Raw genomic sequence first — 54,713 nt, 5'->3', positions numbered from 1 at the left:
CTGGTGCGCTTCGACAAGCACGACCAGACCTCGCCCGAATTCCTGTCGTTGAACCCGAACAACAAGATCCCGGCGATCATCGACCCCAACGGCCCCGGCGGCCAGCCGCTGGCGCTGTGGGAATCGGGCGCGATCCTGGTGTACCTGGCCGACAAGACCGGCAAGTTCATGCCGGCCGACCCCGCGCTGCGCTACGAGACCCTGCAGTGGGTCATGTGGCAGATGGGCGGCATCGGCCCGATGTTTGGCCAGGTGGGCTTTTTCCACAAGTTCGCGGGCAAGGACTACGAGGACAAGCGTCCGCGCGACCGCTATGTGGCCGAATCGAAGCGGCTGCTGAACGTGCTGAACGAACGCCTCAAGGGCCGCCAGTGGATCATGGGCGACGACTACTCCGTTGCCGACATCGCCACGTTCCCGTGGGTGCGCAATCTGCTGGGCTTCTACCAGGCAGGCGACCTGGTCGGCATCCAGGACTTTCCGGAAGTGTCGCGGGTGCTGGCGGCCTTTGTGGCGCGGCCGGCCGTGCAGCGCGCGGTCGATATTCCGAAGCGGCCGGACTGACGCGGGCGGCATCGGGCCGCCCCCCCCCCCCGGGATCAGCCCGCGAACCCCAGCAAGACGCTGATGGCCGCGGCTTCCTCGCGCACCGCGCGGCCGATTGGTCCGTCGATCGACGGATCGAAGCCGCCGGTGGCGCCCAGCGCGGTCAGTACCGCGCAAACGCGGCCGGTGTAATCGCGCACCGGCGCCGCCACCGCGCTGATACCTTTGAGGTTGGTATCGCGCACCGCCGCGCAGCCTTGCGCCCGCACCGGGTCGCGCAACGCCCCCAGCGGGTTCTTCGCATCCAGGTCGGCGCGCTGCCCCGGCGTCAGCGCATCGAGTTCCGCGCGCGCCAGCGCCTGCACGTTCGAATCGTCGAGCATGCCCAGGAACACGCGGCCCGTGGCTGACCACAGCAGCGGCATCACCGACCCCACCCGCACGTTCACCGTCACCGGCAGGCCCGGCTCCTCGATCCGTACGATGGTGGGCCCCTTGTTGCCCATCACCGCGATAAAGCACGTCACTTCCAGCCGCTCGCGCAGCCGCACCAGCGAGGCTTCGGACAGCCGGATCGGGTCGGCCTGACGCATCGCGGCCAGTCCGATCTGTAGCGCCTCGATGCCCAGGTGGTACTGCTGGGTGTTGGCTTCCTGTGCGACGAATCCTTCCTCCATCAGGCTCACCAGATAGCGGTGCACCTTGGCCGGGCTTTCGCCGATCTGCCCCGCGATGGCCGTCAGGCTGGCGCGCCCGCCCAGGCGGGCCAGCGTCTTGAGTACGGCCATGCCGGTTTCGGCCGCCTGCACGCGCTGGCGGCGTTCGCGCGGACGGGGGCTGGGGTCCGGAGTGCGTTCGGTAGCGGAAGTCATGGCGCCCGAGGTTAACCCTCATTCATTGATTACGCAATGCGTATATGATTTACGCAAAACAGGCCCACCACTATCCGGCCAAATACCGAGGAGACGACCGATGCCCCGATTCCGCCCCATCGCGCTGCTTGCGCTGTCCTTTGCAGTGGTCACCGGCGCACATGCCGCCGACGCGTGGCCTGCCAAGCCGATCCGGTGGATCGTGCCCTACCCGGCCGGCGGCGGATCGGATTTCCTGGCGCGCACCATCGGACAGGGGCTGTCCGCCCGCGTCGGCCAGCCGGTGGTGGTGGACAACAAGCCGGGCGGCAATACCGCGATTGGCGCGTCCGAGACCGCCCGCTCGGCGCCCGACGGCTACACGGTGCTGTCGGCCGACAACGGCACGCTGGTGTTCAATCCGGCGCTGTACAAGACGCTTTCGTACAACCCCACGCGCGACCTGGCGCCCGTGACGCTGCTGGGCCGTTTTCCCATGATCCTGGTGGTCGGCCCCGGCACCCAGGCCAAGACCGCGCAGGACTTCATCGCCCAGGTCAAGGCGACGCCGGGCGGCGTGAACTACGGATCGGCCGGCGCCGGCAGCCCGCACCATCTGGCGATGGAGCTGCTCAAGACCGAAGCACACCTGACCATGACCCACGCGCCGTATCGCGGTGCGGCGCCGGCCTTGTCCGACGTGGCCGCCGGCCAGATTCCCGCGATGATGGTCGACTACGCCGCCGGTGCGGGCTTTATCAAGGGCGGAAAGGTGCGCCCGCTGGCGGTGGCCAACGCCACGCGCCTGCCCCAGTTGCCCGACGTGCCGACCTTCGCCGAACTCGGCTACAAGAACGTGGAAGCCGCCGCGCTGGTCGGCATGGTGGTGCCGGCCGCCACCCCGCCCGAGGTCATCAACACGCTGAACCGGCAAGTCGTGGCGTCCGTGAAAGACCCCGCCATCCACAAGAAGCTGGTCGACTTCGGCGTGGAGCCCGTTGGCAACACCCCGGCCCAGTTTGGCGACCTGCTGCGCAGCGAGACCGCGCGCTGGACCCGGCTGATCCAGGATCTGAAGATTTCGCTCGACTGACGCACCACCGCCCGTAGCTGGAGTTCCGCATGACGCAGTCCACCCCACCCGCGCACGGCGCGGGTTGCCCGATCGACCACACCGCACTGCGCGCCGCCGGCGCATCCCCTGTTCTGGCGCCGAACGGCTGCCCGGTCAGCCACAACGCCGCGGCGTTCGATCCGTTCGAGGACGGCTACCAGCAGGATCCGCCCGACTACGTGCGCTGGTCGCGCGAGCAGGAACCCGTGTTCTACAGCCCGAAACTGGGCTACTGGGTGGTGACCCGCTTCGACGACATCAAGGCGATCTTCCGCGACCACCTCACGTTCAGCCCGGCCATCGCGCTGGAGAAGATCACGCCCACCGGCGACGAAGCCAACGCCGTGCTGGCGTCGTATGGCTATGCGATGAACCGGACGCTGGTCAACGAGGACGAACCGGCCCACATGCCGCGCCGCCGCGCGCTGATGGAGCCGTTCACCCCGGCGGAACTGATGCACCATGAACCGCTGGTGCGCCGGCTGGCGCGCGAATACGTCGACCGCTTCATCGACGATGGCCGCGCCGATCTGGTGGACCAGATGCTCTGGGAAGTGCCGCTGACCGTCGCCCTGCACTTCCTCGGCGTGCCCGAGGAAGACATGGACCTGCTGCGCCAGTATTCGATCGCCCACACGGTGAACACCTGGGGCCGGCCAAAGCCCGAGGAACAGGTGGCCGTGGCCCATGCCGTGGGCAACTTCTGGCAGCTGGCGGGCCGCATCCTCGACAAGATGCGTGCAGACCCGTCGGGGGCGGGCTGGATGCAGTACGGCATCCGCAAGCAGAAGGAACTGCCCGAGGTCGTCACCGATTCGTACCTGCACTCGATGATGATGGCCGGCATCGTGGCCGCGCACGAGACCACGGCCAATGCATCGGCCAATGCGATCAAGCTGCTGCTGCAGCACCCCGACGTCTGGCGCGAGATCTGCGAAGACCCGGCGCTGATTCCCAACGCCGTCGAGGAATGCCTGCGGCACAACGGATCGGTGGCCGCGTGGCGCCGGGTGGTGACGCGGGACACCGAGGTGGGCGGCATCCCGCTGGCGGCCGGCAGCAAACTGCTGATCGTGACATCGTCGGCCAACCATGACGAGCGGCACTTTTCCGATGCCGACCTGTTCGACATCCACCGCGACAACGCCAGCGACCAGCTCACCTTCGGGTACGGTGCGCACCAGTGCATGGGCAAGAATCTGGCGCGCATGGAGATGCAGATCTTCCTCGAAGAGCTGACCAGCCGCCTGCCGCACCTGCGTCTGGCCGACCAGCACTTCACCTACGTGCCCAACACGTCGTTCCGCGGCCCCGAGCACCTGTGGGTGGAATGGGACCCGGCGCAAAATCCGGAACGCACCGACCCCGCCGTGCTGGCACCCCGCGACGCGGTGCGCATCGGCGAGCCCACCGGCAATATCGGCCGCACGCTGGTGGTCGAGGCTGTGGAGCCGGCTGCGCAGGACGTGCTGCGTATCCGGCTGGCGTCGCAGGACGGGCGTCCCCTGCCGCGCTGGACGCCCGGCGCGCATATCGACGTCGAATGCGGCCACACCGGCATCTCGCGCCAGTATTCGCTGTGCGGCGACCCGGCCAATGCCAATGTGTTCGAGATCGCCGTGCTGCGCGAGACGGAAAGCCGTGGCGGCTCGGCCTGGATCCACGCCAACCTGCGCGTCGGCGACAAGCTCAAGGTGCGCGGCCCGCGCAACCACTTCCGGCTCGACGAAAGCTGCCGCAAGGCCATCTTCGTGGCCGGCGGCATCGGCGTGACGCCGGTCAGCGCCATGGCGCGGCGCGCGCGCGAACTCGGCATCGACTACGTATTCCACTACTGCGGCCGGTCGCGCCAGGCCATGGCCCTGCTTGATGAACTGGCCGCGCTGCACGGCGACCGCCTGCACGTCCATGCGGCCGATGAAGGCCACCGCGCCGACTTTGCCCGGCTGCTCGGGAGCCCGGACGCCAGCACGCAGGTCTATGCCTGCGGCCCGGCGCGGATGATCGAGGCACTGGAAACCTGCTGCGCCAACTGGCCCGAGGACACGCTGCGCGTCGAACACTTCAGCTCCACACTCGGCACGCTGGACCCATCGAAAGAACAGCCTTTCACCGTCGAGCTCAAGGATTCGGGCCTCACGCTCGACGTTCCGGCCGACCAGACCCTGCTCACCGCGCTGCGCCGCGCCAATATCGACGTGCAGAGCGACTGCGAGGAAGGCCTGTGCGGATCGTGCGAGGTACGCGTGCTGGATGGCGACATCGACCACCGCGACGTCGTGCTCACCCGCACCGAGCGCGACGCGAACAACCGGATGATGTCGTGCTGCTCGCGTGCCGCGCGCGGCGGGAAGATCGTGCTTGCGCTATGACCAGCCCAGCCATCCCTTGATGGTCTGCCCCATCACAGCGGCCGAAATGCTACCTCCGCATCGGCGTGGAAGAAGGTGCCCGCGCGACGCAGAACAGGCTCATCGCCGCCTGCGGTGTGCCCGGCCTGATGCCTGACAGGCGCTGCGCCATGCGAATCTTCCACGGCGACGGGCCGATCTGCCCGTCGAATACTTCGGCCCCCACCATGTGATTGTGCGGAAGCACCCTCACCTGCCATCCGCGTGGCTCCAGCACGCCGCGCAGAAAGGTCTCGGTCACACCATCGCCGGGGCGGTGATGCAACTCGGTTGCCAACGCCCAGTACTGCTCGTTATCGGCGGCCGCGTGACCGCCGCGCTTGAGCCAGCGGTAGATCGGCACGCGCAGCCGCCACATCAGCATGGCTAGGCCGCGGAAGTTCCACGCGGTGAACTGGGGATCATGGTCGGTGATCAGCACCCCGCCCGGCTTGACCAGCCGCGCGGCTTCGACCAGCACGGCGGCCATGTCGTCGCAGTGGTGCAGCGACCCGTTGATGGCCACGATGTCGGCAATGCCCGTGGCCAGCGGCATGTCGTGCGCATCGGCTTGCAGCGGGACATAGCCAACGCCGGCTGCGCGCTGCAGGCTGCCCTCCGCGACGTCGACGCCAATGGCCACGCGCGGCGCGCCGCCCAGCGTGGCCAGCACATTGCCGGGGCCGCAACCCACGTCCACCAGTACCTTGCCGTCGAGCGGTCCCGTCACGGCATGCCAGCGTTCGCGCCATTGCGGATAGCGATGGACATTGGCTAGCCAGTCGTCCATCCATCTGGGATGGCTGAAGTAGTGTGCATTGGCGAGCATGCCGCGCGTATAGCGGATCGGCGCCCGGGGAAGCCAGCCATCCTGCACGCAAGCCCCCGCCTTCAGATAGGGCCGGAGGCGTTGCAGGTAGTCGTGGCCACGACCATCCCGCGCTTCGGGATGCCGCCGTGGCGTGGCCATCGGCGAGCGGGCCGCCGTTACAGGTTCCGGCCCGGCTGCCGCAAGCGTATCGGACTGCTCCATGTCTCCCCCACCAAGGCAAAAAAAGAACATTCCCGGCGTCGCGCGGCTGCGCGATCGTCGGCGGAAAATTCCGGGTATGGGACTGGGTCGGCAAGTGCTCTGCGGCACAGCCGTTTGACACATTTCGGTAAAGTTAAGCAGTCATGCCGCAATGCAGCACTGTCCGAAAAGCCGCCATTTGTGCGCAGTTGGTGCGGTAGCCCACATAACGCGGGTCAGCGCCGGAACCAGAGGATGGAAAGCGCACATGCCGCCACCAGCAGAAGGCCGGCGACCGCCGCGAACAGCGCGCCGACTTCGGTCTCCCTGCGCTCCAGCGCAAAACGTGCGCTGAGCTGGCGGTACACGCGGCTCAGGTCGGCCGCCGAGCCGGCCTGGAAATATTCGCCGCCGGTGATATTGGCGACGGCGCGCAAGGAGGGCTCGTCGAGCTGCATGAAGTAGGACAGCACCGGCTCGCCGGCGACGCCGCCCTGCGCCGATCCAAAGCCCACGGTGTACACGCGTACGCCCCGCTGGGCGGCCATGCGCGCAGCGTCGAGCGGGTCCGGGCCGGTGGTACGGCGGCCGTCGCTGAGCAGGATGACCGCGCCGTGCCGGTACGAGCCCGGCTGCACCGGCGCGCGCTCCTTCGCCCGCTTGCGCGCGGCGTCTGCCGCAGCGGCTTCGTCAAGTGACGGGGCGGGCCTGCCCAGCAATGGTGCGCCGTCGTTGAACAGGACGGCTTCGAGGTCGATGCCATCATTGGGAAACAATACGGCCAGGGCCTGTATCAGGCCGCTGCCGGTGGCCGTGCCGCGCTGCAGCTGAAAGCGGTCGAGCGCGTCGAGCATGTCCTGGCGGTTATCGGTCGGGGCCAGCACTTCCGCGGCGGTGGCGGCGAACGAGACAATGCCCAGCCGAACACTCGACGGCAGCCCCACCACCAGGTCACGCGCGGCCTGCTGGGCGGCGGCGATGCGCGTGGGCGCCACGTCGGTGGCCTCCATGCTGCGCGACACATCCATCGCCAGCACCAGCGTGATGGTGTCGGAAGGCAGCGTGATGGTGGCGCTGGGCCGCGCGCAGGCCAGCAAGGCGGCACCGAGTGCCAGCAGGAACAGAACGGGGGGAATGTGGCGCCTCAGGCGTTGGCCGGGCCCCAGCGCGGCGCGCGGCAATGCAAGGCTGGCATAAAGCAGGGCTGCCTTCTTGCGCCGTGCGATCAGATACACGTAGGCGGCTGCCAGCAGTGGGAGCAAAAGCAGCAGCCAGAGCATTTGCGGCCAGAGAAACTGCATGCCCTGCTCCTTGGCGCGTGAGTAAGAGGATGGTACTGTATTTTTTAAGGCGCGACGGAACCGGGGGCTGCGATGAAACGGGTGACGATCTACGGGTTGGTTTCAGTGGCCGTCGTCCTGATATTTGCCGCAGGCGCATCGGTTTCGTGGCTGGCTCAGCCGCCGCCGCGCAAGCTCACGCAGGCCGACATCGACGCCGCCGTGCTGCACACGCTGCAGACCAAGACGCTGCCATCCCAGGCCGCCCGGGCCGCCGAATCCATCCGCGAATCGGTGGTCGAGATCCGCAGCTACGCGCCCGACAAGGCACCCGACCCGCCGCCCGCCGCCAAGGCAAAGCGCGATCCGCCCGACGCCAGATCGAAAGCCGCCCAGAAGGCCGCGCCGAAGGCGGCCCCGAACGCCAGCCCGCAGCGCGATGAAGCCGCCGCGACCGATCCACCCCGGCGCAGCGAGCAGCCCGAAGCCCGGTCCGAAGCCCGCCACATCGGGTCCGGCGTGGTCGTCACCGAAACCGGCACGATCATCACGAACTACCACGTGGTGGCCGACGCCAGCCGGCTGGAGGTCACCTTCCACAACGGCCAGACATCGGAAGCCTCGCTGCTGCAGGCGATGCCCGAGAAGGACCTGGCCATCGTGCAGCCGAAATCGATCCCCGACGACCTGCCGGCCGCCACGCTCGGGTCCAGCCAGAATCTGGCGCCGGGCATGGAGGTGGTGGCGGTGGGCTTTCCGTTCGGCATCGGCCCGTCGGTGTCCGCCGGCGTGATCTCCGGGCTTGACCGGCAGTTCGTGTCGCCGGACCGCAAGCAGAAGCTCGACAAGCTGATCCAGTTCGATGCGGCGGCCAATCCCGGCAATTCGGGGGGGCCGCTGGTGAACATGAATGGCGAGGTGGTGGGCATCGTCACCGCCATCCTCAACCCCAACCCGAGCGGCACCTTTCTCGGTATCGGCTTTGCCATCACGATCGAAAGTGCCGGCATGGCCCTTGGATCATCTCCCTTCTAGACGCGGAGGCCCATGAACGACCCAGCCCGCGGCGCCATCGACAGCGCCAACCTGATGGAACGCCTGCTGTACGAGGTGAAGCGCGTGGTGGTGGGACAGGACCACTTCCTGGAACGGGTGCTGGTGGCCATGCTGGCCGGCGGGCACCTGCTGGTGGAAGGCGTGCCCGGCCTGGCCAAGACGCTGACGGTCAACACGCTGGCACGGACCATGAGCGGATCGTTCAAGCGCATCCAGTTCACGCCCGACCTGCTGCCCGCCGACCTGATCGGCACCCGCATGTACAACCAGGGCACCGGCGAGTTCTCCACGGTGCGCGGGCCGGTGTTCGCCCACCTGCTGCTGGCCGACGAAATCAACCGCGCGCCGGCCAAGGTACAGAGTGCACTGCTGGAAGTGATGCAGGAGAAACAGGTGACCATTGCCGGCGAATCGCATCCGGTGCCGGCACCGTTCCTGGTCATGGCCACGCAGAACCCGATCGAGACCGAGGGCACCTACCCGCTGCCCGAGGCCCAGGTGGACCGCTTCATGATGAAGGTGCTGGTGGGCTATCCCACCGAGGAAGAAGAGGTCGTGATCGTCAACCGCGTGACCGGCCCGCGCATCGGCGTGAACGCGATCGCCACGCCCGAGCACCTGGCCGGACTGCAGGAAGAGTGCCGCAAGGTGTACGTGGACCCGGGCCTGATCCAGTACGCGGTGCGCGTGGTGGCCGCCACGCGCAAACCCGCCAGCCATGGCCTGGACGATCTGGAGCGTTACGTGTCGTTCGGGGCCAGCCCGCGCGCCACGATCGGCCTTATCGAAGGGGCGCGCGCGCTGGCGTACCTGCGCGGCCGCGACTATGCCCTGCCCGAGGACGTGACCGACCTGGTGCCCGACGTACTGCGCCATCGCATCGTGCTGTCGTACGAGGCGATCTCCGATGCGGTGACGGCCGACCAGCTGATTGCCCGCATCCTGAAGGCGCTGCCGGTGCCGGAACGGCCCATGGAATCCCATGTTCGGGCGGCTGGGCGCTAGGCGGCGCCAAAGCGGCCCGACAGGCGTCGTCGCCGGAGACGGCGTGGCGCGCGTGGGTGCCAGCCAGACCGACGCGCTGCTGCGCCGGCTGGAATGGACCGTGGTCCGGCGGCTCGACGGCCTGCTGCAGGGCGACTACCGCACGCTGTTTCGCGGCTTCGGGCTCGATCTGGCGGACCTGCGCGAGTACCACCCCGGCGACGATGTGCGCCATATCGACTGGAACGTCACGGCCCGGCTGCAGACGCCGCATGTGCGCGAGTACCAAGAGGATCGCGAGGTGGCGGCCTGGTTTCTGCTGGACCTCAGCGCATCGGTCGATTTCGGGTCCGGCACGGTGCGCAAGCGCGACCTGCTGGCCGATTTTTCCACCGTCATGGCACTGCTGCTGACCCGCTACGGCAATCGCGTTGGCACCGTGCTGTACGGCGGCGCGGCCGATGCCTCTGCAGCGGTGGTGCCGGCGCGCGCCGGCCGCCGCCACCTGATGCATCTGCTGCACCGCATGCACGCCACGCCAGCCGCATCGCCGGGCGACACCCGCCTGCGCGACCTGCTGGAGCGTGCCCGCGCCGTCGCGAAGCGCCGCTCGGTGATGTTTGTCGTCTCGGACTTCATCAGCGCGCCCGGCTGGCAGGCATCGCTGGCGATGCTGGCGCGGCGCCACGAAGTGGTAGCCGTGCGGCTGGTCGATCCGCTGGAGCTGGCACTGCCCGACCTGGGCGTGGTGGTGATGCAGGACGCCGAAACCGGCGAGCAGATGGTGGTGGATACCCACGACAAGGGCTTTCGCAAGCGTTTCGCGGCGATCGCCGAGGCCCGGGAGGCCGAACTGCGCCTGGGCTTTGCCCGTGCCGGCGTGGACTGCCTGACCCTGTCCACCGACACCCGCCTGGACCTGGCACTGCTGCAGTTCGCGCGCCAGCGCAGCCGCCGGCCTGGCGCCGCGCGCGACGCCGTCAGGGGCATCGCATGATCGATGCGCTGAACCGGATGCCGGTGCTGAGCTTCCTGTGGCCGGCCATGCTGTGGCTGCTGGCGCTCGTGCTGCTGCTGGGCGCGGGCTACCTGTGGCTCGATGCTCGCCGGCGCCGCGCTGCCGCGCAATACCCGGCCTTGCGCGTCGCCGGCATGGCAGGCGCGGCCCACACCACCGGCAAGGCTCCGGCGAACTGGCGCCGGCATGTGGCGCCCGTATTCGCGCTGCTGGCGCTGACCGCACTGGTAGTGGCCATCGCCCGCCCTCAGGCGGTGATGGTTTTGCCATCACGGATCGAGACGGTCGTGCTGGTGATTGACCTGTCGGGCAGCATGCGCGCGCAGGACGTCAAGCCCAGCCGCCTGCGCGCCGCGCAGGGCGCGGCCAAGGTGCTGCTCGATGCGCAGCCGTCCGGCGTCAGTACGGGCGTGGTGGCGATGGCGGGCACCGCGGCCGTGGCGCAGGCGCCCAGCCGCCGCAAGGACGACGTGGCCGCCGCCATCGACAAGCTGCAGCCACAGGGCGGCACGGCGCTGGGCAACGGGCTGCTGATTGCGCTGACGACGTTGATGCCGCAACTGACGGAAGACGCGGCGCGGCTGATGAACGAGGACGGCCCCATTCCGAAATCAGGGCCGGTCGATACGGACGAGCCCGTCGCGCCGGGCTCCTACGCGGCCGGTGCGATCGTGCTGTTCTCCGACGGCGAGAGCAATGCCGGCCCGGCCGCAATGCAGGCCGCCCAGCTGGCTGCCGCCCACGGCGTGCGCATCTACACGGTGGGCGTGGGCACCGTCGAAGGCGTGGTGCTCAAGGCCGACGGCATGTCGGCCCGGGTCAAACTCGACGAACAGGTGCTGAAGCAGGTGGCCGACGCCACCGGTGCCGAGTACTTCCGGCTGGAAGACGCGTCGCGGCTCAAGACCGTGTACCGCGCCATCAACGCCCGGCTGGCCCATGGCAAGCGCGACCAGATCGAGGTCACCGCGTTCTTTGCCGCGCTGGGCGCCTTGCTGGCAACGTGCGCGGGGCTGCTGTCGCTATGGTGGTTCGGGCGCGTGCTGTAGCGTCAGACCGTCCCGGACCCGCTAGCGCGGCTGCAGCACCAGCAGTGTGGATGTGCCGTGCGCGAGCACGCGGCCCGAGGTATCGGTCACGCGGCAGTCCGCGGTGATGATCTGGCGGCCCTGCGTGATGACCCGCCCTTCGGCACGCACGCGCCCGGTATCGGGCTTGATGGCGCGCGAGAAATTGCCGCGGGTTTCCACTGTGGTGTAGCCGGTGCCCGCAGGCAGTACGGAATTGGCCGCGCACCCTGTGGCGCTGTCGATAAGCGTCAGCGCCCAGCCGCCATGCACGGTGCCCATCGGATTGAGAAGATGCACACCCGGATCGCCCTCGAACGCGGCAAACCCGTCGCCCACTTCGACCAGCCAGAAACCCAGCGCCTGGCCAATCGGCGGCTGCGGCAGCCGGCCTTCGACGATGGCCTCCAGCACGGCCTTGCCCGTCATGCCCGCGATGTCGGCGGGGTTCGCCACGCCATAGTGATAATCGGTCACGCACGTCTCCGTATTCTTGTGGGGGGGATCAGGATGTTTGCAGCGTAGCGGGCAAGCTTATCCCAATATCCCGGCAGCTGCCGGCGGAGGACGTGGAGTCGGCGTGGCGTCAGGCCGCCATCACGCCGCGGTGACGCAGTCCTGCCCGGCCGGGACGGCGGGCTCGGGGGGGTCGTCGGGCCGCATGCTGGAGGCCAGCACGAACTGGTCGCGGCCGCGCTGCTTGGCCATGTAGAGCGCACGGTCTGCTTCGGCGAACAGGCTGCGCCACAGGCCGTCGCGGCTCGACGGTCCGCCATGCAGCTGTGCCACGCCGATGCTGACGCTGGCATGGCCGCAGCCGGGGCCGTCGCCATCGGGCAACGCAATCGCCCTGACCTTGCGCAGGATACGGTTGGCCAGGGCCGTGGCCTGATGCTCGTCGGTATGCGGGCAGAGGATGCAGAATTCCTCGCCGCCGTAGCGCGCGGCAATGTCCGACGCGCGCCGCGAGTTGTCGAGCGCGGCGGCGATGTCGCGCAGCACCTGGTCGCCGGCGTGGTGGCCGTGCCGGTCGTTGACACGCTTGAAATGGTCGACGTCGATCACCAGGCACGACAGCGGGTCGCCGTCGCGCTGCCAGCGCGCCACCAAACCCATCGCGGTCATGTCCAGCGCGCCGCGATTGAGCAGGCCGGTCAGCGCATCGAGGCGCGCGCCGCTTTCGTTACGGGCGATGATCTGTTCCATCGCCATCAGGCTGAAGCCGAACAGGCCCAGCAGCACGGCCACCAGCGGCGCCAGTGGCCAGATCGACGCACTGGTCTGCAGGAAGAACGGCGTGATGGCCAGCCCCTTGAACGCGGCGCCGTAGCTGAGCGCCGCCACCTGCGATCCAAGCAGCACAAGGTGCGATGCCAGCACCAGCGGCCCGCCGATGCTGGTGCGGCCGCGGCGGCTGCGCAACATCGTGACGATGGTACTGAACGAGATCATGGCCAGCATGCCGTAGGCCACGCCGTGCAGCAGCACGCGGCCGTCCGACAGGCCGGACATCAGCACCAGCAGCACCAGCGTGATCAGGCCGACGATGCGCAACGGCAGCGCACGGTCCGCCAGTCCGTAATAGACACGCACGCCACGATAGATGGTCAGCCGGCCAATCAGATAGGCCCCGGCGCCCAGCGCCGATAGCTGCAGCGATTCGCCGGCGACGCTGGCGGCCACCACCAGACCGGCGCCCGATGCCACCACATGCCCGACCGCCCACAGGCGCCCTGCCTCGCTGGCGCGCAACGCGAGCACCAGCCCCGCGGCCATGACCAGCGTGCTGGAAAACACCACCATCATGACGACCAGAATCGTCTGCTGAGCCAGGTGCACGGGAATCCGTTTCCTCTTAAAGCTACCGGGGGCGGCTGCCGTTATGCACGTTAACCCTTGCTGGGTGACCGGACGTGAAGAACAGCGAATGGGAACGCCGCGAATGGACAGCACAAGAAGCGGCGAAAGCACGCATCATAGCCCGCTCACCGGCCGGGGCGCACCCCCGGCAAGCCGGGTACCCGTCGCATTTTTGCAATGGTTTGCACCCTGTGGATCGCGCTGGGCGGAATGCTCAGTCGTCCTGCGGCGGGGTGGTCGTCAACGATCCGGCGCTGGCCGGCCTGACCTCCGGGAACGTGCCGCCGAGTGCCAGCGTCAATGCGCGGGCGGCATCCAGCACCTGATCGCGGAAGGCCTCGCTGAAACGCGGCGTCGGGCAGGTGAGGGTCAGCGCCCCCTTGAGTTCGCCACCGGGGCCGAACACCGGCGAGGACACGCCGGCGATATCGGGGCTGCGGTCGCCCACCATGGCGATCACGCCTTCGTCGCGAATCCGCTGGTAGATCTCGCCACGCGCCCCGGCAAAGGCCCGCAGCACGCGTCCGCCCGCGCCGCGGTTACGCGGCAGCAGGTCGCCGGCGCGGATATGGTCGCGCACCGGCTGCGGCGAATCGACGCGATACAGGCACAGGCGGTGCTCGCCCTGCTCGACGTGGAACGCGGCCGATTCCCGGGTCACGCGCACCAGTTCGCGCAGGGCCGGCATCACCACCCCCTCCAGCGAGAACGACGCCGCGTAGACCGCGTTGAGCCGTGCCACTTCGGAGCCAAGCGCGTAGCGGCCGTCGGGTAGGCGCTGGATCAGCCGTGCATGTTCCAGCGAAGCCAGCAACCGCAGCAGCGTGCTCTTGTACAGGCCGCTGCGCTGCGCCAATTCGGCCAGGCCCAGCGACGTGTCGCCCTCACGGAAGACCGACAGCACGAAGAGCGCCCGATCGACGGCAATCGCACCGCCATCGGCGGCGTTCTTGTCGGCTTCGGACAGCTGGGCGGCTTTGCGTGGCATGGGCAGGCAGGACACATTGGAACGGGCGTCCACCGTATAGAACGGCCCGGCTGTTGTCAATGCAACCACACGGGCGCATCAATGGCCGGCGCGATGGCCGCAATGCCGGTATGATGGCGCCTTCCGGGTTTTCCCTAGGTCGTCGTACCAGGCGATCCGCAGCCCGGCCCACCCGCGCCTCCTGAATCACCCATGTCCGCCCCGAGTCATCCATCGATCACGCCACCGCATGGCGAATGCACCGCCGGCGATGTGACCCGCCGCATCCTTGCCGTCGTCTTTTTCAACTTCATCGCCTATCTGGCAGTTGGCCTGCCGATTGCCGTGGTGCCGGGCTTCGTCCACGGCGACCTGGGCTACAGCGCCGTCCTGGCTGGCCTGGCGGTGAGCATCCAGTACCTGGCCACGCTGATGAGCCGCCCCTGGGCCGGCACGCTGTGCGACACGCAAGGCCCGCAACGCTCGGTGCTGACCGGCCTGGCGCTGGTCACCGGCAGCGGCGTGCTGACTCTGGTGGCTTCGCTGTTCGCCGGAAGCGACTGGCTGGGGCTGGCCTGGCTGCTGGCGGGACGCCTGATGCTGGGCGCGGGCGAAAGCCTGGTCACCACGGGCACCATCGCCTGGGGCATCGGGAGCGCCGGCGCGCGGCACACCGCCAAGGTGATCTCGTGGAACGGTATCACCACGTATGGCGCGCTGGCCGTGGGCGCGCCGGCAGGCGTGGTCCTGGCCAAATGGGGCGGGCTGGGCACGATTGGCGTGGTCACCACGCTGATTGCCGGCGCGTCGCTGCTGCTGGCGCGACGCCGCCCGCCGGTGCCGGTGCTCAAGGGCGACCGTCTGCCGTTCCGCCGCGTCTTCCGCGCCATGACGCCGTTCGGCCTGTGCCTGGCGCTGGGCTCGGTTGGCTTTGGCGTGATCACGGCGTTCATCACGCTCTACTACAACAGCAAGGGCTGGGACCACGCCGCGCTGGCGCTGACGGCGCTCGGCACCTGCTTCGTGCTGACGCGCCTGGTGATGGCCGACGCCATCGCACGGTTCGGCGGCTATGCCGTGGCGCTGGTGTCGTTTGCCGTAGAAGCCGCTGGCCTGGGCATCATCTGGATGGCCCACGCGCCGTGGCAGGCGCTGGCGGGCGCGGCCGTGGTGGGCTTCGGCTTTTCGCTGGTGTTCCCCGCGCTGGGCATGGAAGCGGTCAAGCGCGTGCCGGCCACCAATCGTGGCTCGGCGCTGGGCGCCTACGCGCTGTTCCTCGATTTCGCGCTGGGCCTGACCGGCCCGGTGGCCGGCTGGATCGCCGCCCAGGGCAACTACCCGGGCGTCTACCTGTTTGCCGCGCTGAGTGCCGTGCTGGCGCTGGTGCTGAGCCAGCTGCTGGCCGCGCGGTATCGCGGCCAGCTCGCCCCTGCCACCTGATTACAGACGTTCGCAGCAATACGCTTCGGTACTGTAGGGAAACGACACCTGGTCGCGGCCCTGCAGCGCGGGATCGCCGTCGATCACCGCATGCAGGCGCGCACGCACGGCGTCCTGCTCCGGCTGCGGCAGCGACGCGATAAAGCTGACCGACATCACGCGGTCGACGATCACCTGCTCCGGCGCGCCGGTATGCGTATAGGGAAAGCGCGTCAGGCCAAGCGGCCCGAAGCCATCGGCCGGGAAGACCTTCTTCCAGTCGCCCTTGTAGAAGCGCGGCGCATCGCCCTCGTAGGGCGTCATGATTTCGGTCAGCCTGGCCACCCAGCCCACCGATTCGTCGCGCACATTCCAGACCAGCCCGAGCCGGCCGCCCGGCTTCAGCACACGGCCGATTTCGCGCATGGCGGCGGCATTGGCAAACCAGTGAAAGGCCTGCGCGCAGACCACGGCATCCACGCTGGCGTCGGGCAGCGGCATCGATTCCGCGCTGCCCTGCACGGCGCGCACCGCCGGCAACCTGCCCGAAAGCTGGGCCCGCATGGCATCGACCGGTTCCACGGCAATGACGCTGGCGCCGGTGGGCAGCAGCAGGCGCGTGAACTTGCCGGTGCCGGCGCCCAGGTCGACCACGGTCTTGCCGGGTGCCAGGCCCAGCGTGTCGCGCAGCCAGGCGGTGAGTTCGGCGGGATAATCGGGACGCCCGCGGGCGTAGGTATCGGCCTGGGACGAGAAGCCCTGGGCGGCGGCATGATGGATTGTCGTCATGACCCCGCACGATACGCCGGCGGCGTGACATCGACAAGTCGCACCGCCGCGGGCGGCGCGGCTTCTTTCAGTGCTGCAGGCCCCAGCGGCGTACCGTCAGGCGTTCCAGCGTCGTGAAAACCAGCCCTTCCACCGCTAGCCCGATCAGGATCACCGTGGCCAGCCCGGCGAAGACGCGGTCGGTGTAAAGCTCGTTGCGGTTCTGGAAGATGTACCAGCCCAGCCCGCCCTTGCCCGACGACGCGCCAAACACCAGTTCGGCCGCGATCAGCGTGCGCCAGGCAAACGCCCAGCCGATCTTGAGGCCCGACAGGATGGCCGGCAGCGCCGCCGGCACGAGGATCAGCACCACATAGCGCAGGCCGCGCAGCCCATAGTTGCGGCCCGCCATGCGCAGCGTTTCGGGCACGCCGCGAAACCCCGCGTAGGTATTCAGCGCCAGCGGCCACAGCACCGAATGGATCAGCACGAACACCAGGCTGCCCGTACCCAGCCCGAACCACAGCAGCGCCAGCGGCAGCAACGCGATGGCCGGCAGCGGATTGAACATGGCCGTCAGCGTATCGAGCAGATCGCGCCCGATGCGCGTCGACACCGCCACGGTGGTCAGCGCAAACGCCAGCACGATGCCGGCCGCGTAGCCCTGCAACAGGATCGACAGCGACACCACGGCCTTGCCCGGCAGCTCGCCGCTGGCGATGGCCGCCACGAACGCGCGCGCCGTGGCCAGGAAGGTCGGCAGCAACAGGTCGTTGTCCTGCACGCGGGCGATGGCTTCCCAGGCAACGGCCAGCACCAGCAGGATCAAGGCCTTGCGCAGCCAGCCCTGCTGCCACAGCTGCCGGTACCACGGCAGCGCACGGGACAGCGGCACGGCCGTGAAGGGTTCGAGTTCGCGCTCGTATTCGGGGCGCAGCGTGGGGAGGATCGTCGACATGATGTGGCAGTGGGAGCGTTCAGTGCGTGGCAGCGTGGCGGGGGCGGCCCGAAGCGGAATCGGCCCCGGCCGGCGTGTCGAACAGCATCGCGTGGATGCGTTGGGCAGCCTGCTGGAATTCCGCGCTGCCCTGGCTGGCCAGCGAAAACTGGTGGCTGTTCAGTTCGGCACGAACGCGGCCCGGATGCGGCGACAGCAGCAGGATGCGGCTGCCCACCACCAGCGCCTCTTCGATCGAATGGGTCACGAACAGCAGCGTAAAGGCGGCCTCGTCCCACAGCGCCAGCAGTTCTTCCTGCATGCGCCGGCGCGTCAGCGCGTCCAGCGCGGCGAACGGTTCGTCCATCAGCAGCACCTTGGGCCGCGTGGCCAGCGCACGGGCAATCGCCACGCGCTGCTTCATGCCGCCGGACAGCGTGTGCGGATAGGCATCGGCAAAGGCCGCCAGGCCAACCTTGTCCAGGAAATGCATGGCCACGTCGCTGGCCTCGGCCTTCGACAGGCCGCGCGCCTGGCGCAGCGGGAACATCACGTTCTGCCTGACGGTCTTCCACGGCGGCAGCTGGTCGAATTCCTGGAACACGACGATGCGGTCCGGGCCCGGTGCCTGCACGCGCTGCCCTTCGAGCCGGATCTCGCCCTCGGCGGGCGGCACGAAGCCGGCCACGGCCTTGAGCAGCGTCGACTTGCCGCAACCGGACGGCCCCAGCAGCACGAAGCGGTCCGACGCGTGCACGTCGAAGCTCACGCGGTGCGTGGCACGCACCACGCGCGTCGGCGTGCGGTATTCGAGCGACACGCCATCCACCTGCAGCAGCGGCTGCGGATGGGGCACCACGCGAAGGTGAGGGTTGCCGTGATTGCCGTGGCTGCCGTGATATCCGTCTGCCATGTCAGCTCCCCTGCGCGGTGGCCGGGTCCTGGAAGAAATAGTCCTGCCAGGACGCCGGACGGTTCTTGATGGCGCCCACGCGATGCATGAAATCGGCAAGCGGATAGGTGTTCTGCGGCGCCACCTTGAACTGCACCTGCGGGTTCTTGAGGATCTTCACCAGCAGCGCGCGGTCGATCTTGGCCTTGTTCACCCGGATGTAGAGGTCGGCGGCCGCCTCGGGGTTCTTCGTCGCAAACGCGGCAGCCTCGCCCAGCGCATCGACAAACGCGCGATAGGTCTTGGGGTTCTCGTTGCGGAATTTCTCGGTGGCGTACAGCACCGTGGCCGAACTGGGGCCGCCGAGCACGTCGTACGAGCTCAGCACGATGCGCGCGTTCGGGTTGCCGGCCAGTTCCTGCTCCTGGAACGGCGGATTGCCGAAGTGGCCCGTGATTTCGGTGCCGCCCGCAATGATCGCGGCGGCGGCATCGGGGTGCGGCACGGCCACGGTCCATTTGTCCAGGCGGTTGAACTCCTTGTCGCCCCACTGCTTGGCGGCGGCCAGTTGCAGCACGCGCGACTGCACCGATACGGTCACCGCCGGCAGCGCGATGCGGTCCTTGTCCGAGAAGTCCGCAATCGACTTCACCTTGGGATTGTTCGAAACCAGGTAGTACGGGAAGTTGCCCAGCGACGCCACGCCCTTGACGTTCTGGCGGCCGTGCGTGCGGTCCCACAGCGTCAGCAGCGGGCCCACGCCGGCACCGGCGATGTCGATGGCGCCCGACAGCAGCGCGTCGTTCACGGCCGATCCGCCTGACAGCTGCGTCCATTCCACCTTGACGTCGACACCCTGCTGCTTGCCGTGCTTCTCGATCAGCTGCTGGTCACGCGCCACGTTCAGCAGCAGGTAGACCACGCCGAACTGCTCGGCAATGCGGATCTTGCCCTCCGCATGCGCGGTGCCGGTCAATGCCAGCCCGGCGGTCAGGACGGCCAGCGTGGCACGGCGGGCGAAGGGGGTGGCAAACGAAAATACTGACATGCGTAAGGCTCCGGGGACGCTTGGATGGAATGTGGGTGAGGCTCAGAACGGCGTATCGCCTTCGATCGTGGTGCGGAACATCACGCGGCGCAGGTGGTCAGGCGTGCCGGCCGCCAGGTGCAGCAGCGAGCGGTTGTCCCAGAACACCAGGTCGTGCTCGCGCCACTGGTGGCGGTAGACGTACTCGGGCCGCACGCTGTGCGCGAACAGTTCGTCGAGCAGCGCGCGGCTTTCGTCGTCGGGCAGGCCGACGATCTTCGTCGTGAAATGCTCGCTGACGAACAGCGCGCGGCGGCCGGTCTCCGGATGGGTGCGCACCACCGGATGCACCACGGGCTTGACCTGCGCGATCTGCTCGGGCGTCAGGTTCGGCCGCCAGGGGCTGCGCTTCTGCAGCTCGGCGTAGCGCGCCAGGTAGGTGTGTTCGGCGGTCAGCCCGTCGATCTTCTGCTTCAGCGCCGCCGGCAGGCCATCATATGCGGCGTGCATGTTGGCGAAGAGCGTGTCGCCGCCCTCGGCCGGCAGTTCGATGGCATGGAGCAGCGAGCCCAGGCTGGGCGTTTCCTTGTACGACAGGTCCGAATGCCAGAAATGGCCTGCGTCGCCCAGCCCGATCGGCTTGCCGTCCTTCAGCACGTTGGACACGATCAGGATCTCGGGATGATCGGCCAGCTGGAACTGGTGCAGCACATGGATCTGCAGCGGGCCAAAGCGGCGGCTGAACGCGATCTGCTGGGCCGGCGTGATGCGCTGGTCGCGGAACACCACCACGTGGTGGTCCAGGTGGGCGCGATGGATGCGCCGGAAATCTTCGGCGGAAAGCGGCCGATCGAGGTCGAGCCCGATCACTTCCGCACCGAGGGCGGCATTCAGCGGGCGGATCTCGAAATCCTGCACGGTATCTACATCGGCAATGGTCATGGCAATTCTTGGCCTTGGGGGAAGCACAAGCCTTGCACTCTAGGGAGCCACGACGCCGCACACAACGAATCAAATCGCGCGCCGTTATGCGGCCAGCGCATATGGCGCGTCGATGTGCGGCCGGCGCATAAGCAAACGCACTTTCCTTCGTTCCCGTGCCGCACCGCGCTCCGTACGCTCACCGGTTGGTTCTTTCGAAGGATTGCCGCAATGTCATCCCCCAACCCCACCCGCCGGCGCGTCGTGCTGGCCGGCATGGCCGGCCTGGGCGCCGTCGTCGCGCCCGCCATCTGGTCCACGGCGGCGCTGGCCGCCGACGCGCCCGAGACGCTGCGTATCGGCTACCAGAAGTCGTCGACGCTGATGATCTGGCTGAAGTCGCGGCAGGCTCTGGAACAGGCGCTGGCGCCGCGCAAGGTCAGCGTGCAGTGGCACGAGTTCACCTCGGGGCTGCCGCTGCTGGAATCGCTCAACGTGGGCAACCTCGACCTGACCGCCGACGTGGCCGATGCCGTGCCGCCGTTCGCACTGGCCGCTGGCGCCAGCATGACGTACTACGCCATCGAATCGCCGTCACCCACGGCGCAGGCTATCGTGGTGCGCAGCGACTCGCCGATCCGGTCGGTGGCCCAGCTCAAGGGGCAGCGCGTCGCGTTCTCCAAGGGTGCCGGCGCGCACTACCTGCTGCTGGAGGCTTTGAACGAAGCAGGCCTGTCGATGCGCGACATCGAACCCGCATACCTGACGCCGGCCGATGCCCGCGCGGCGTTCGAGCGCGGCAGCGTGGCCGCCTGGGTGATCTGGGACCCGTTCCTGGCGGCGGTGCAGCGCCAGGCCAACGCGCGCATCCTGCGTGACGGCGTGAAGCTGTCGAGCTACCGGCGCTTTTACCTGGCCGCCACGCCGTATGCAAAGCGCCGGCCCGACGTGCTGGCCACGGTCTATGGCGAACTGCGGCGCGCCGGCGAATGGATCAAGGCCAACCCCGCCGAGGCCGCCGCATGGCACGCACCGCTGATCGGGCTGGACGCCGCCACCGTCGAAGCCGCCAACGCGCGGCGCACCTACCAGGTACAGCCCGTGGACGGCGCCGCGCTCGACGAGCAGCAGCGCATCGCCGACGCCTTCGCCGCCCAGGCCATCCTGCCGCGCAAGGTCACCGTGGCCGCTTCGCCGGTGTGGAAGCCCGCGTGAACATGCCCGATACCTGAGCGCGCCCGCCACGGGAGCGGTTGAACGCCCGGTACGTCTTGCCGTGCGCCACCGCACGCCCCGTCCCCTGTTCCGTGCCCTATAGTCGAAGGCAGCAGCGTCCACAAGATGCTGCGCCGCACAGGACACAGCGAACCACAAGGGGACCACCACATGGGCACTGTTGCGCGCTTTGACATCGGCTTTACCCGCTATCTTTTGCCCGAGGGCGCGCCCGCCCCGGACCTTCCCGCCTTCGCCCGCGACCCCGCCGCCCTGCTGCCGCTGTATCGCGCCATGGTGCTCACCCGGCAGTTCGACCTCAAGGCCATCGCCATGCAGCGCACGGGCCAGATCGGTACGTTCGCGTCGGCGCTGGGCCAGGAGGCCATCGGCGTGGGCGTGGCCACGGCCATGCGGGCGGACGACGTACTGATCCCCTCCTACCGTGACCATGCCGCGCAATTTGTGCGGGGCGTCACCATGACGGAGAGCCTGCTGTATTGGGGCGGCGACGAACGGGGCAGCGGATTTGCGGCAGTGCCGCACGACTTTGGCAATTGCGTACCGATCGGCACCCAGGTCGGCCATGCGGCCGGCGTGGCCTACGCGTTCCGGTTGCGCCGCCAGCCGCGCGTGGCGGTCTGCATCATCGGCGACGGCGGCACGTCCAACGGGGCGTTCTACGAAGGCATGAACATGGCCGGCGCGTGGCAGGTGCCGCTGGTCATCGTCATCAACAACAACCAGTGGGCCATCTCGATGCCGCGGGCCAAACAGACAGCGGCGGCCACGCTGGCGCAGAAGGCCATTGCGGCAGGCATCCCGGGCGAGCAGGTGGATGGCAATGACGTCATTGCCGTGCGCGAACGCGTGGGCGACGCCATCGAACGGGCGCGCGACGGGGCGGGCCCGGCGCTGATCGAGGCCGTCACGTACCGGCTGGGCGACCACACCACGGCCGACGATGCCTCGCGTTATCGCGACGACGCCACGGTCAAGGACGCCTGGCTGCACGAGCCCATCAAGCGCATGCGTGACTACCTGGCCAGCGTGGGTGCCTGGGATGCCGGGCAGGAAGAGGCGCTGGTCCGCGAATGCCAGCAGGCCGTGGCCGCCGCCGTGGAAGCCTATCTGCAACTGCCCCACCCCGATGTCTCGGCGATGTTCGATTGCCTCTACGAGACGCTGCCGGCCGCGATGGCCGACCAGCTCGACACCGCGCAACGCTACGCCGCGCAGGACCAGGAGACCCATCATGGCTGAACTGCATATGGTGGAAGCGGTCAACCTGGCGCTGGCCCACGCGCTGGAACACGACCCCGACGTGGTACTGCTGGGCGAGGACATCGGCGTCAACGGCGGCGTGTTCCGCTCGACGGTCGGCCTGCAGCAGCGTTTTGGCGATGCGCGCGTCATCGACACGCCGCTGGCGGAAGGCGGCATCGTCGGCGCGGCCATCGGCATGGCGGCGATGGGCCTCAAGCCCGTAGCGGAGATCCAGTTCGCGGGCTTCATCTATCCGGCCATCGACAACATCCTGAACCACGCCGGTCACCTGCGGCACCGCACGCGCGGCCGGCTCAGCTGTCCGCTGGTGGTGCGCGCGCCCAGCGGGGCCGGCATCCACGCGCCAGAGCACCACTCCGAAAGCCCGGAGGCGCTGTTCGCACATATCCCGGGCCTGCGCGTGGTCATGCCGTCGTCGCCGGCCCGCGCCTACGGCCTGCTGCTGGCCGCGATCCGCGACCCCGACCCGGTGATCTTCTTCGAGCCGACCCGGCTCTATCGCCTGTTCCGGCAGGAGGTGGAGGACACCGGCGAGGCGCTGCCGCTCGATGCCTGCTTCACGCTTCGCGACGGCACCGACATTACGCTGGTCAGCTGGGGCGCAATGGTCCAGGAAACGCTGGCCGCCGCCGACCTGCTGGCCGACGAGGGCATCGCTGCCGCCGTGATCGACGTGGCCACGATCAAGCCGCTGGACATGGAGACGATCCTGGAATCGGTGGCGCAAAGCGGCCGCTGCGTGATCGTGCACGAGGCGCCGCGCACGGCCGGCGTCGGCGCCGAGATCGCGGCGAACCTGGCCGATGCCGGGCTTTATTCGCTCAGCGCGCCGGTGCAGCGCGTAACCGGCTACGACACCGTGGTGCCGCTGGCGCGGCTGGAGCATAGCTACCTGCCGTCGGTGGCGCAGATCGTGGACGCGGCACGGCGCGCACTGGACGCCGGCTAGGCACCGCCCATCAGGAGACAACGATGCGGATCTTCAAGCTGCCCGACCTGGGCGAAGGCCTGCAGGAAGCCGAGATCGTGACGTGGCACGTCAAGCCCGGCGACACCGTACAGGCCGACCAGCCGCTGCTGGCGGTGGAAACCGCCAAGGCGATCGTCGAGATTCCGTCGCCGTTCGCCGGCCAGGTGGCCAGGCTGTACGCGCAGCCCGGCGACATCGTCCACCTGGGCGCCCCGCTGGTGGGCTTCGAAGGCGCGGGCGCGGCCGACGATGCAGGTACCGTGGTGGGCAACGTCAAGGTGGGCACGCACGTGGTGCGCGAAGGCGAAACACGCGTGGGCGCCGCCGGCATCCAGGGCGGCCACGGCCTCAAGGCCACGCCTGCGGTGCGCGCGCTGGCGCGCAAGCTGTCGGTGGACCTGGCCATGGTGACGCCCTCGGGCCGCGACGGGGTGATCACCGCCACCGACGTGCAGCGGGTGGCCACCACGCTGGCCGAAGTCGGCCCGGCGGAGGTGGTGCGCGGTGTGCGGCGCGCCATGGCCCAGAACATGGCGCGCGCGCAAAGCGAGGTGGCCGCCGCCACCGTCATGGACGATGCCGACCTGCACGCGTGGCAGACCGTGGGCAGCACGGCCGCCGGGCATGACGTCACGATCCGCCTGGTGCGGGCGCTGGTGGCCGGGGTACGCGCCGAGCCCGCGCTCAACGCCTGGTACGAGGGCCACACAGGCCGCCGCCATCTGCTTGAACGCATCGATGTGGGCATTGCGGCGGACCTGCCCGAGGGGCTGTTCGTGCCGGTCCTGCGCAATGTGGGCAAGCGCGATGCGGCCGACCTGCGCCACGGGCTCGACCGGATGCGGGCCGACATCAAGGCCCGTACTATCGCCCCGGAGGAAATGCGCGGCAATACCATCACGCTGTCGAACTTCGGCATGATCGCGGGCCGCTATGCGGCGCCGATCGTGGTGCCGCCCACGGTGGCGATCCTCGGTGCCGGGCGCATCCGGGACGAAGTGGTGGCCGCCGGCGGGCAGCCGGCCGTGCATCGCGTGATGCCGCTGTCGCTGACGTTCGACCACCGCGTGGTCACCGGTGGCGAGGCGGCGCGCTTCCTGCGCGCGGTAATCACCGACCTGGAACGCCCGGACTAGGGCCGTGTGACGCCCGCGTTACCGGGAAAATTCCGCCATCGGAACGAGGGCATTCGCACGCCGGCTTCCTATACTGGATAGCCCCGGCCATGGCGACTGCCGCGCGTGCCGGACATCGCATCCGACAACTGCATACCACCTGAAGGAGCCAGACCATGGCCATCCGCATTGGCGAGACCGCCCCGGACTTCACCGCAGAGACCACCGAGGGCAAGATCAATTTCCACGAATGGATCGGCGACAGCTGGGCCATCCTGTTCTCGCACCCCAAGGACTTCACGCCGGTCTGCACCACCGAACTGGGCTACATGGCCAAGCTGAAGCCCGAATTCGACAAGCGCAATACAAAGATCATCGGCCTGTCGATCGACCCCGTGGGCGACCATTCGCGCTGGGCCAAGGACATCGAGGAAACGCAGGGCACCGCCGTGAACTTCCCGATGATCGGCGACCCCGACCTGACCGTGGCCAAGCTCTACGACATGATCCATCCGGAGGCCAGCGGCGGCGGCCCGCGCACCGCCGTCGACAACGCCACGATCCGCTCGGTGTTCTGGATCGGCCCGGACAAGAAGATCAAGGCCATGCTGGTCTATCCGATGAGCGCCGGCCGCAATTTCGACGAAGTGCTACGCCTGCTGGATTCGCTGCAGCTCAACGCCAAGCACACGGTGGCCACGCCCGTGAACTGGAAACCGGGCGACGACGTGATTATCCCGACTTCAGTTTCCGACGAGGACGCAAAGAAGAAATATCCGGACGGATTCAAGACGCTGAAGCCGTATCTGCGTACGGTGGCCCAACCAAAGTAACCCGCGGCCGGGGTCACTCGATGGGATGAGCCAATGGTCCGGTATACCTGTTTGAGTTAGTCCATCTGGCCTGTGGAACTATCCACAGGTTGCGTGGATAATCGCCCTCTTGACAGCCCGCAAACCCGCGCCAGCCTTGAGATGAGCTGGACTGCCTTTTTTTTGGGCAAACGCCGTTGCGGGGGTTTTATTGCCTTCGACGGCGATTTATGCAGGGCGCCCCCGAACCCCAAAACGACGCGCCCCTCGCCCGCATGACGGGAGAGGGGCGCAAGTTTCCGGTATTTCCGGCTGCGGTATTTCCGGCTGCGGTATTTCCGGCTCGGTATTTCCGGCTTGTTTTCGATTATTCGCTTACGGATGCCGCGCCAGCACGCCGCGGATCGTATCGGCCAGGTCCTTGGCCAGGAACTTCGACACGTAGGCGTCGGCGCCCACCTTGCGCACGTGCTCTTCGCTGGCCTCGCCCGACAGCGACGAATGGATGATGACGGGCAGCGACTTCAGCCGTGCATCGGCCTTGATCTTGCGGGTCAGCGTGAAGCCGTCCATCTCCGGCATTTCCAGATCGGTCAGTACCAGCGCCACTTCGTCGCGGATCGGACGGCCCTGGGTGGCGGTCAGTTCGGCGATCTGGCCCAGCATCTCCCAGGCTTCCTGACCGGTCTTGGTCATCACCACCTGCACGCCCATGGCCTTGAGGCCGTTCTCGATCAGCCCGCGCGCCAGCGCCGAGTCGTCGGCGCACAGGATCTTGCTGCCCGGGCGCAGGTTCAGTTGCGGGCCCACCGTGGCGGGGTCCACGTCAGGCTGGCGGGTCGGCAGTACGTCGCGCAGGATCTGCTCGACGTCCAGCACCTGCACAAGGCGGGGGTTGTCGCCGCCGACATCGAGCTTGGCGATGCTGGTCACCAGCCCGCCCTTGACGCTGTTCTCGGCCGAAATCACCTGGCTCCAGTCCAGTCGTACGATCTCTTCGACAGCCTCGACCGCAAAGCCTTGCGTCGAACGTGCGTACTCGGTCACCAGCATGATGTTCAGGCCCGACTTCGGCTTGCATTCCAGCAGGCGGGGCAGGTCGATGACCGGAATCACCTGGCCGCGGATATCGGCCATGCCCAGGATCGAAGGCTCGGCGCCCACCACCGTGGTGACCGGCGGCATGACCAGGATTTCCCTGACCTTGAAAACGTTGATGCCGAACAGTTCGGACTGTCCGCTATGCGTCGCATCGCCAAGTCGGAACAACAGCAACTCGAACTGGTTGTTGTTGGTCAGGTTGGTGCGCTCGTCGATGTCTCTCATCGCGCTGGTCATGCTGTGGCTCCGCTTCGGCTCGGTATGTGTGGATATGGGTGTTGCCAAGGGGCTATCGGCGCCCCTGCCGTGACCTTTAGCCCGACATGCGCCACGGCGACCGGGTGTGACGCATCGGTGGCCCCTTTCCCGGCACTTCCAGGCCTCGGCACCGCGGACGGCGGCGATTGCGGGAAATCCCTGAGCCGTCCCAGGCACCGCCCGGCCGTGGTTATTCAGGCGACGGCATGTTCCGCATGCGGCGCCAATGATGAACCTGGCGGATGGCTCGCCTACCTTTGAGCCTCGCCGGATCCCGCCCGCCAGAGGCATCGGACCGGCACCCGGCCCAAGTGGTCGGACACCGAGGAACGAGACGCCCGCACCCCTTGCCCGATGCCAGCGGCAACTCCGCCCTCGCACCCCCGGAACCACGTGAGACGAGGCTGACGCCCGATCCGTACGCGGACGCGCGCAGCGCCCCAGCAAGGAGACAGACCATGATCGAACAGCCGTATCCGTCCGTGACGGACGTGGACGCTGCACCGCCGCAGGCCGGCGGCAAGCTCGACCAGTATTTCGAGATCAGTTCACGCGGCAGCACCCAGCGGCGCGAAGTGCTGGCCGGCGTGACCACTTTCATGGCGATGGTGTATGCCGTGTTCGTCGTGCCCGGCATGCTGGGCAAGGCCGGCTTCGACACCAGCGCCGTATTCGTGGCCGTCTGCCTGACCACGGCGTTCGGCTCGCTGCTGATGGGACTGTGGGCCAGGCTGCCGATTGCCATCGGCTGCGCCATTTCGCTGACCGCGTTCATGGCCTTTGGCCTGGTGCTGGGCCAGAAGCTGTCGCCTGCCGTGGCGCTGGGCGCGGTATTCCTGATGGGCGTGGTGTTCACGGCCATCTCGGTCACGGGCGTGCGCTCGTGGATTCTGCGCAACCTGCCCGCGGGCGTGGCGCACGGCGCGGGCATCGGCATCGGGCTGTTCCTGCTGCTGATCGCCTCCAACGACGTGGGCCTGGTGGTCAAGAACCCCGGCCCCGGACTGCCGGTGGCGCTGGGCCACATCACGGCGTTCCCCGTGATGATGTCGGTGCTGGGCCTGGCCGCGATCTTCGGCCTGGAACGCCGCCGCGTGCCGGGCGGCATCCTGCTGGTGATCGTCGCGATCTCCGCGCTGGGGCTGATGTTCGACCCGGCCGTGAAGTACACCGGCGTGTTTGCGCTGCCGTCGCTGTCCGCACCGGGCCACGCGTCGCTGATCGGCGCGATGGACATTCGCGGTGCCCTGTCGGCGGCCGTGCTGCCCAGCGTGCTGGCGCTGGTGATGACGGCGGTCTTCGACGCCACCGGCACGATCCGCGCCGTGGCCGGCCAGGCCAACCAGCTCGACGCCACGGGCCGCATCCACAATGGCGGCCGGGCACTGACCGCCGACTCCGTCAGCTCGATCTTCTCGGCGTTCTTCGGTGGCGCACCGGCCGCGGCCTATATCGAATCGACCGTAGGCGTGGCCGCCGGCGCGCGCACCGGCCTGGCCGCCGTCACCGTCGGCCTGCTGTTCCTGGCCGTGATGTTCTTCTCGCCGCTGGCCGGCCTGGTGCCGTCGTACGCCACGGCGCCCGCGCTGATGTACGTGGGCCTGCTGATGCTGTCCAGCGTATCGCGCCTGCATATGGACGATATGGTCGATTCACTGGCCGGCCTGGTCTGCGCCGTATTTATCGTGCTGACCTGCAATATCGTCACCGGCATCATGCTCGGCTTCTGCACGCTGGTCATTGGCCGCATCGTTGCCGGCGAATGGCGCAAGCTCAATGTCGGCACGGTGGCCATTGCGGTGGCGCTTGCCGCGTTTTACGCCGGCGGCTGGGCCATCTGACAAGCGCCTTCCCGGAACATCAGAAGAATTCCGCCGTGGCGGTCGATGGCCATCGATTGGCCACGGTGCAGGCAACGGCGTCTCCTCCACCTGGGATGACCGGTGGATTTCCAGGCCCTCGGGACTTTCCCCCGGGGCCTTTTTTTATATCCACATCCGGCCATTCGCCCGCCTGACAAAAATACCAATACTGACAATCATTGCAGGCGGCTGCCCGCCCCGCGAATGAAAGGCCAACGAAAGCAACGGCCTTCGCTGGATAAAAATCGACATCGATTTGCCGGGATCGCAGCCGGCGCCTACATGAATATCCCGCGCTTGCGGTTGCCTCGCATTACCAATTCTGGTTAGGATGCAGACCGGCGCCATTGACCGCCAAATAGATTCCGGAACATTCCGATAAAAGCCAGGGCAATCCGATTTGACGCCCGGACTGTGACGAATGTTTTCACGATTCACGTTGGAATTCGCGTTTGAATCGTGCTTTTCCGGATAATTCTTGTAATATTTTTGTTATGCGGATCGTTTTGCAGCCCTACGCAATGCACCGCCAATCTGAACGGGGATCCAAAAATGCCAACTTACAAGCAACTGCTGGCTGAAAAAGAAGCACTGGAAGCAAAGCTCAGCGAAGTGCGCGCCAATGAAGTGGCCAGCGTGATCGAACAGATTCGCCAGTTGATGGCCGATTATGATCTGACCGTCGAAGACATCGCCCCGAAACGCCGTCGCGGACGTCCGGCCGGCAGCGGCGCGGCACACAAGGCCGCCGCGGCACTGCCGCCCAAGTATCGCGATCCGAAGACCGGCAAGACGTGGTCCGGTCGTGGCCGCGCACCGGCATGGCTTGGCAAGCGTCCCGAGCGATTCCTGATCGAACAGGCCTGATCTTCCACCGATTCGCGGGACGTGCCATCTAGCGCGTCCCCGCCCCCGCCTTCACGTCCGCCCCGGCCTCGCACAGGTATTCCGGCCGCAGCGCCCTGAACCCTTGCTGCGTGGGCTCCTGGACCACCGTTGCACCGCCCTGTGCATCGGGCTGCAGCCGCAGCACGCGCGCCGTGCAGTGCGTCGCGGCCTCGTCCCGCATATACCGGATTTCATATTGGCCACTGACCTGGGGGACGAACGACACCCCGGCGGCGCAGCGCGCCTCGTCGGCCGGCGGCGCGGCGTACGACGTCACGGCGACATAGATCCGCTTGCCCGGCAGCACCTTGCGCTCGCGCGTGCGCGACGGTGGCTCGGGCGGCATGCCCGCCATGTCCAGCGTCGAATCGCGTCCCATCGAGGCCAGTTGGCGCCCCATTCCGGCCAGCACCTGCGGACGCGGCGACGGACACCGGGCGGGGTCCAGGACGTTGAATGTCGTCCGGTCGTCGGTACTGGTCAGCAGGCGTACGCTGGCGTAGGGCACGTCCGACGGAACGCGGTAATATGACACGCAGCCCCCGAGTGGCAAGGCCAGGGCGACGACAACAGACACGGCGGCAATCGGAATCCTGCACATAGCGGGCGCGAAGCTGACAGTTGACCGAGGTTGGTGCCAGAGCATAGCTTTTCAGCGGTATTGCCGACGTGGGCCGGACCACGTTGAGGATATCCACAGTTTCTGTGGATATCCTGCCATGTCGCCCCGGCGGGGCCCAGTCTGTGCGGTATCGCACCGGACTGCTCAAGAAATAGGCAACCGGGGCGCTCGACGACGGTCTGCCGCCCCCCCCCCCAAACGGCCCGCAACGAATGAATGTAGGTCAGGTTCGGCCCGAACCCAAGTCGGGCATGCCCGGCGGCGCCACGCTCCAATGTTCGGCCAGGAAGTCCACGAACGCGCGCACGCGCGGCGGCACCAGCCGGCGCTGCGGCATGACCGCGTAGATGCCGGTGACCGCGATGGGATGGTCGGGCAGCACCTGCACCAGCCGGCCTGCCCGCAGGTCGTCGCAGACATGCCAGGTGGAATGCATGGCGATGCCGAACCCCGCCAGCGCCGCGTCGGCCAGCAGCTCGCCCGTATTGGCTTCGACCCTGCCGCGCACTCGCACCGCGATCTCGCCGCCCTTGCCGTCGTCGAACCGCCAGACATCCGCGCGTCCCTGCGCCCCCACCAGCACCAGGCACTGGTGCCGGGCCAGATCCTGTGGCGTCTGGGGCCAGCCGTGGTCGCGCAGGTAATCGGGCGACGCGCATAGCAGCCGCTGATTGTCCGCCAGCTTGCGTGCCACCAGCGTGGAATCCTCCAGCGACCCGATCCGGATCGCCAGGTCGAAGCCGCTGCTGACCAGATCCAGCACATGGTCGGTCAGGTGGACGCTGACGTTGACCCCGGGATATCGCCGCAGGAACGCGGTCAGCAGCGGCGAAACGTATTGGCGCCCGAACGAGGCCGAGGTGGTCACGCGCAGCGTGCCCGTGATGCCGGACCCCGACTGCCGCAGCGAACCGGACAACGCCTCCAGGTCTTCCACCAGCGCCCGCCCCTGGTCCGCCAGGACCGCCCCCTCTGGCGTGGCATGCAAGCGCCGCGTGGTGCGATGCAGCAGGCGCACCCCGAGATCGCGCTCCAGCCGCTGCAGGCGCTGGCTGGCCACGGCCACCGAGATGTCCAGGCTGCGCGCCGCCGCACTGATCGATCCCTGATCCAGAACCCGCAGAAAAAGCCCGATGTCCGCAATGCGATCCATGATTCTCAATGAAATCTTGAAAGTGATTATCGATATTGCCTGTTTTTAAGAAGATGGGAAAGGCCGACACTGCTGCCTTCCCCGCCATCCCACCGTCGGCCCCCCGCCGGCTTCCAATGGAGATTTCCATGGCTGCGTCCCCCTCTTCCCCCTCCGCCGGCCCGCGCACGCGGATGCCCGCCGCCCTGTATGCGCTGACGGCCGGATCGTTCGGCATCGGCTGCGCGGAGTTCGTCATCATGGGCCTGCTGCTGCAGGTGTCGGCCGACCTGGGCGTGACCATCGCCGCGGCCGGCATGCTGGTGTCGGGCTACGCGCTGGGCGTATTTGCCGGCGCGCCTGTCCTGACGCTGCTCACCCGCCGCATGCCGCGCAAGGCCGTGCTGATGGCGCTGATGATGATCTACACCGTCGGCAACGCGGCCTGCGCGCTGGCGCCCGACTACACCACGCTGATGATTGCCCGCGTGGTCACATCGCTGACGCACGGCACGTTCTTCGGCGTGGGCGCGGTGGTGGCCACGGGCCTGGTGCCGGCCAACCGTCGCGCTTCGGCCATTTCCGTGATGTTCTCCGGCCTGACGCTCGCCACGCTGCTCGGCATGCCGGCCGGTGCGTGGCTGGGCCTGCAGTTCGGCTGGCGCTCGACGTTCTGGGCCATGACGGCGATCGGCCTCGTGTCGTTGACGGTGATCGCGCTGCTGGTGCAATCCAGCCGCGACGACACCGCGCCCGTACGGCTCGTCGACGAACTGAAAACCATCGGCCGCCCGCAGGTGCTGCTGGGTCTGCTGATGACGGTGCTGCAGGCGCTCGGCACGTTTGCCGTGATCACCTACATCCAGCCGATGTTGACGCGCGTCACCGGCTTCGCCGAGAGCGCGGTGTCGCCGATCCTGCTGCTGTTTGGCGGCGGCATGATCATCGGCAATATCCTGGGCGGGCGCATGGCCGACCGGCGACCCACCGGCGCCCTGCTTGGCGCGCTGCTGGCGCTGACGGTGGTGCTGGCCAGCATGACGCTGTCGCTGCACCATGCCGTGGCCATGGTGGTCTTTGTCGGCGTGCTGGGCATCGCGGCGTTCTCCACGGTGTCGCCGCTCCAGTTGCGCGTCCTGCGCCACGCCCAGGGCGCCGGCCAGAACCTGGCATCGAGCTTCAACATCGCCGCCTTCAACCTTGGCAACGGACTCGGCGCCTGGCTGGGCGGCACGGTGGTGGATCACGGGCCGGGACTGCAGGCCCTGCCGTGGATCGCGGCCCTCGCGCCGCTGGCGGCACTGGGCATTGCCCTGGTGGCCGTGCGCATGGCGCGCAACGCTTCAGGCAAACCCGGGGCGTACCATCTCGATCCTGCTTGATAACCGTCAACAAGGCCGCGACCGAACTTCACGATCATGCCCGCATGCTGCGGGCGTGCTCCGGTTCGTCGCAATACATGGCGCCTGCGCATCGACCCCGTGCGTTCCCCTCGCACCGATCCGACAGCACAACCCGCTCCCCGCGTACGACGCCATGTTCGACGAAAACGATCTCTACAACCGCATCCAGGACGACTTTCCGCTGCACGCGCGGCCCTACCAGGCCGCCGGCGCAGCCTTCGACCTTTCGGAACACACCTTGCTCAGCCTGCTGGCGCGCGACGTCGGCAACGGACGCGTCAGCCGCATCGGCGCGGTCTTCGCGCCCAACACCATCGGCGCCAGCACCGTCGCCGCGCTGTCGATCCCGCCGGCACGCATCGATCGCGTGGTCGAGCGCATCAACAGCGATCCCGATATCAGCCAGAGCCATGCCCGCGAAGGCCATCGCTACAACCTCTGGTTCGTGGCCGGTGCGCGCGACCGCACCATGCTCGATGGCGTGCTGTCCCGCCTTGCCATGGATATCGGCCAGCGGCCTATCGACCTGCCCCTGGAACGCGAATACCGCACCGACCTGGGCCTGCCGCTGGGCGTGACGCGCAGCCCGCGCCGTGCGCCGCTGCAGCCATCGCAGGTGTTGAATACGCCGGTACGGCCCGACCTGGACGAGGCGGACTGGCGGCTGGCCGCCGCGCTGGAATCGGGCCTGGCGCTGACGCCGCAGCCGTATCACGCGCTGGCGCGGCGTACGGGACTGGCCCTGTCGGAAACGCTGGCACGGCTGGCCAGGTGGCGAAAGTCGGGCGTGATCCGGCGCTTTGGCGCCATCCTGCGACACCGCCCCTTCGGCTACACCCACAACGTGATGTGTGTCTGGAACGTGCCCGATGCCCGGGTGGACGCGGTCGGCCTGCGGCTTGCCCATGTGCCGCACGTGACGATGTGTTTCCGGCGCACGCGGCGGCTGCCGGCGTGGCAGTACAACCTGTTCGCGATGATTCACGCCCGCAGCGCCAATGAACTACATACCACGCTGGCGCGCTTTGACGCCGTTGGCGGCCTGGCCGACGCGCCGTGCGCGGTGCTGCGGGCCAGCCAGTGCTACAAGCAGCGCGGCACCCGCTTCGGTGGCGCCATGCCCGAGTTCTGATTCAGGCGCCGCGCGGCTCGGGGAACAGCAGCGACAGTCGCTGGGCCAGCGCGCCCAGCCATTCGGGCCGGGGCGCCGCATCGAGCCAGTATTTGACTTCGAGGCCGAGCGCCGTATCGCCGCGGATCGACAGGCGGCGCTGGAAGAACAGCGTATCGGTGTCGGCATCGCCGCTGATCAGCCGCAGGTAGCTCAGCGCCGCCGCGTGCAGCGTCAGGTCGGTTTCCCGGCCGTCGAACGGACCGGGCAGGAACCGTCCATTGACGCACTGGAAGCGCACTTCCAGCCCCATGTCATCCACCGTCAGCGAAAACGTGCGGCCATCCAGCGCCGCGGGCGGTTCCAGCCACCCCGCGCGGCGCATGGCCTCCAGGGCCACGACAAGCGGCGCCGCACGCATCGGCGCGGGCATATGGCGATGCACGCGCGTCATCATCGATTGCAGAATCGTCATGCCTCAGCCCCTTCCTCCGACAGCCAGCGAATGCCCGGCTTGCCGCTCCAGTAGCCATTGCTCGGGGCCGCGCCGGCCGGCAGCACGGCGCTTGGCGATGCGGCGCGTTCCCCGCGCCGGATGGCATCGAGATGGGCAATCACTTCGCGCGTGCCCGTGGCGTGCGGGCTGACCCGCACGTCATCGATGCCGGCCGCCGCCATCTGCGAAACCTGCGCGCAAAGATCGAGGCAGGTCGCCGATTGGGTCTGGATGCCGTTGAGCGTGAAAAAGTCCTGGCCGTCTCCGGTTTTGGCCACCAGGCCATCGGGATACGCCATGCAGCGAAAATCGCAAGCGTCCTTGCGCAGCCGGTGATGCCGCGCGGTAAAGCACCGCGCCGAGAACGCCAGCGGCATGCGCCCCCAGACCATGGCTTCCAGCGCCAGCCCCGCCGGGCGGCCCGCCGCCAGCGCCGTCATCGTCGTGCCATCCATCTCCACCGGCACCACGCAGCCCTGCGCGCCCAGCCCGGCCAGCCACGCCAGCGTGTCGGCGTGATAGACATTCAGATGCGGGCCGCCGATAAAGGGCCGTCCGCGCATGCCATGCACGGCGCCCAGGTCGTTGGCCTCCACCAGGAAGTCCTCCTGCGCGCAGACCCGCCGCATCACCGCGATATCGCTGTCCGACTCGACCAGCACCGGGGTGGAGAGCACCACCTGCTTGCCGGCATCGCGCAACATCTGCCCGATGTCGATCCAGTCTGCCAGGCGCATCTCGTGCCGGCGCGTGCAGACCGCCTCGCCCAGATAAACGCGGTCGACCGCCGTGTCGGCGACCGATGCATAAAATTCCAGCACCGTCGTGCGTGGCCAGTAGTACAACAGCGGGCCGAGCGCGATGCGGAACGGCTCGGGATTCAGTAGGGTCATGGTTGCCATGTGAGGCGGGAAATGGGCAGGTCTGGAAGCGGAGCGGGCCGGCGGCGCCGGGGCCGCTCCGGGAGGATGGCATTACCGCCAGGGCCGGTCGTACGCGCCCTGCGTCACCTGGTCGCCCTCGGCATGACGGCCAAGCGTGGCCTGCCAGTCCTGGCGCGGGACAAACCGCTTCGGGTCGCGGCACGCGTCGTCGATGGCCGCGCGCAGCACGCCCACCACATCGGCCACATAGCGCGGGCTGCGCTGGCGGCCTTCGATCTTGATGGCCGCGATGCCGATATCGATCAGCGACGGCAACAACGACACCGCATTGAGGCTGGTCGGTTCCTCCAGCACGTAGCCGCGCTCGTCTTCCACGGTGAAGCGGCCCTTGCATAGCGTGGGGTAGCCTGCCGGCTCGCCCGGCGCATAGCTGTCGATCAGGATGCCCGACAGCCGCGCATGCATGGTGCCGTCCTGCTCGTCCCACCGCACCGCATGGGCCGGCGAACAGACGCCCTTGTTATTGGGGGAATCGCCCGTGGCATACGAGGACAGCAGGCAGCGGCCCTCGGCCATCACGCACAGGCTGCCAAAGCCAAAGACTTCCAGTTCGACATCGGTCTGCCGGGCCAGCCGGGCAATCTGGGGCACGGACAGCACCCGGGGCAGCACTACCCGACGAATGCCGAACTGCTCGCGCATCAATTCGATGGCGTCGGCATGCGTGGCCGAGCCCTGTACCGAAAGATGGATGCGCAGCGACGGGTGCCGCGTCGCGGCGTAGGCGATCAGCCCGGCGTCGGCCATGATCACGGCATCGGCCCCCAGCGCGGCAGCGGCGTCCACGGCATGGTGCCAACGCTCCACATGGCCCATCTGGGCAAACGTGTTGATGGCGAACAGCACCTCGGCGCCACGCGCACGCGCTTCGGCAACGCCGGTGCGGATATCGTCCTCGCTGAAGTTCAGGCCGCCGAAGTTGCGGGCATTGGTGGCATCGCGCAGGCCCAGGTAGACCGCGTCGGCGCCATGCTGCAGGGCCATGCGCAGCGCCGCGAGCGATCCGGCCGGCGCTACCAGTTGAGGGCGGCGAACGGGGGTCGCCGAAGATTGTGTCATCGCGTGATGATCCGGGAAGGGGAACCCCCGGATGCTAGCGATTCAGCGAGATTGGGCCTTTGACCCTACGCAAACGTTGAGAACGATCAACGCGCCGCCACGGTGTGCGTCGCCGATGCCGGCGCGCCCAGCCTGGCCGAAAGCCGGTCGGCCAGCGCGCGCACCTGCTGGCCGATGCGCTCGCCCGTGACCGTATCGATCTCGCTGGTCAGATAGCTGACGGCAATGGCGCCGGCGGCGCGGGCGGCCTGGGCGTCGAACACGGGCGCGCCGAAACAGGTCATGCCCTCGCGCATCTGGCCGTTGTCGACCGAATAGCCGATCGCCCGCACCTGCTGCAGTTCGGCGGCCAGCGCGTCCGTCGAGGCCACGCTAGCCCGGGTGAGCGGCGGCGGCAGGCCGTCGGCGAACAGCCGCTGCACATCCGCGGCAGGCAGCGTGCTGAGCATGGCCTTGCCCGTGGCCGTGTATGGCGCCGGCAGGCGCATGCCGATGCGGAACGTCACGCCCAGCGGGCGGTCGCCGTTCTGGCAGGCCAGGTAGACCACTTCGTCCCCTTCCAGCATCGACAGCGTGACCGTGGCGTCGTGGAAGGCGTCGGTCTGATCCCACAGCGTGCGGAATTCCTCGGTGATCTGCGTCTGCGCCAGGAACGCGTTGGCCCAGGTCATCACGTGCGGACCCAGCGCCATCGCCCCGCCGGGCAGCCGCTTGACCAGTTGCAGTTGCACAAGCGTGTCGCACATGCCATGCAGCGAACTCTTGGGCGCCCGGGTCAGCCGGGTCAGATCGGCCAGCGTCAACGGATCGGACGACGCGGCGATGGCATCGAGCACCTGCACGGCCCGTACCACGGCAGGCGACGTGGGCCGGTTCGCAGTGCTGCCGGGGGCATCGGGATCGGCGGCGGTGGCGTAGGCGGATTTGGGCATGGATGAAAAACTCGCTGACAGGGCGCGCAGACGGCACGCGCCTGCACCATACGGAACGCGGGCGCCCTACTGGCGGTCTGCCCGGCATGGGCGTATGATCGGGGCATCGTTCGACATACGGAATATAGTTCAATCTATTGAACGCAGGCAAGCGATTTGATCGGCAGGCCTGTATTCGCGACTTCGGGGAAATTCGCCATGCAACTCAAGGATCCTTCGCTGTTTCGCCAGCAGGCCTATGTGGACGGCCAATGGCTGTCTGCCGATTCGGGCGCCACGTTCGATGTGACCGATCCGGCCACGGGCGAGGTCATCGCCAAGGTGGCCGACCTGGGCACCGCCGAAACGCAGCGCGCGGTCGCGGCCGCCGAAGTGGCCCAGAAAAGCTGGGCCGCGCTGACCGGCAAGGCACGCGCCAGCATTCTGCGCCGCTGGTTCGACCTGATGGTGGCCAATACCGACGATCTGGCCTACCTGATGACCCGCGAGCAAGGCAAGCCGCTGGCCGAAGCCAAGGGCGAGATCGCCTACGCCGCCAGCTTTATCGAATGGTTCGCCGAGCAAGCCAAGCGCGTGGACGGCGAGGTGCTGGCCAGCCCCGCCGCCGACAAGCGGCTGGTCACGCTACGCCAGCCGGTGGGCGTCTGCGCCGCCATCACGCCCTGGAACTTCCCCGCCGCCATGATCACGCGCAAGGCGGCGCCGGCCCTGGCTGCAGGCTGCGCCATCGTCATCAAGCCCGCCGAACTGACGCCGCTGTCGGCGTTTGCGCTGGCCGAACTGGCCCATCGCGCAGGCGTGCCGGCCGGCGTGCTGCAGGTGGTGACCGGCGACGCCAAAACCATCGGTGCCGTGCTGACGGCCAGCCCCATCGTGCGCAAGCTGTCGTTCACGGGCTCGACCGAAGTGGGCCGCATCCTGATGGCGCAGTCCGCGCCCACGGTCAAGCGCCTGTCGCTGGAACTGGGCGGCAACGCGCCGTTCATCGTGTTTGACGACGCCGATGTCGATGCCGCCGTCGAAGGCGCCATCGCGGCCAAGTATCGCAATGGCGGCCAGACCTGCGTCTGCGCCAACCGCTTCTATATCCAGGACGGCATCTACGATGCCTTCGCCGCCAAGTTCGCCGAGCGCACCAGCCAGCTGCGCGTGGGCAATGGCCTGGAAGACGGCGTGGTCATCGGCCCGCTGATCGAGGACGCCGCCATCGACAAGGTGGTGTCGCTGATGGACGACGCCACGTCCAAGGGCGCCCGCGTGCTGACCGGCGGCGGCAAGCACAAGCTGGGCGGCACGTTCTACACGCCCACCGTGATCACGGGCGCCACGGCAGACATGCGCGTGGCGCGCGAGGAAATCTTCGGGCCGGTGGCGCCGCTGTTCCGTTTCAAGACCGACGCCGAGGCGGTGGCCGCCGCCAATGACACCGAGTTCGGCCTGGCGGCCTACCTGTACACGCGCGACATCGCCCGCGCGTGGCGTACCGGCGAGGCGCTGGAGTACGGCATGGTGGGTCTCAACACCGGCCTGATCTCGAACGAGGTGGCGCCGTTCGGCGGCATCAAGCAGTCGGGCGTCGGCCGCGAAGGCTCGCGCCACGGCATCGAGGAATACCTCGAGATCAAGTATCTTTGCCTGCAGGTGTAAGGTTGCCACGTGTGGCTCGCCTCACCCGCTGGCGGGAGAGGGAGGCACCCCAAAAGACTCATACCCCCGGAGACATCATGAACCCGTTCCGCTTCCAGACCGTCCCGACGGTCGTCGTCGAATCCGGCGCGGCGCGCCGCCTGGGCGCGCTGCTGCGCGAGGCGTTTCCGCAGGCGCGGCGCCTGTGCGTGATCACCGATGGCTTCCTGGCCAGGAGCGGGCTGCTGACGCCGGCACTGGAAGACCTGGGCAAGCATGACTGGCAAGTGACCGTGATCGACGACGTTGTCGCCGATCCGCCCGAGCATGTCGTGCTGGAAGCCACCGAACGGGCCCGGCAGGCCGATGCCGAAGTGGTACTTGGCCTGGGCGGCGGCTCCTCGATGGACGTAGCCAAGCTGATTGCGGTGCTGCTGCCGGCCACCCAGTCCATCAAGGACATGTATGGCGTGAAGAAGGTCACCGGCACGCGGCTGCCGCTGGTGCAGATGCCCACCACGGCGGGCACGGGGTCCGAAGTCACGGCCGTGTCGATCGTCACCACGGGCGAGACCACCAAGATGGGGGTGGTGGCGCCGCAGCTGTTTGCCGACCTGGCCATTCTCGATGCGGAACTGACGCTGGGCCTGCCGCGCGGCGCCACGGCGGCAACCGGCATCGACGCGATGGTCCATGCCATCGAGGCCTACACCAGTGCGCATCTGAAGAACCCGGTCTCCGACATGCTGGCCGTGCGGGCGCTGGAACTGCTGTCGCAGAACCTGATGCGCGCCTGCGACAACGGCCACGACCTGGCTGCCCGCGAGGCCATGCTGCTGGGCGCGATGTTTGCAGGCCAGTCGTTCGCCAATGCTCCGGTCGCGGCCGTGCATGCGCTGGCCTATCCGATTGGCGGCATCTTCCACGTGGCGCACGGCCTGTCCAACGCGCTGGTGCTGCCGCACGTGATGAAGTTCAACGCGCCTGCGGCATGCAAACGGTATGGCGAACTGTGCGACGTCGTGCTGCCCGGCACCACCGGCAGCGACGAGACCAAGACGGCCGCCCTGATTGCCCACATCGAGAGCCTGGTCGAGGCCACCGGCATTCCACGGACGCTGCGCGAGGTGGGCGTCAAGGAGCCGGACCTGAACCGGCTGGCCAGCGATGCCATGCTGCAAACGCGCCTGCTCGTCAACAATCCGCGCGAAGTCACCGAGACCGACGCGTTCGCCATCTACCGCGCGGCGTTCTGAGCCAGCGGCCGCGCCGGCCGGCCAGATGGCGCCTCGCAGGCATGGGCCGCAGGCGTCGTCTTATTCCTACACCCATATCAGCCCCTGCCCGCCTCTGGCGCGAGTGGTGCTGTCCTAACCTGCAAATAACAGGGACAGCCGCGCGGCGGCCCCAAAGCCGCAGCGTCGGTAGCACCACAACAAAGGAGCGCACTATGGGTATCGGCACCATTCTTCTGATCGTCCTCGTCCTGCTATTGATTGGCGCATTGCCAACGTGGCCGTACAGTTCCGGCTGGGGCTACGGGCCAAGCGGCGGCCTGGGGCTGATCGTCATCATTGTCGTGCTCCTGGTTGTGTTGGGCCGGATCTAGCCGATCCGGGGGCATTCACCGCGAACCGAAGGAGATCGACATGCCAGCCAAATCCAAGGCACAGCAGATGGCGGCCGGAGCCGCCTTGTCAGCAAAGCGCGGCGAGCGCAAGGCCAGTTCGCTCAAGGGGGCATCGAAGTCGATGGCCAAGTCGATGAGCGAAGGGGAACTGAAGAAGATGGCAAGTACCAAGCAAAAGGGCAAGCCCACGCACAAGACCAAGAGCTAGGCCTGGCCGGCCTCCGGCACACGCCGCGGGCGGGCGCCTCCTTCCGCAGGACAAGGGGGCGTTCCCCTCGCGGCGTTTTCACGTCTTCCGTCTGCCCTCACCCCGTCCGCTGGCACTTGCCCACAAAGCCCGGCAGGCGCCTGGCCTTGCTGCTTCGCGCGAGCTGGATGGCCTGGATCATCGCGCGTGCGAAGCCTGGAATGCTTTCCATGTCTTCTGCCACGTGCCGGCGAAAAAACCCCGCCCACTGAAAATCGCCATAAGCGTTGCCCGGCTTGCGGTAGGCGCCCGCATTACGCGTAAACGCCGCCAGGCTGCGATACGGGTCGTCGCGCATGCCCATGACCGTGGGCGGCAGGTCCTTGGACGACAGGTGTTCGCCGTGTTCGTCGTAAGGATGCAGATGGCCCAGTTCGCGCATCCGCTTCCAGAACTTGCCCGGCGCCAGGTGGCTCAGATCGTCGATGATGGCCACGGGTGCCTCGCGCCAGCCAAGTTCGAGCCACGCGCGGGCCCAATGATGGTGGTCGGCGATATATAGCGCGCCGCCCGGACCGGCGATGGTCTGGATGCGGTGCGCTTCCAGGAAACGCTTCTGCGCCGCGTTGCTGCGCGGCCGGGCCGAAACGTCCATCTTCTCGTGCACCTGATAGATTCCCAGCGTGATCTGGGTGGGCCGGAGCGTGTCGAGCTCGGCCGTGGCATGCGTCACCATCGGCGCGTCTTTCAGGGTCAGTTATGACTGGCGACCTGGCGGTCGACGTAGTGTTCGAGTTCGCTGCCCGGGTCCTCGTTGCCCGTGCTGTCCTCGGCCACGGCTTCCTGCGCCACCGGCGCGGCGTGCGCGGTCCGCGCATCGCCATCGGCCCCCTTGGCTGCGCCCTGACCCGGGATCGGCCAGCATTCGCCCTCGGCCGCGTCCAGCAGTGCGGGCGCGCGTGCGGGATCGAAATCGGCCCACTGGCCGCCTTCCCACTTGCCCTTGGCCTCCTCGCAGTCGCAGGCCCCGGCTTCACGCAGCACGTCCAGCGCCTCGTCACGGCGCTCGCCCTTGGCGCGGGCCGCCAGCAAGACGCCCGGCGGGCGGGCGCCGCCCGGGTCCACGGACATGATCGACACGTCCCACACGGAAAAGCCGCGCGCATACAGCTTCTGCGCTGCCTGCTCGGCATCGGGGATGGACGCGAAGCGCCCGGCAACAATCGAAGACATGAAGTTTCTCCCTGTGTTCAGGCGTTGACGACTTCGCCGCCGTTGATATGGAGGATCTGTCCGGTGATATAGCTTGCCGCATCGGACGCCAGGAATACGTAGCCCGCCGCCACTTCGAATGGCTGCCCCGGACGACCCATTGGCGTTTTCTTGCCAAACTCGGCCACTTCCTCGGCGGTAAAGGTCGATGGAATCAGTGGCGTCCAGATCGGGCCCGGCGCCACGCCGTTGACGCGGATGCCGCGCTCCACCACCTGCAGCGCCAGCGAGCGCGTAAAGGCCACGATGGCGCCCTTGGTAGCAGAGTAGTCCAGCAGATGCGCACTGCCGCGATACGCGGTGACCGATGTCGTGTTGAGGATCACGCTGCCCTGCCCCAGGTGCGGCAGCGCCGCACGCGTCACATGAAACATCGCGAACACGTTGGTCCGGAACGTGCGCTCCAGTTGGGCGGCGCTGACGTCTTCCAGCGATTCCTGGGGATGCTGCTCTGCCGCATTGTTGACCAGTACATCGAGCCGGCCGAACGTCTTTAGCGTGTCTGCCACCACCTTGTCTGCGTGTTCCACCTCGCCGATATCGCCGGCGATGGCCAGTGCGCGCTGCCCGGCCTCGGTGACCAGCCTCTCGGTCTCCCGCGCATCGTCCTGCTCGTCAAGGTAGGCGAAGGCAACATCGGCGCCCTCGCGGGCAAATGCCACGGCGATGGCACGGCCGATGCCGCTGTCGCCGCCGGTTACCAGCGCCACCTTGCCCTTCAGGCGCCCACTGCCGACATAGTCGTCGGCGCCGCTGTCGGGCTTGGGCACCATTTCGTTTTCCAGGCCGGGCTGGCGGTCCTGATGCTGTGGCGGGAGTTTGCTTGGGGTGGACATGGGCGCTTCCGGTGGGATGATCAATGCAAACATGTGGCGCAAATTCCGTGCCGCGTCGCCGGACCTTGGCGGCCCATTCGCAGCCCGCGTCGGGCGGACCTCCGGCGAACGCGTCGGCGCGCCTGGCGCCCCCGGAGATGCGTAACGGTTACAAGGCGTGGCAACGATTGCCGAAGGGACGCACGGTCGAGCCTGAGGGGCACGGCACAAACCTTGCTGCTTCCCGGCCAGTTCCTGCTCCGGAGGCCCGATACCCATGGCAAAACGCAAGAGGCGGCTTGGCAAGGATGCGGCACTGATGGTGCCCATCGCTTATCTGCGTCCCACGCAGATCACCGTGGGCGCGTACCACGTCGCGCAGAAGATGCATGTCACCCGCCGGCTGGACCATGCCGACTTGCCGGCCTTTCTGGACCAGCATCGCGTGCATGTCGTGATCGGCCCCGAGCAAACGCTGTATATCGTCGATCATCACCACTGGGTGCGCGCATGGCAGGACATGGGCATCGACATGGTGCCGGCCCTTGTGCGCAACGACTTGAGCCACCTGTCGATCCGCAAGTTCTGGAAGCGGATGACCGACGACCACATGGTCCACCCTTACGATGAACGCGGGCGGCGCCGGCCGATCAGTGAATTGCCGGTCGACGTCCACAGCATGCGCGACGACCCATACCGCAGCCTGGAAGCATTCGTCCAGCTGGCCGGCGGCTATCGCAAGGTCAAGACCGCCTATTCCGACTTTCGCTGGGCCGACTTCTTCCGCAATCACATCAAGGGCCCGCTGGATACCCACCACACCTTTGCGGCCGCCCTTGCCAAGGGTCTGCAGCTCGCGACGAGCCCGAAGGCGCGCGACCTTCCCGGCTATCTCGGCCCCTGCAAGAAGACGCGTGGCAAGGCGTGATGCCGATCGGTCCGCGGTCGCCGGAAGGCGGTCGGCAGACGCCAGACGTCATTCGGCCGCCCTGCGCCCCGCGCCGACCCGTGCCTGCGCCCGCGCATTGTCGCGTGCCAGCGTGAGCACGCAGCACAGCAGCAGGTAGGCGCGCTTGAACTCGCCTGCCGCCTCGCGCGGGTTGCCCCGGCGAGCGTGGCGAAAGCCTGCGTCCAGGCGCGCCTCGATGCTGCGTTCCACATCGGGCTGCGTGTACAGCGATCGCGTACGGTTCTGCCACAGCGCCATGGTCGCGGTATGCCGGCCGTCGAGCGCGGCGGGCGAAAGCGCCTCGCCGTCCTTGCCCAGCACCAGTCGCATCTCGCACAACGCCTGCATCAGCACGCGTGCCTGGCGCAGGTCTTTGCCGCGCGGCGCGCGCGCCGAGGCGCCTTTGCCATGCTGCGCCTTCGCGGCGAGCCGGGCTGGCGAGATCCGCCGCGCCATACGGCCGGAGCCGGCTGCGCTGTGGTCGCCGGCAACGTTGGCGACATTGGCGACATCGGATGTGAGGGAATTTCCAGCAGTGGAAAGCGACTGACGCGTTTCCGTGAGAAAGGTTGCCGGGCTGCTGCTGTCAGCCCCGAGGTAACCGATGACTGCGTGTTCCACCTTGCGCCTCGATTGCTATGCGTGTTCTGCTTGTTGTCGGTACAAGGAATCAATGCAATTGCCGTGCCGGTTGAAGCCGTGCGGCCGCGCGCCCCCTTGCCCCCGGGCTACGCCGCCCTGCGCGCCGTTCCCGCGAGCGTGGCGGTACTTTCCAGCAACGCCAGCAACCGCGCCTCGTCGGTACGGAGGCGCGCCGCTGTACGCGGTGCCGGTAAAGCCTGCAATGCATCGGCCATGAATGCAGCCAGCACGTCCGGATGCACATAGCATTTGCGGCAGACCGCCACCGTGTTGCGCAGCCGCTGCGCCACGCTGCGAATCACCTCCACCATCGCCTTCTTGCGTGCCGCCTCGGTATCGGCGCGGGTCTTGCGCAGCAGCGCCAGCGCATGCACGCTGCCCCCCCAGGTGCGGAAGTCCTTGGCCGTGAACTCGCCGCCCGTCACCTCGTGCAGATAGGCATTGACATCGGACGAGCCGATCTCGCGTACCTCGCCATCGCTGTCCTTGTACTTGAACAACTGCTGGCCCGGCAGGTCCGCGCAATTGCGCACCACCCGCGCCAGCCGCGCGTCGTTGACCGACACGTCATGCGTGACGCCGCTCTTGCCGGTGAACTGAAAGCGCAGGCGGCTGCCTTGCACGGCCACGTGCTTCCGCTTGAGCGTGGTCAGCCCGTAGGTGCGGTTCTGGGCTGCGTAGCGCGGCGTTCCCACGCGCACCAGCGTGGCGTCCAGCAGCGTCACCACGGCGGCCAGCACCTTCTCGCGCGGCATGCCATTGCGCGCGAGGTCGCGGGCCACGCGGCGGCGCAGATGGGGCAGCGCCTGCCCGAAGGCCATCAGCCGGGCGTACTTGTCGGCGTCGCGCAGCGCGGCCCAGTCGGGGTGATACAGATACTGCTTGCGGCCGCGCGCGTCGCGGCCCGTGGCCTGCAGGTGGCCGTCTGGGTCCAGGCAGATCCAGACCGATTCGTAGGCGGGCGGGATCGCCAGCGCATCGATGCGCGCCTGCGTGACGGCGTCCACGCGTTTGCCGTCAGGCAGGACATACGTGAAGCCCTTGCCCGTACGCCGCCGGGAGATGCCCGGCTGGCTGTCGTCGACATGATGCAGCCCCGCCTTGCGCAAGGCTGCGTCGAGCGAAGGGGTCTGTGTGTCGGGCTTGGCGACGGTGGTCGGGCTCATGTGCATGCGCCTACGCATGAGGCATGCCATCGCACGATGGGCTGCCGAACGAGGTGACGCCCCACACGCTTGCATTTTTTACCGATCGAAAATGGCGCAGCCAGCCTGCTTTGCAAATTTCATCGCCGAACGGGAATGCTTCTTGCGCGACTGGATCGCGTACATGCCGCCCATCCATCTCGCCGAAAGGCAAATGAAGGAGCCCCGTCATGCCCGAACATCGCAGACCAGAACACACACCCCGGCGATGGCCACGCCATGTGGCTGCCGCCGTCATCGCCGTGTGCGGCGCCGCAGCAATGTCGCCGGCGCTCGCCGCACCCCCCGCCGCACAGTCCGCCCCCGGTACACCGCTGGCGCCGACCCCGCCCACACCGGCCAAGCCGCCCGCCGTGTCGCTGTCCACCGACGACCTGCGCTTTGTGGATGAAGCGCAGATGACCAGCCACATGGAGATCGCGGCCAGTGAAATGGCGCTCGAAGTGTCGAAGGATCCGAAGGTCCACGCATTCGCGCAGCAGATGTTGAAAGCGCACAAGGAGGCCCTGGGCACATTGCGCCGCATCGCCGCCGACAAGGGCATTACGCCGCAGGATCGCGTGCCGGAGGCGCCGGAGTTGACCCGGCTGAAATCGCTCAAGGATGATGAATTCGACCAGGCCTATATCCGGACCATTGGCATCGACGCGCACGAGCAGGCCGTGCTGCTGTTCCAGAACCAGGCCACGCGCGGCAAGGACCCCGCCCTGCGCGCCTTTGCCGCCCGCCTGCTGCCGGCGCTGCGCGACCACCTGAACCAGGCGCGCGCGATGGACCGGCGCGTGACCGCCCGCCGCTGATCCGCGGTCAGGCGCCGCGCCCTGCCGGCGGCTGCGCGGCGATGACCTGGGGGTCGTTCTCGTCGTCGTCCCCGCCGGCCAGCATTGCCTCGCGCGCCTTGTCCTCGCCGCCGTCATCGTTGCGCGCGGGCTCCAGCCCGTCGTCGTGATGCGGGGTCTTCGGCGCGGTCGATGCCTTGGACGGCCGCGCAGCCACAGCGGGCCCGGTGCGTGCCTCGGTCACCATCTCGCGCAGCCAGCCCAGCAGCAGCTTGGTATAGGCACGCTGGCTATCCTCGCTGGTCAGTCCGTGGTCGGCGCCCTTGAGCACGCGGTAGGTGATCGAACTGGCCTGGATACAGGCATCCACGTAGCTCAGCACCGCCGTGTGCGGCACGATATTGTCGTGCTGCGAGGCCACCACCAGCACATCGCCCTTGAAGTTCGTGCAGGCGCGCAGCGCGCGATTGGTGTCGGCGGCCACCACCTTGCGACGGTAGGCCACCAGGTCCTGGTCGCGGTGCAGTTGCCGTTTGGGCGACTCCCAGCCTTCGTCCATGTACAGCGCCGGGGCACGAAACGCGAGCCAGCGCACGGGCCTGAGTTCGCACAGCACCGCGGCCAGGTAGCCGCCGTAGCTGCTGCCCACCACCGCAATGGCGTTGCGGTCCACCTCGGGATGCCGCACCAGCATGTCGTAGGCGGCCAGCACATCGGCCAGGTTGCGCATGCGGCTGACCGTCTCGTATTGCGAAGACGTGCCGGCGTGTCCGGTCAGGTCGAAGGTCATGCAGACCGCGCCCAGGCCGGCCACCTCGCGGGCGCGGGCCAGGTACTGCTGCTGGCTGCCACCCCAGCCATGCACGAACAGCACGCCGGGCAGCTTGGTGGCGGGCGAGATCACGGTGCCCGCGATCATCCCCCCTTCGGTATGGATCTGTATCGATTCTTCATGCGTGGCCATCGGATGTGGACTCCAGTCTTGCGTATTTGGTCAGTGCCCCGACACTGCGGTCTTCTCCCTGAAAATAGACGTCTGCATCGTCGGGCACGGTGGCGTCCTTGCCGTAGATCTCGCGTGTACACGCCGTCGCGCGCACGCATTGCGGATCGTCACGGAACGCGGCCAGCGCCGCCAGTTCCGCGCCCGTGGCGCCGCCCACGCGCCACGACTGTTCCAGCACGCCCAGCCGGGGCCTGCCGTTGTCGGTGCCGAACGCCACATCGTAGTTGCAGCGCGACATCACCGAACCGGGAAAGCACTCGATGGCCGCCGCGTGATAGGCCAACGCGGCCTGCACGGCGTCGCGCTGGTGGACTTCGAGCGGATGCGTCAGCAGATCTTCGAGCGTGCCACGGACCACGCGCAGCGTGGACCCGCCATAGACCTTCCGGCCGGTATTGTCGGGCGTCAGGTCCTGCGTGCCGCAGTAGCTGGCGCACAGGTCGCCGATCTGTATCTGCCCCACGCTGAACGTGATCACGTCGTCCAGATTGCGCTCCAGCACCAGCCCTTCGCGCTTCACGCGCTCCGCGTCCAGCGCCTGCAGCGCCTGGTCCAGCTCCGCCTCGGTCGCCACCACCTGCTGGCCAAGGCCGCCAATCCCGCACGGTTCCTTGATGCGGACCTTGCCATCGCGAAGCATCGCCCGTGCGCCACGGCTGGCGTCGTCGATCGAGAATGCCGTGAAGCCGGGCAGCACGTGCGCGTGTATGCGCGCGGCGAACGTGTCGCTCCACCCGGCGGGGACGGCAGCGTCGGGCGCAACCCGCCCGTGCGAGATCGCCTTGGTCGCGATGAACGCATGCGGCACCACACCGCCCAGCAGGTCGTCCGCCCCGGCGATGCCAAGCTGGCGCGCGCTGTCGACGCCGGTCAGCGTATCGGCTGGCACGAAATAGAGCCGGCCATCCGCGGGTCGGTGCGTGGCCGCGTCGTAGCTGCCGGCGAACGTGAAGCCGGCAAGCCTGGCCACCCGCTGGGCAATGCCCTTGAGCGTGGCGCCCTGGTGGCTGCCCGGGTCATCGCAATCGGCGCGGCCGTACACCACCACGCGTACGTCGCGTGGCTGCGGATCGGGGGCCGGCGCGGCCTCCATGGCCACCGAAGTCGCTGCTGCATCGGGAGTCGGGGTTGCCAAGTCGGGCTCCTCTGCGGCCAGGCCGCGTGTTGAACGTTTCAGCGTTTCAGATGCGGGTGTAGCCGGTTGCCTGTGGCTACGCCGCGGCAGACGCCTGGGCGTCATCAACCGGTTTGCGGCGGGCGTGCCGCACGCGGGACTTTTCGGCGTGATTCACGTTGGCTTCGTCGATGGAATGGCTGCACTTGACGCCGCCCTCCTCGTCGGCCAGTTCGGCCAGATGGCGATAGAACGTCACCAGCTGGCGCAGTTCTTCCTCGTCAAGGTCCTCGATGGACACCAGGTGGTTGCTGGCCTCGCGATGCGACGCCAGCAGTTCGTTGAGCTTCAGGTGAACCGCCATGGCGTCCTTGTTCTGGCTCTGCTGGATCAGGAACACCATCAGAAAGGTGACGATGGTGGTACCCGTGTTGATCACGAGCTGCCAGGTTTCGGAATAGCCGAAGAGCGGACCGGTGACGGCCCAGGCCAGGACGACGAAGACGGCGAGCGCGAAGGCCACCGGCGAGCCGGCCTGGCGGGTGGCGGCACCGGCAAAGCGGTCGAACAAGTGAAACAGACGGCGACGCGTGGGCTGATGTGGCATGAAACGCTCCCGTGGCAAGGCAGGACTGTCTACATTGTAGGGAGCACCCCAACGCAGTTTCAGTCGGTGGCGTCCTACAAGGATGTCATCCGGCACCGTGACATGTCGTTTTTACAAGCAACGATCCGGATACCCGGGTGCCCCGGTGGGCATGGCGATTGCGTCTCACCGGCATGCCGGACGCGGCCTTACCGCCGCGCGCCATCACTTACCAGACGAGGACCGCCATCATGCAAACGGAAAGCGAAGCACCCCGCCGAACCAGCCCCGACGACGAAGACGAACTGCTGCGCGAGCGTGTCGGTACCTGTATCGCGGAATTTTGCGGCGGTGACATGCCGGACGGCGTGGCGGTACATGTAGTGGAACGCCGCGTGACCATCACGGGCCAGGTCGAGGACATCGACATCGCCCAGCGCATCGAAAAGGCTGCATCGACGCCGCCGGGCATCCTAGGCGTATCGAACCGGTTGACGACGCGGGTGCCGCCGCCGCGCGAAGCCCCCGGGCAGCCGGCGCAGGCCACGGGCATGCGCGCCGACCCGGCAGAGAAGCCGCCTGGGCAGATCAATCACAAGGTCTAGCAACGGATGCGGCCCCGCCCCCCGGAAAGGGGAACGGGGCCGCACGAGCCAGCCAGGCGCCGGCTGAACGCCGCGCCTGCCGGCACTCCGGCTAGCCCAGGCCGCTCAGGCCCACGGGTCGTACCGGTCCTTTTCCCAGTACGGCGAAATGCCGTAGTACTCGTGGATGCTGGTGGCCCACTGCGAATTCGCCATGGTGGGCCAGTGCTCCTTGTCGAAGCCCGGCGCGGCCTTGATGCGCTCCTTTTCAATGCCGAGCACAAAGCACTTGCGACGCGTGTCCAGCGTCAGCGCCGACCATGGCAGCGCGTGGAGCTTTTCGCCGATACCCAGAAAGCCGCCCATCGCCAGCACCGCATAGGCGATACGGCCGCCGAGCACGTCGAGCATGATGTGGTCGATGGTGCCGATTTCCTCGCCGGACGGATCGACCACCTTGTTGCCCTCGAGCGTGTCGGACGCCATCACGAACGGCCCGCATCCGGCCGTGGTCTGGTCAACGTCGCCAATGATAGACGCGCCGCGCGGCGGCGCACCGGCGGGCGGGGTCTGCGGGTCCATGGGCTTCATGAGCGGTTCCTCCAGGTGTGGACAGTTGAACGGCAAAGCACTGCAAAGTCAAAAGACGTCGGGCGGTGCCCAGTCCGTCCGGTTAGCGGCTCGCCGGCACCGGCGGGGCCAGCGGGTCGAAGTCCTCCCAGCGGCCGTCGCGCCACTGGCCTTCCGCACGCTCGACATCGCGCGCGCCGCCACGGCGCAGTTCGCTGGCCACCAGAGCCGTGTTGGCATCACTGACATGGGCAGCCAGCAGCACGCCGGCGTGCCGTACCGGGCCCGTTCCGCGCTCGGTGCCGGCCAGCGCTCCCATCAGCGACCCGGCATAGGCACCCACGCCCGTGGCAAACGCCATGACCAGCACCAGCACCCACGGCTGCACTGACGCGGCGCCGAACCAGGCGCGGGCGGCGGCCACCAGACAGATCCCGACCGCAAAGCCCAGCACGGCACCGATCGCGATGCCTCGCCCGGCACCGGGGCCAGCCTTGCGCGCACCGGGGTCCACGGCCTCGTCTCCCCCTATGGGGAAGGTGCCGTGCTGACCTGGCGGATTCACATAGAACATGGTCAGATCGTCCTGCCTGACGCCCTTGGCCATCAAACGTGATGCAGCAGTCTCGGCCCGGGCAAACGTTTCGAATCGTCCTGCGATGATCGTAGACATCCTGAGGCTCCGTTCAAAGGCATGTTGCAGTGCGAGGGTGGGGCAGCGATCACATCACGACCGCACGGGCGAGGAAATCGCCCTTGGCAGTTCCTGGCCCCATCCCCACTCAACGCTTCTTGTCGCCGCGATCGCTGACGCCGGTGCGATGCGCCGCGGCCTTTTCGCCGGCGGGCTGGTGTTCGCTGCCCTTCTTGAGCTTCCAGTCCACGTCGTCGCGGCGCGTCGCGGTCTGGCGCTCGGCGTGTTCGGCAGCCCCGGGCGAAATCGGGTCACTGGCCGGGAAGGTCATGTCGAGCGATTCATCCACGGCAGCCTGGTAGGTCTTGCCGGACTTGTCAGACTTGCCGGCCCCGGCCTTGTCCGCCGACTGGGTAGACGGCTTGTTCGACGGCTTGGCCGAAGGCTTGTGCGAACCCTTCGAAGCATGGGCATGTGACATGGCATCTCTCCTGTTCGGAATCGAATTCGGGTCCCTTGTATGCGGGGCTCCGTCTCTGAGCGATGCAAACGCCGGGCCAGCGCCGCACACCGCGCGCGCCGCCGTGGCGGGGTGCGCGCAGCGGCGCGTCATGTCCGGAACCGGCCGGAAAAAGTGAAAGGAGGGGCTCGCGGTGGCGCTGCAGATTGTGCGCCATGCGGTAAAAAGTGCTCAGGCCGGACTGGCCGTCTTCACGCGGGGAAAGCGCACGGCAATGCAGACCGTGACGTTTTCGGTGTCGCCGCAGTTCTCGGCCGTCAGCGCGGCACCTTGCAGCTCCACCATGCGGCGGGTCAGCAGCAGCGCGGTACTCTGACGCGGGGAATGCCCGCCGCCGGCCTGCGAGCGCCTGCCGAAGAAATCGCTCAACGCGGCAAGCCTGCCCTCGCCCCGCGAGCGTTCCACGGGCGGGCTTTCGGTAATGCGGAACTTGACGAAGTCGGGTTCGGCGCTCAGGTACACCCGTACCGATCCGCCTGCCGCAGCGCGCCAGATGCAATGGACCAGCAGATGCCGGAGCAGCGGCCCGATGCGCAGGGCGTCGCCCGGCACCGTAAAGCCGGCGCCCGTGTTGTCCTGGGCGTCCAGGGCCGCCAGGATGACCCCGCGCGCCTCGGCGGCGGCCCGTTTGTCCTCGATGGCCAGCCCCGCCAGCACGCGCAGATCGGTTTCTTCCCACGACGGGCCACGATCGTCGGCCAGCAGCCGCACCCCTTCTTCCATTTCCTCGATCAGCGCCAGCTGCTGCTGCATGCCAGAGCGCATGCCATCCAGCGCACGCTGCGCCGGGGCCGCCAGCGAATCGATCGAGCGGTCCAGCACATAGCTCCAGCTCTGGATCGCATTGAGCGACGACCGCAGGTCGTGCGCGGCCTGCTCGATCAGCGCGCTCACCTCGCCGATGCTGCGCACGGCGGCCGGGGCGTCGTCTGGGGCACCGCCACCGGCCGAAGGCGGCACGGCAGCGGGGGGAATGCGCGGAGCGTCAGTCATGTTCAACCATCGGATCGGCAATCAATTCGGAAACCCTCATGGGTTTCACACCACGCAAGAACCATGCACTGACACCGTCAGCCTGTCTTGCGCGCCACGCCGCATGCGTTCGCAGCAGCCCTGTCCGACACCGCTCATGAGGCGGCAGGCGGGCTGGCGTCGCCGCCACGTGCTGCCCGCAGCCATTCCGGCAGTTCGCCCTTGGCCGCATAGTCCTCCAGCCGGTTGTACAAAGTCTTCAAACTGATGCCCAGAATTTCCGCTGCATGCTTCTTCACGCCGGCACATTGCTCCAGCGTGGCGAAGATCAGCTGGCGGTCGGCCTCGGCCAGCGACATGCCCACCGGCACCGACACCACGGCCGTGCCGGTGCTGGGCGCAGCCGCCACCTGCAGCGGAATCTGGACCTCGGTGATGACGTCCTGGTCGGCCATGATGTATGCGCGCTGCACGAAATTGCGCAGCTCGCGCACGTTGCCGGGCCACGAATGCATGCGCAGGCTTTCCAGCACGGCGGACGAGAACCGGCGCTGCGTGCCCTGCTCCGCGTTCAGTTGCTCCAGCATCGTGTTGGCGATCTGCACCACGTCGTCGCCCCGGGCGCGCAGCGGTGGCAGTTCGATCGGGAACACATTGAGCCGGTGATACAGGTCGGCGCGCAGCTTGCCTTCGGCCACGGCTTCCTCGGGGTTGCGGTTGGTGGCGGCCAGCACGCGGACGTCGGCGTGGGTCTCGCGGTTGGTCCCCACGCGCATGAACGAGCCGGTTTCCAGCACGCGCAGCAGTTTCACCTGCAGCTCCAGCGGCATCTCGGTGATTTCGTCGAGGAACAGCGTGCCACCGTCGGCGCGTTCGAAATAGCCCTTGTGCTGGCGGTCCGCCCCCGTGAAGCTGCCGCGTTCGTGGCCGAACATCTCGGTCTCGATCAGCGTGGGCGAGATCGCCCCGCAGTTGACGGCCAGGAACGGCTGGCGGCGGCGCGCCGACAGTTCGTGCACGGTCTGGGCGGCCAGTTCCTTGCCCGTGCCGCTTTCGCCGATCAGCAGCACGGTCGCCTCGGTGGGCCCCACCTTGCTGAGCTGGTCGTAGACGGTCTGCATGGCCTCCGAGCTGCCCAGCAGGCGCCCAAAGCGCCCGTAGCGGCGCAGTTCGCCACGCAGCGAATGCACTTCGGCACGGAGTTCGCTGGTGGTGGCAATGCGCTTGAGCACGGTCTGCAGCCGCGTGACATTGATCGGCTTGACCAGGTAGTCGGTGGCACCCAGGCGCAACGCCTCGACGGCCGATTCCACGCTGGCATAGCCGGTGGTCAGGATCACTTCCACCCCGGCGGAGCCGACTTCGTCGAACAATTCCATGCCGTTGCCGTCCGGCAACCGAAGATCGGCCAGGATGGCATCGGGCATGCGCCAGCCGATCTGCAGTCGCGCTTCGCGCAGGCTGTTGGCACTGGCCGAGGAAAAGCCTTCGATCGCGACGATCTCTGCCAGCGCCGCACAGGCGTTTTCGTCGTCGTCAACGATCAGGATATGTGGCATAGGAAGGTCGGGTGGCGTCGTATGACCGGCGTCTGTTTGTCATGGGCCTGCAGGTGGCGGCTGGTTGGCCAGGGCGAATGCGGACAGCACACGCCTGAGGATAGGCTGAAGTGTAACGACAGTCCCCTGGCCACGATGCCGGTGTCCGTCTGACACGCCTGTGGGACCTTGCCGCAACAGCGTTTCAGGCTGTAGCCACCCGGCGCGTGAACAGATAGCATGATAGACATCTTCCACCATTGCGACGCGCCTGCGCGCACCGGCCGCCCCAACGTTTTTCCGCGCCGGACCGCAGGCTCCCTCTACGCCCGTGTCAACCACCGCCACGCTTCCTTCCGGCCGTCCCGCCGCGCCGCCGCGCCCGGCGGGACGCCGCGCCGCACCCGCGCAGGTTTCGCTGCTGTGGGAAAGTACTTCGCCAGCCATGCAGCGGCTGATCGGCCAGCTGAACCGGGTGGCGGCCACCGACGTCACGATGCTTGCCGTAGGGGAAAGCGGCAGCGGCAAGGAGGTGGTGGCGCGCGCCGTGCATGAACGCAGCAGCCGCAGGTCGGGCCCGTTCGTGGCCGTCAATTGCGGCGCCATCGCGCCCACGCTGATCGAATCGGAGTTGTTCGGCCACGAGAAAGGCGGGTTCACCGGCGCGCTGGAACAGAAGGCGGGCTACTTCGAGCAGGCCCAGGGCGGCACGCTGTTCCTGGACGAAGTTACCGAAATGCCGCTGGAGATGCAGATCAAGCTGCTGCG

56 protein-coding genes (2 of these 56 only partly in view) are annotated in these 54,713 nt (G+C 67.8%); 25 read left to right on the top strand and 31 right to left on the bottom strand.

Translation table 11 applies throughout. From position 1 onward, the window contains the following. Window positions 1-564, top strand: the 3' portion of a protein-coding gene (locus AC3G88_RS15450) for a glutathione S-transferase N-terminal domain-containing protein (protein WP_488771893.1). Its footprint begins 144 nt before the window's first position; 564 of the gene's 708 nt are visible here — the last part of the coding sequence; its start codon lies off the left edge, out of view; its stop codon occupies window positions 562-564. Between the two features lie 35 nt (window positions 565-599). On the opposite strand, the gene AC3G88_RS15445 is transcribed toward AC3G88_RS15450, so the two are convergent. Beyond that, a complete protein-coding gene (locus AC3G88_RS15445) occupies window positions 600-1,418 on the bottom strand; it encodes an IclR family transcriptional regulator (RefSeq protein WP_488771894.1) in 819 nt (272 codons plus the stop codon). 100 nt (window positions 1,419-1,518) lie between these two features. On the opposite strand from AC3G88_RS15445, the gene AC3G88_RS15440 reads away from it, so the two are divergent. Both AC3G88_RS15440 and AC3G88_RS15435 read left to right on the top strand, forming a co-directional pair. Next, a complete protein-coding gene (locus tag AC3G88_RS15440; protein WP_488771895.1) occupies window positions 1,519-2,490 on the top strand; it encodes a Bug family tripartite tricarboxylate transporter substrate binding protein in 972 nt (323 codons plus the stop codon). 29 nt (window positions 2,491-2,519) lie between these two features. Further along, on the top strand, window positions 2,520-4,883 hold the full coding sequence (locus AC3G88_RS15435; RefSeq protein ID WP_488771896.1) for a cytochrome P450/oxidoreductase: 2,364 nt from the start codon (window positions 2,520-2,522) through the stop codon (window positions 4,881-4,883). Window positions 4,884-4,932: 49 nt separating this feature from the next. On the opposite strand, the gene AC3G88_RS15430 is transcribed toward AC3G88_RS15435, so the two are convergent. Then, a complete protein-coding gene (locus tag AC3G88_RS15430; protein WP_488771897.1) occupies window positions 4,933-5,934 on the bottom strand; it encodes a class I SAM-dependent methyltransferase in 1,002 nt (333 codons plus the stop codon). A 215-nt stretch (window positions 5,935-6,149) separates the two neighbouring features. Beyond that, window positions 6,150-7,214, bottom strand: coding sequence for a VWA domain-containing protein (locus AC3G88_RS15425; protein ID WP_488893468.1), 1,065 nt, complete (start codon window positions 7,212-7,214; stop codon window positions 6,150-6,152). 72 nt (window positions 7,215-7,286) lie between these two features. Between AC3G88_RS15425 and AC3G88_RS15420 the strand changes: the two genes are divergently transcribed. The 4 genes from AC3G88_RS15420 to AC3G88_RS15405 are packed head-to-tail and all read left to right on the top strand — an operon-like array spanning window position 7,287 to window position 11,300. Beyond that, a complete protein-coding gene (locus AC3G88_RS15420; protein ID WP_488771899.1) occupies window positions 7,287-8,228 on the top strand; it encodes a S1C family serine protease in 942 nt (313 codons plus the stop codon). Between the two features lie 12 nt (window positions 8,229-8,240). Continuing rightward, a complete protein-coding gene (locus tag AC3G88_RS15415; RefSeq protein ID WP_488771900.1) occupies window positions 8,241-9,254 on the top strand; it encodes an AAA family ATPase in 1,014 nt (337 codons plus the stop codon). Further along, the gene (locus AC3G88_RS15410) at window positions 9,232-10,230 is read left to right on the top strand and encodes a DUF58 domain-containing protein (RefSeq protein ID WP_488771901.1); all 999 of its coding nucleotides are present in this window, start codon (window positions 9,232-9,234) and stop codon (window positions 10,228-10,230) included. Before AC3G88_RS15415 ends, AC3G88_RS15410 begins: the two co-directional genes overlap by 23 nt. Further along, the gene (locus AC3G88_RS15405) at window positions 10,227-11,300 is read left to right on the top strand and encodes a VWA domain-containing protein (RefSeq protein ID WP_488771902.1); all 1,074 of its coding nucleotides are present in this window, start codon (window positions 10,227-10,229) and stop codon (window positions 11,298-11,300) included. The genes AC3G88_RS15410 and AC3G88_RS15405 overlap by 4 nt, the downstream gene beginning before the upstream one ends. Window positions 11,301-11,321: 21 nt before the next feature. On the opposite strand, the gene AC3G88_RS15400 is transcribed toward AC3G88_RS15405, so the two are convergent. The 3 genes from AC3G88_RS15400 to AC3G88_RS15390 all read right to left on the bottom strand — a co-directional run bounded on the left by AC3G88_RS15400 (window position 11,322) and on the right by AC3G88_RS15390 (window position 14,166). Next, window positions 11,322-11,795 carry a PaaI family thioesterase gene (locus AC3G88_RS15400; RefSeq protein WP_249641023.1) on the bottom strand — a complete coding sequence of 158 codons (474 nt, stop codon included), beginning with the start codon at window positions 11,793-11,795 and terminating at the stop codon, window positions 11,322-11,324. Window positions 11,796-11,915: 120 nt separating this feature from the next. Further along, entirely contained in the window at window positions 11,916-13,157 is a 1,242-nt protein-coding gene (locus AC3G88_RS15395; protein WP_488771903.1) for a GGDEF domain-containing protein, read from the bottom strand. Between the two features lie 235 nt (window positions 13,158-13,392). Beyond that, a complete protein-coding gene (locus tag AC3G88_RS15390; protein ID WP_488771904.1) occupies window positions 13,393-14,166 on the bottom strand; it encodes an IclR family transcriptional regulator in 774 nt (257 codons plus the stop codon). Window positions 14,167-14,358: 192 nt separating this feature from the next. Between AC3G88_RS15390 and AC3G88_RS15385 the strand changes: the two genes are divergently transcribed. Continuing rightward, window positions 14,359-15,585 (top strand): MFS transporter, encoded by a 1,227-nt coding sequence (locus AC3G88_RS15385; RefSeq protein WP_488771905.1) that lies wholly within the window; start codon window positions 14,359-14,361, stop codon window positions 15,583-15,585. Here the strand turns inward: AC3G88_RS15385 and AC3G88_RS15380 are convergent, their stop codons facing one another. The 5 genes from AC3G88_RS15380 to AC3G88_RS15360 form a co-directional block, all read right to left on the bottom strand. Further along, window positions 15,586-16,353, bottom strand: coding sequence for a class I SAM-dependent methyltransferase (locus AC3G88_RS15380; RefSeq protein ID WP_488771906.1), 768 nt, complete (start codon window positions 16,351-16,353; stop codon window positions 15,586-15,588). 67 nt (window positions 16,354-16,420) lie between these two features. After that, the gene (locus AC3G88_RS15375; RefSeq protein ID WP_400394455.1) at window positions 16,421-17,290 is read right to left on the bottom strand and encodes an ABC transporter permease; all 870 of its coding nucleotides are present in this window, start codon (window positions 17,288-17,290) and stop codon (window positions 16,421-16,423) included. Window positions 17,291-17,309: 19 nt separating this feature from the next. Further along, the gene (locus tag AC3G88_RS15370; protein WP_488771907.1) at window positions 17,310-18,182 is read right to left on the bottom strand and encodes an ABC transporter ATP-binding protein; all 873 of its coding nucleotides are present in this window, start codon (window positions 18,180-18,182) and stop codon (window positions 17,310-17,312) included. Window position 18,183: 1 nt separating this feature from the next. Next, window positions 18,184-19,209 carry an ABC transporter substrate-binding protein gene (locus AC3G88_RS15365; protein WP_488771908.1) on the bottom strand — a complete coding sequence of 342 codons (1,026 nt, stop codon included), beginning with the start codon at window positions 19,207-19,209 and terminating at the stop codon, window positions 18,184-18,186. 42 nt (window positions 19,210-19,251) lie between these two features. Beyond that, window positions 19,252-20,130, bottom strand: coding sequence for a TauD/TfdA dioxygenase family protein (locus tag AC3G88_RS15360; RefSeq protein WP_153946031.1), 879 nt, complete (start codon window positions 20,128-20,130; stop codon window positions 19,252-19,254). 210 nt (window positions 20,131-20,340) lie between these two features. Here AC3G88_RS15360 and AC3G88_RS15355 point away from each other — a divergent pair, with 210 nt between their 5' ends. The 5 genes from AC3G88_RS15355 to AC3G88_RS15335 all read left to right on the top strand — a co-directional run bounded on the left by AC3G88_RS15355 (window position 20,341) and on the right by AC3G88_RS15335 (window position 25,529). Next, complete coding sequence (locus AC3G88_RS15355; RefSeq protein ID WP_488771909.1) at window positions 20,341-21,324, top strand: aliphatic sulfonate ABC transporter substrate-binding protein; 984 nt, start codon at window positions 20,341-20,343, stop codon at window positions 21,322-21,324. A gap of 171 nt (window positions 21,325-21,495) precedes the next feature. Then, entirely contained in the window at window positions 21,496-22,587 is a 1,092-nt protein-coding gene (gene pdhA / locus AC3G88_RS15350; protein ID WP_488771910.1) for a pyruvate dehydrogenase (acetyl-transferring) E1 component subunit alpha, read from the top strand. Continuing rightward, window positions 22,580-23,560: an alpha-ketoacid dehydrogenase subunit beta gene (locus tag AC3G88_RS15345; RefSeq protein ID WP_488771912.1), complete on the top strand. Its 981-nt coding sequence runs from the start codon at window positions 22,580-22,582 to the stop codon at window positions 23,558-23,560. The genes pdhA and AC3G88_RS15345 overlap by 8 nt, the downstream gene beginning before the upstream one ends. A gap of 23 nt (window positions 23,561-23,583) precedes the next feature. Further along, window positions 23,584-24,717, top strand: a complete 1,134-nt coding sequence (locus AC3G88_RS15340; RefSeq protein ID WP_488771913.1) for a dihydrolipoamide acetyltransferase family protein — start codon at window positions 23,584-23,586, stop codon at window positions 24,715-24,717. A 155-nt stretch (window positions 24,718-24,872) separates the two neighbouring features. Next, window positions 24,873-25,529 (top strand): peroxiredoxin, encoded by a 657-nt coding sequence (locus tag AC3G88_RS15335; RefSeq protein WP_153946026.1) that lies wholly within the window; start codon window positions 24,873-24,875, stop codon window positions 25,527-25,529. Window positions 25,530-25,883: 354 nt separating this feature from the next. On the opposite strand, the gene AC3G88_RS15330 is transcribed toward AC3G88_RS15335, so the two are convergent. Continuing rightward, window positions 25,884-26,846, bottom strand: a complete 963-nt coding sequence (locus tag AC3G88_RS15330; RefSeq protein WP_400394102.1) for a chemotaxis protein — start codon at window positions 26,844-26,846, stop codon at window positions 25,884-25,886. Window positions 26,847-27,325: 479 nt separating this feature from the next. On the opposite strand from AC3G88_RS15330, the gene AC3G88_RS15325 reads away from it, so the two are divergent. Both AC3G88_RS15325 and AC3G88_RS15320 read left to right on the top strand, forming a co-directional pair. Next, window positions 27,326-28,708 carry an NCS2 family permease gene (locus AC3G88_RS15325; RefSeq protein ID WP_488771914.1) on the top strand — a complete coding sequence of 461 codons (1,383 nt, stop codon included), beginning with the start codon at window positions 27,326-27,328 and terminating at the stop codon, window positions 28,706-28,708. A gap of 573 nt (window positions 28,709-29,281) precedes the next feature. After that, window positions 29,282-29,596, top strand: a complete 315-nt coding sequence (locus tag AC3G88_RS15320; protein ID WP_092598452.1) for an H-NS histone family protein — start codon at window positions 29,282-29,284, stop codon at window positions 29,594-29,596. 28 nt (window positions 29,597-29,624) lie between these two features. On the opposite strand, the gene AC3G88_RS15315 is transcribed toward AC3G88_RS15320, so the two are convergent. Beyond that, window positions 29,625-30,194 (bottom strand): hypothetical protein, encoded by a 570-nt coding sequence (locus AC3G88_RS15315; protein WP_488771915.1) that lies wholly within the window; start codon window positions 30,192-30,194, stop codon window positions 29,625-29,627. A gap of 268 nt (window positions 30,195-30,462) precedes the next feature. Next, a complete protein-coding gene (locus AC3G88_RS15310; protein ID WP_488771916.1) occupies window positions 30,463-31,392 on the bottom strand; it encodes a LysR family transcriptional regulator in 930 nt (309 codons plus the stop codon). 128 nt (window positions 31,393-31,520) lie between these two features. On the opposite strand from AC3G88_RS15310, the gene AC3G88_RS15305 reads away from it, so the two are divergent. Then, complete coding sequence (locus tag AC3G88_RS15305; protein ID WP_488771917.1) at window positions 31,521-32,753, top strand: MFS transporter; 1,233 nt, start codon at window positions 31,521-31,523, stop codon at window positions 32,751-32,753. Between the two features lie 154 nt (window positions 32,754-32,907). Then, window positions 32,908-33,906, top strand: coding sequence for a siroheme decarboxylase subunit beta (gene ahbB / locus AC3G88_RS15300; protein ID WP_488771918.1), 999 nt, complete (start codon window positions 32,908-32,910; stop codon window positions 33,904-33,906). A gap of 1 nt (window position 33,907) precedes the next feature. Here the strand turns inward: ahbB and ubiT are convergent, their stop codons facing one another. The 4 genes from ubiT to AC3G88_RS15280 form a co-directional block, all read right to left on the bottom strand. Then, window positions 33,908-34,360 carry a ubiquinone anaerobic biosynthesis accessory factor UbiT gene (gene ubiT, locus AC3G88_RS15295; protein ID WP_488771919.1) on the bottom strand — a complete coding sequence of 151 codons (453 nt, stop codon included), beginning with the start codon at window positions 34,358-34,360 and terminating at the stop codon, window positions 33,908-33,910. Continuing rightward, entirely contained in the window at window positions 34,357-35,274 is a 918-nt protein-coding gene (locus tag AC3G88_RS15290) for a U32 family peptidase (RefSeq protein WP_488771920.1), read from the bottom strand. The genes ubiT and AC3G88_RS15290 overlap by 4 nt, the downstream gene beginning before the upstream one ends. 81 nt (window positions 35,275-35,355) lie before the next feature. Then, window positions 35,356-36,384: a ubiquinone anaerobic biosynthesis protein UbiU gene (ubiU, locus tag AC3G88_RS15285; RefSeq protein ID WP_488771921.1), complete on the bottom strand. Its 1,029-nt coding sequence runs from the start codon at window positions 36,382-36,384 to the stop codon at window positions 35,356-35,358. An 86-nt stretch (window positions 36,385-36,470) separates the two neighbouring features. Beyond that, window positions 36,471-37,316: an IclR family transcriptional regulator gene (locus tag AC3G88_RS15280; protein ID WP_488893467.1), complete on the bottom strand. Its 846-nt coding sequence runs from the start codon at window positions 37,314-37,316 to the stop codon at window positions 36,471-36,473. Between the two features lie 198 nt (window positions 37,317-37,514). Between AC3G88_RS15280 and AC3G88_RS15275 the strand changes: the two genes are divergently transcribed. From AC3G88_RS15275 to AC3G88_RS15260, 4 genes are all read left to right on the top strand, one after another. After that, a complete protein-coding gene (locus tag AC3G88_RS15275) occupies window positions 37,515-38,963 on the top strand; it encodes an NAD-dependent succinate-semialdehyde dehydrogenase (protein WP_488771924.1) in 1,449 nt (482 codons plus the stop codon). Window positions 38,964-39,040: 77 nt separating this feature from the next. Then, window positions 39,041-40,198, top strand: coding sequence for an iron-containing alcohol dehydrogenase (locus AC3G88_RS15270; protein WP_488771925.1), 1,158 nt, complete (start codon window positions 39,041-39,043; stop codon window positions 40,196-40,198). 194 nt (window positions 40,199-40,392) lie between these two features. Continuing rightward, window positions 40,393-40,551 (top strand): DUF3309 family protein, encoded by a 159-nt coding sequence (locus AC3G88_RS15265; protein ID WP_092598422.1) that lies wholly within the window; start codon window positions 40,393-40,395, stop codon window positions 40,549-40,551. A 40-nt stretch (window positions 40,552-40,591) separates the two neighbouring features. Then, complete coding sequence (locus AC3G88_RS15260) at window positions 40,592-40,780, top strand: DUF3008 family protein (protein WP_153946014.1); 189 nt, start codon at window positions 40,592-40,594, stop codon at window positions 40,778-40,780. Window positions 40,781-40,877: 97 nt separating this feature from the next. Here AC3G88_RS15260 and AC3G88_RS15255 read toward each other — a convergent pair whose 3' ends face one another. Genes AC3G88_RS15255 through AC3G88_RS15245 form a run of 3 tightly spaced genes read right to left on the bottom strand, consistent with a single transcriptional unit; the run spans window position 40,878 to window position 42,867 of the window. Continuing rightward, the gene (locus AC3G88_RS15255) at window positions 40,878-41,495 is read right to left on the bottom strand and encodes a ParB-like protein (RefSeq protein WP_488771926.1); all 618 of its coding nucleotides are present in this window, start codon (window positions 41,493-41,495) and stop codon (window positions 40,878-40,880) included. A gap of 17 nt (window positions 41,496-41,512) precedes the next feature. After that, window positions 41,513-41,992 (bottom strand): hypothetical protein, encoded by a 480-nt coding sequence (locus AC3G88_RS15250; protein ID WP_488771927.1) that lies wholly within the window; start codon window positions 41,990-41,992, stop codon window positions 41,513-41,515. 17 nt (window positions 41,993-42,009) lie between these two features. Continuing rightward, entirely contained in the window at window positions 42,010-42,867 is an 858-nt protein-coding gene (locus AC3G88_RS15245) for an SDR family oxidoreductase (protein WP_488771928.1), read from the bottom strand. A 256-nt stretch (window positions 42,868-43,123) separates the two neighbouring features. On the opposite strand from AC3G88_RS15245, the gene AC3G88_RS15240 reads away from it, so the two are divergent. Next, a complete protein-coding gene (locus AC3G88_RS15240; RefSeq protein WP_488771929.1) occupies window positions 43,124-43,774 on the top strand; it encodes a ParB-like protein in 651 nt (216 codons plus the stop codon). A 48-nt stretch (window positions 43,775-43,822) separates the two neighbouring features. Here the strand turns inward: AC3G88_RS15240 and AC3G88_RS15235 are convergent, their stop codons facing one another. Both AC3G88_RS15235 and AC3G88_RS15230 read right to left on the bottom strand, forming a co-directional pair. Then, a complete protein-coding gene (locus tag AC3G88_RS15235; protein WP_488771930.1) occupies window positions 43,823-44,416 on the bottom strand; it encodes a hypothetical protein in 594 nt (197 codons plus the stop codon). Between the two features lie 107 nt (window positions 44,417-44,523). Next, a complete protein-coding gene (locus AC3G88_RS15230) occupies window positions 44,524-45,609 on the bottom strand; it encodes a DNA topoisomerase IB (protein WP_488772358.1) in 1,086 nt (361 codons plus the stop codon). 293 nt (window positions 45,610-45,902) lie between these two features. On the opposite strand from AC3G88_RS15230, the gene AC3G88_RS15225 reads away from it, so the two are divergent. After that, window positions 45,903-46,442: a DUF4142 domain-containing protein gene (locus AC3G88_RS15225; RefSeq protein ID WP_488771932.1), complete on the top strand. Its 540-nt coding sequence runs from the start codon at window positions 45,903-45,905 to the stop codon at window positions 46,440-46,442. A gap of 7 nt (window positions 46,443-46,449) precedes the next feature. On the opposite strand, the gene AC3G88_RS15220 is transcribed toward AC3G88_RS15225, so the two are convergent. The 3 genes from AC3G88_RS15220 to AC3G88_RS15210 form a co-directional block, all read right to left on the bottom strand. Further along, on the bottom strand, window positions 46,450-47,385 hold the full coding sequence (locus AC3G88_RS15220) for an alpha/beta hydrolase family protein (RefSeq protein ID WP_488771934.1): 936 nt from the start codon (window positions 47,383-47,385) through the stop codon (window positions 46,450-46,452). Then, the gene (locus AC3G88_RS15215) at window positions 47,372-48,562 is read right to left on the bottom strand and encodes a DUF3182 family protein (protein WP_488771935.1); all 1,191 of its coding nucleotides are present in this window, start codon (window positions 48,560-48,562) and stop codon (window positions 47,372-47,374) included. The genes AC3G88_RS15220 and AC3G88_RS15215 overlap by 14 nt, the downstream gene beginning before the upstream one ends. Before the next feature lie 76 nt (window positions 48,563-48,638). Further along, the gene (locus tag AC3G88_RS15210) at window positions 48,639-49,148 is read right to left on the bottom strand and encodes a low affinity iron permease family protein (RefSeq protein ID WP_487522248.1); all 510 of its coding nucleotides are present in this window, start codon (window positions 49,146-49,148) and stop codon (window positions 48,639-48,641) included. A gap of 230 nt (window positions 49,149-49,378) precedes the next feature. Between AC3G88_RS15210 and AC3G88_RS15205 the strand changes: the two genes are divergently transcribed. Then, window positions 49,379-49,732: a BON domain-containing protein gene (locus AC3G88_RS15205; protein WP_488771937.1), complete on the top strand. Its 354-nt coding sequence runs from the start codon at window positions 49,379-49,381 to the stop codon at window positions 49,730-49,732. 105 nt (window positions 49,733-49,837) lie between these two features. Here the strand turns inward: AC3G88_RS15205 and AC3G88_RS15200 are convergent, their stop codons facing one another. The 5 genes from AC3G88_RS15200 to AC3G88_RS15180 all read right to left on the bottom strand — a co-directional run bounded on the left by AC3G88_RS15200 (window position 49,838) and on the right by AC3G88_RS15180 (window position 53,966). Beyond that, the gene (locus AC3G88_RS15200) at window positions 49,838-50,302 is read right to left on the bottom strand and encodes a PRC-barrel domain-containing protein (RefSeq protein ID WP_153946003.1); all 465 of its coding nucleotides are present in this window, start codon (window positions 50,300-50,302) and stop codon (window positions 49,838-49,840) included. Between the two features lie 82 nt (window positions 50,303-50,384). After that, complete coding sequence (locus AC3G88_RS15195) at window positions 50,385-50,954, bottom strand: hypothetical protein (protein ID WP_488771938.1); 570 nt, start codon at window positions 50,952-50,954, stop codon at window positions 50,385-50,387. Between the two features lie 109 nt (window positions 50,955-51,063). Further along, entirely contained in the window at window positions 51,064-51,396 is a 333-nt protein-coding gene (locus AC3G88_RS15190; protein WP_153946001.1) for a hypothetical protein, read from the bottom strand. 210 nt (window positions 51,397-51,606) lie between these two features. Beyond that, window positions 51,607-52,428, bottom strand: a complete 822-nt coding sequence (locus AC3G88_RS15185) for a sensor histidine kinase (RefSeq protein WP_488771939.1) — start codon at window positions 52,426-52,428, stop codon at window positions 51,607-51,609. A 134-nt stretch (window positions 52,429-52,562) separates the two neighbouring features. Next, on the bottom strand, window positions 52,563-53,966 hold the full coding sequence (locus AC3G88_RS15180) for a sigma-54-dependent transcriptional regulator (RefSeq protein WP_400397250.1): 1,404 nt from the start codon (window positions 53,964-53,966) through the stop codon (window positions 52,563-52,565). A 310-nt stretch (window positions 53,967-54,276) separates the two neighbouring features. Here AC3G88_RS15180 and AC3G88_RS15175 point away from each other — a divergent pair, with 310 nt between their 5' ends. Next, window positions 54,277-54,713, top strand: partial view of a sigma-54 interaction domain-containing protein gene (locus AC3G88_RS15175; RefSeq protein WP_249641026.1) — the 5' end (the start) only. It continues 580 nt past the right edge of the window; the window shows 437 of its 1,017 coding nt (coding positions 1-437); it begins with the start codon at window positions 54,277-54,279; its stop codon lies off the right edge, out of view.

This window comes from Cupriavidus sp. 86D6, from assembly GCF_057815095.1.
The sequence above is the reverse complement of the archived record's forward strand: the minus strand, read 5'-3'. Positions and strand labels throughout refer to the sequence as shown.

What these genes read in the sequence shown, in the direction of transcription:
- AC3G88_RS15325 (WP_488771914.1), top strand. Translation starts at nt 27,326, where the DNA reads ATGATCGAACAGCCGTATCCGTCCGTGACGGACGTGGACGCTGCACCG.
- ubiU (WP_488771921.1), bottom strand. Translation starts at nt 36,384, where the DNA reads ATGACACAATCTTCGGCGACCCCCGTTCGCCGCCCTCAACTGGTAGCG.
- AC3G88_RS15355 (WP_488771909.1), top strand. Translation starts at nt 20,341, where the DNA reads ATGTCATCCCCCAACCCCACCCGCCGGCGCGTCGTGCTGGCCGGCATG.
- AC3G88_RS15360 (WP_153946031.1), bottom strand. Translation starts at nt 20,130, where the DNA reads ATGACCATTGCCGATGTAGATACCGTGCAGGATTTCGAGATCCGCCCG.
- AC3G88_RS15440 (WP_488771895.1), top strand. Translation starts at nt 1,519, where the DNA reads ATGCCCCGATTCCGCCCCATCGCGCTGCTTGCGCTGTCCTTTGCAGTG.
- ahbB (WP_488771918.1), top strand. Translation starts at nt 32,908, where the DNA reads ATGTTCGACGAAAACGATCTCTACAACCGCATCCAGGACGACTTTCCG.
- AC3G88_RS15255 (WP_488771926.1), bottom strand. Translation starts at nt 41,495, where the DNA reads ATGGTGACGCATGCCACGGCCGAGCTCGACACGCTCCGGCCCACCCAG.
- AC3G88_RS15275 (WP_488771924.1), top strand. Translation starts at nt 37,515, where the DNA reads ATGCAACTCAAGGATCCTTCGCTGTTTCGCCAGCAGGCCTATGTGGAC.
- AC3G88_RS15320 (WP_092598452.1), top strand. Translation starts at nt 29,282, where the DNA reads ATGCCAACTTACAAGCAACTGCTGGCTGAAAAAGAAGCACTGGAAGCA.
- AC3G88_RS15185 (WP_488771939.1), bottom strand. Translation starts at nt 52,428, where the DNA reads ATGACTGACGCTCCGCGCATTCCCCCCGCTGCCGTGCCGCCTTCGGCC.
- AC3G88_RS15330 (WP_400394102.1), bottom strand. Translation starts at nt 26,846, where the DNA reads ATGACCAGCGCGATGAGAGACATCGACGAGCGCACCAACCTGACCAAC.
- AC3G88_RS15190 (WP_153946001.1), bottom strand. Translation starts at nt 51,396, where the DNA reads ATGTCACATGCCCATGCTTCGAAGGGTTCGCACAAGCCTTCGGCCAAG.
- AC3G88_RS15205 (WP_488771937.1), top strand. Translation starts at nt 49,379, where the DNA reads ATGCAAACGGAAAGCGAAGCACCCCGCCGAACCAGCCCCGACGACGAA.
- AC3G88_RS15365 (WP_488771908.1), bottom strand. Translation starts at nt 19,209, where the DNA reads ATGTCAGTATTTTCGTTTGCCACCCCCTTCGCCCGCCGTGCCACGCTG.
- AC3G88_RS15230 (WP_488772358.1), bottom strand. Translation starts at nt 45,609, where the DNA reads ATGCACATGAGCCCGACCACCGTCGCCAAGCCCGACACACAGACCCCT.
- AC3G88_RS15280 (WP_488893467.1), bottom strand. Translation starts at nt 37,316, where the DNA reads ATGCCCAAATCCGCCTACGCCACCGCCGCCGATCCCGATGCCCCCGGC.
- AC3G88_RS15380 (WP_488771906.1), bottom strand. Translation starts at nt 16,353, where the DNA reads ATGACGACAATCCATCATGCCGCCGCCCAGGGCTTCTCGTCCCAGGCC.
- AC3G88_RS15240 (WP_488771929.1), top strand. Translation starts at nt 43,124, where the DNA reads ATGGCAAAACGCAAGAGGCGGCTTGGCAAGGATGCGGCACTGATGGTG.
- AC3G88_RS15370 (WP_488771907.1), bottom strand. Translation starts at nt 18,182, where the DNA reads ATGGCAGACGGATATCACGGCAGCCACGGCAATCACGGCAACCCTCAC.
- AC3G88_RS15220 (WP_488771934.1), bottom strand. Translation starts at nt 47,385, where the DNA reads ATGGCCACGCATGAAGAATCGATACAGATCCATACCGAAGGGGGGATG.
- AC3G88_RS15310 (WP_488771916.1), bottom strand. Translation starts at nt 31,392, where the DNA reads ATGGATCGCATTGCGGACATCGGGCTTTTTCTGCGGGTTCTGGATCAG.
- AC3G88_RS15180 (WP_400397250.1), bottom strand. Translation starts at nt 53,966, where the DNA reads ATGCCACATATCCTGATCGTTGACGACGACGAAAACGCCTGTGCGGCG.
- AC3G88_RS15270 (WP_488771925.1), top strand. Translation starts at nt 39,041, where the DNA reads ATGAACCCGTTCCGCTTCCAGACCGTCCCGACGGTCGTCGTCGAATCC.
- AC3G88_RS15430 (WP_488771897.1), bottom strand. Translation starts at nt 5,934, where the DNA reads ATGGAGCAGTCCGATACGCTTGCGGCAGCCGGGCCGGAACCTGTAACG.
- AC3G88_RS15445 (WP_488771894.1), bottom strand. Translation starts at nt 1,418, where the DNA reads ATGACTTCCGCTACCGAACGCACTCCGGACCCCAGCCCCCGTCCGCGC.
- AC3G88_RS15375 (WP_400394455.1), bottom strand. Translation starts at nt 17,290, where the DNA reads ATGTCGACGATCCTCCCCACGCTGCGCCCCGAATACGAGCGCGAACTC.
- ubiT (WP_488771919.1), bottom strand. Translation starts at nt 34,360, where the DNA reads ATGACGATTCTGCAATCGATGATGACGCGCGTGCATCGCCATATGCCC.
- AC3G88_RS15250 (WP_488771927.1), bottom strand. Translation starts at nt 41,992, where the DNA reads ATGTCTTCGATTGTTGCCGGGCGCTTCGCGTCCATCCCCGATGCCGAG.
- AC3G88_RS15420 (WP_488771899.1), top strand. Translation starts at nt 7,287, where the DNA reads ATGAAACGGGTGACGATCTACGGGTTGGTTTCAGTGGCCGTCGTCCTG.
- AC3G88_RS15195 (WP_488771938.1), bottom strand. Translation starts at nt 50,954, where the DNA reads ATGTCTACGATCATCGCAGGACGATTCGAAACGTTTGCCCGGGCCGAG.
- AC3G88_RS15340 (WP_488771913.1), top strand. Translation starts at nt 23,584, where the DNA reads ATGCGGATCTTCAAGCTGCCCGACCTGGGCGAAGGCCTGCAGGAAGCC.
- AC3G88_RS15410 (WP_488771901.1), top strand. Translation starts at nt 9,232, where the DNA reads ATGTTCGGGCGGCTGGGCGCTAGGCGGCGCCAAAGCGGCCCGACAGGC.
- pdhA (WP_488771910.1), top strand. Translation starts at nt 21,496, where the DNA reads ATGGGCACTGTTGCGCGCTTTGACATCGGCTTTACCCGCTATCTTTTG.
- AC3G88_RS15200 (WP_153946003.1), bottom strand. Translation starts at nt 50,302, where the DNA reads ATGAAGCCCATGGACCCGCAGACCCCGCCCGCCGGTGCGCCGCCGCGC.
- AC3G88_RS15435 (WP_488771896.1), top strand. Translation starts at nt 2,520, where the DNA reads ATGACGCAGTCCACCCCACCCGCGCACGGCGCGGGTTGCCCGATCGAC.
- AC3G88_RS15405 (WP_488771902.1), top strand. Translation starts at nt 10,227, where the DNA reads ATGATCGATGCGCTGAACCGGATGCCGGTGCTGAGCTTCCTGTGGCCG.
- AC3G88_RS15415 (WP_488771900.1), top strand. Translation starts at nt 8,241, where the DNA reads ATGAACGACCCAGCCCGCGGCGCCATCGACAGCGCCAACCTGATGGAA.
- AC3G88_RS15245 (WP_488771928.1), bottom strand. Translation starts at nt 42,867, where the DNA reads ATGTCCACCCCAAGCAAACTCCCGCCACAGCATCAGGACCGCCAGCCC.
- AC3G88_RS15210 (WP_487522248.1), bottom strand. Translation starts at nt 49,148, where the DNA reads ATGCCACATCAGCCCACGCGTCGCCGTCTGTTTCACTTGTTCGACCGC.
- AC3G88_RS15265 (WP_092598422.1), top strand. Translation starts at nt 40,393, where the DNA reads ATGGGTATCGGCACCATTCTTCTGATCGTCCTCGTCCTGCTATTGATT.
- AC3G88_RS15385 (WP_488771905.1), top strand. Translation starts at nt 14,359, where the DNA reads ATGTCCGCCCCGAGTCATCCATCGATCACGCCACCGCATGGCGAATGC.
- AC3G88_RS15335 (WP_153946026.1), top strand. Translation starts at nt 24,873, where the DNA reads ATGGCCATCCGCATTGGCGAGACCGCCCCGGACTTCACCGCAGAGACC.
- AC3G88_RS15225 (WP_488771932.1), top strand. Translation starts at nt 45,903, where the DNA reads ATGTCGCCGGCGCTCGCCGCACCCCCCGCCGCACAGTCCGCCCCCGGT.
- AC3G88_RS15305 (WP_488771917.1), top strand. Translation starts at nt 31,521, where the DNA reads ATGGCTGCGTCCCCCTCTTCCCCCTCCGCCGGCCCGCGCACGCGGATG.
- AC3G88_RS15390 (WP_488771904.1), bottom strand. Translation starts at nt 14,166, where the DNA reads ATGCCACGCAAAGCCGCCCAGCTGTCCGAAGCCGACAAGAACGCCGCC.
- AC3G88_RS15290 (WP_488771920.1), bottom strand. Translation starts at nt 35,274, where the DNA reads ATGACCCTACTGAATCCCGAGCCGTTCCGCATCGCGCTCGGCCCGCTG.
- AC3G88_RS15425 (WP_488893468.1), bottom strand. Translation starts at nt 7,214, where the DNA reads ATGCAGTTTCTCTGGCCGCAAATGCTCTGGCTGCTGCTTTTGCTCCCA.
- AC3G88_RS15260 (WP_153946014.1), top strand. Translation starts at nt 40,592, where the DNA reads ATGCCAGCCAAATCCAAGGCACAGCAGATGGCGGCCGGAGCCGCCTTG.
- AC3G88_RS15345 (WP_488771912.1), top strand. Translation starts at nt 22,580, where the DNA reads ATGGCTGAACTGCATATGGTGGAAGCGGTCAACCTGGCGCTGGCCCAC.